This is a genomic window from Amycolatopsis coloradensis, assembly GCF_001953865.1.
GTDB lineage: Bacteria > Actinomycetota > Actinomycetes > Mycobacteriales > Pseudonocardiaceae > Amycolatopsis > Amycolatopsis coloradensis.
This window is the reverse complement of sequence record NZ_MQUQ01000044.1, coordinates 1-54835: the sequence shown is the minus strand read 5'-3', so window position 1 is coordinate 54835 and position 54835 is coordinate 1. Positions and strand designations below refer to the sequence as shown.

Sequence of the window (54835 nt, the reverse complement as noted above, 5' to 3'; positions counted from 1 at the left end):
CACTTTCGGGACATCAGGTGTCCCGAAAGTGGCTTTCGCGACACGGCCACCGGCCAATCACGAGGAGGCCGCCATCGCCACCAGAGGACTACTTGCGGTCGGCCTTGATGACCTCGAAGAGGCTGGTCCACGAGCTGCGCCCGTGTCCCGCGGCGATCGCCCGGTCGTAGTGCGACTTGATCGCCTCCGGCAGGACGACGTCGATCCCGGCGTCCCGGCTCGCCTGCACGATGTGGTCGGCGGTCGCGCCCATCATCGTCACGTCGGCCTCGTCGCCGGGGTGCTCGCCCTTCTCGACCTGTTCCGCCGCGGCGTCCAGGTAGAAGCCCATCGTCGCGAAAAGGTCCTTGGCGTACGGGAGGAACTTCTCGACGGGGACCCCTGCCGAGCGGATGAGCGCGCTCGCGTGCAGGAACACCGAGAGCGAGTTCAGGAAGATGTCCAGCTGCGCCTGGTAGAACAGCTGCGCCAGCCGGACGTCTTCGCCGAGGAAGTCCGGCCGGCCGATCAGCGCCAGGATGTCCCGGTACTTGTCGAACACGTCGGTGGGGCCGCTGTAGAAGACGTACGCGTCTTCCTTGCCCACCATCGGGGCGGGCACCATGACGCCACCCGCGAGGAACTGCCCGCCGCGGGCCTTGACCCAGTCGGCGGCTTCGCGGGTCTTCTCCGGCGTGTCCGAGCTGAGATTGACGATTACCTTGCCCGCCAACGTTTCCCCGGCCCTGCCGAGGATGTCGTACATCGCCGCGTAGTCGGTGAGGCTCAGCAGCACCAGCTCCGACGCCGCCACCGCGTCCGCCGGCGTCTCGGCGCGAACGGCACCGGCCGCCATGACACCGTCCGCGCGGGCGGCGGTGCGGTTCCAGACGGTCACTCCGTGGCCGTTCTCCAGGAGTACCCGGACCATGGCCTGTCCCATCGGACCGAGCCCGATCAGTGTGATCATTGTGTTTCCTTACTTCTTGAGGAGTTCGATGATGCCGATCAGGTCCTCGGCGCCGTGTCCGTCGGCGACTCGTTTGTCCATCAGTGGCTGGAGCGGTGCGAGCAACTCGGCGCTGACACCCTGTTCCTCCGCGGCCTTCGCCAGATTCGGGAAGGCCGCGGCCTGCATCGCGAGGTTCGACACGACGTCGGTCCCGTAGTCGCCGTCGTCGATCTGCTCGGCCGCGCGCTCCAGGAAGCCGCTCATCGCGTCCATCCAGCCGCGAAGCAGCGGAGCGAACTCCCTCGCTTTGGCTCCGGTGGAGCCGACGAGGGTGAAGGCCTGGATGACGCCGATGAAGTGCCCGTACATCCCGCTGAGCAGCGCGATGTCGTACAGCGGCGCCAGCCCGGGATCGGCCCCGAGATAGTTGGTGCCGCCGAAGGCGTCGAGTGCGGTGCGGGCCCGGCCGAAGACCGTGCCCGAGCCGCTGTAGAAGACGAACGCCTCGGGCGAACCGATCATCGGCGGAACGGCCATGATCCCGCCGTCGAGGTACGCCGCGCCCAGGTCTTCGGCCCAGGCGGCCATTTCGCGTGCCTGGCCGGGGGTGCCGTTGGTCAGGTTGATCAGCTGCCGTCCAGCGAGCCCGGCCGCGGCCGGGTCGAGGACCTCGTGCACCGAGTCGTAGTCGAGCAGGCAGGCGATCACGATCTCGTTCGCCGCGAGGGCCTCGGCCACGTTCGAAGCGACCGAAGCTCCCTTCGCCGCCACGCCCTCGGCGCGGCTCGCGGTCCGGTTCCACGCGGTCACCGGATGCCCCGCGGCCAGTAGTGCCTCTGCGAGCGCGGTTCCCATCGCGCCCAGTCCCAGTACCGTCACCGGGGTCTTGCCGTGTTCGGTCATGGGACCACCGTGACGCCCTCCGCGCACGGATCGCTGCGGGTCCGCGCACGGCCTCGCGCACGGGATTGTCGGTGGTCCGCGCTAACGTCGGTTTCGTGCGTTTCGGAGTGCTGGGACCACTCGCCGTGTGGACGACCGCCGGCGAGCCCGTCGTCGTGCCCGAAGCGAAGGTCCGTCTTCTGCTCGCCGGCCTGCTGAGCAGGGAGGGCAGGGCGGCGGCCGTGTCGTCGCTGACCGACGACCTGTGGGGCGAGCATCCGCCGGGCAACCCGGGCAACACCTTGCAGACCAAGGTCTCCCAGCTGCGCCGCACCCTCGAGCGGGCCGAACCGGGCGCCCGCGAAATCGTGACCCACCAGCCCGCCGGCTACGTCCTCGCCGTCGAGCCCGGCGACCTGGACGTCGACCGGTTCCGCACGCTCACCGCCCGCGCCCGCGCCACCGTCGATCCGCGTGCTCGCGCCGCGCTGCTGGCGGACGCGCTCGCGTTGTGGCGAGGGCCCGCGTACGCCGGGTTCGAGGACGAGCCGTTCGCCGTGGCCGCGGCGCAGCGGTTGGAAGAGGAACGGCTGCTCGCCGAAGAGGAGCGGGCCGAGGCCAGGCTGGCGCTCGGCGAACACGGCGTCCTCACCGGGGAGCTGGCCGGTCTGGTCTCGCGGCATCCGCTCCGGGAGCGGCTTCGCGGCCTGCTGATGCGGGCGTTGTACGCCGCCGGGCGGCACAGCGAGGCGCTCGAAACCTACGCCGAACTGCGGGCGAGGCTGCGGGATGAATCCGGTCTCGAACCAGGGCCGGACCTCGCGGCGCTGCACCAGGCGATCCTCACCCGCAGCCCCGATCTCGAACCCGTCCGTGCCGCCGGTCCGGTACGCGGGAACCTGCCTGAGGCACTGACCGAACTGGTCGGCCGGACGACGGCGGTCAAGGAGGTCGGCGCGCTCGTCACCGACGCGCGGCTGGTCACCCTCACCGGACCGGGCGGGGTGGGCAAGACCCGCCTTGCCATCGAGGCCGCGTCGAAGCTCGCGATGGCCGACGGCACCTGGCTGGTCGAACTGGCAGGCCTGGACAACGTCGAATGCCCGACCTGCCCGCCGGAAGACCTGGTCGCCGTCGTCCTGACGGCCGCGCTGGACCTCCGGGAGGAGGTTACCTCGGCGAAGTCACCGACCCGGTCGTTGGCCGATGCCTTGCGTGACAAGGAGATCCTGCTCGTCCTGGACAACTGCGAGCAAATCGTCGAGCCGGTCGCGGCGCTGGTGGAGCGGCTGCTTTCGGCGGCGCCACGCCTGCGGGTGCTCGCCACCAGCCAGGAGCCGCTCGGGCTGCCCGGTGAGACCGTCTGGGCGGTCCCGCCGCTCGACCTGCCCGAGCAGGCCGATTTCGCCGCGGTGCGGGAATCGAGCGCCGTCCGGCTGTTCGCCGCCCGGGCCGCGGCGGCCGCCCCGGGATTCACGCTGGATGAGAAGAACGCGACCGCGGTCGCCAGGATCTGCCGCACGCTCGACGGGATCCCGCTGGCGCTCGAACTCGCCGCCACCCGGGTCCGGACGCTCGGCGTGCGCGAACTCCTCACCCGCCTCGATGACCGGTTCGGCCTGCTGTCCTCGGGCAGGAGGGGCGGGCCGCGCCGTCAGCAGACCCTCCGCGCGATGATCGACTGGAGCTGGAGCCTGCTGAGCGAGGCCGAGCAGATCGTGTTGCGCAGGCTCGCCGTCCATGCCGAGGGCTGCGGTCTCGACGCCGCCGAGTCGGTTTGCGCGGGTGGTGAGATCGCTTCCGGCGAGGTCCTGGATCTGCTGTCCCGGCTGGTCGACAGGTCTCTGGTGGTCAGCAGGCCGGGCAGGACGGGCGAACCGCGGTTCCGCCTGCTGGAGTCGGTCGCGGCGTATGCGCTGGAACACGCCGGAAAAGCGGGTGAACTCGACTACTTGTCCCTGCGGCACGCCCGATTCCACGTCGAACTGGCCGAACGCGGCGACGCGGGACTGCGGGGCAGGGAACAACGGCGCTGGCTCGACCGGCTCGACACCGAAGGGGTCAACACCCGGCGTGCGCTGGAAACCCTGCTGAGGCAAGGCGAACACCGGCTCGCGGTGCGGCTGGTTAACGCGACGACGTGGTTCTGGTTCCTCCGCGGACGGCTCACCGAGGCCCGGCGCTCCCTGAACCTGGTGCTCGACACCGGAATCGGCGGCGACGAGCGCGCGCAGGCTCTCGCCTGGCGCACGGGCATCGCCGTGCTCGACGGCACCGGTGTCGAGGGTGCGGTGGAGGAAGCCGTATGGGGCATCGCCGAGCCCGTCGCACGGGCCCGGGCACTGTGGTTCCTCGGCTACGCGTGGTCCACGGTCGGCGATCTGTGCCGGGCGGAGAAACTCACGCTCGGCGCGCTGGAAACCGCCCGTGACATCGGCGACGACTGGAGTGCGGCGGCCGCGCTGAGCGATCGGGCGAGCCACCTGATCTCCGGCGGTGACCTCACCGGCGGTGGCCGGATCGCCGCGCAGAGCGCCGGGATCTTCGACGGGCTGGGCGAACGCTGGGGCTGGTTGCAAGCGTCGTTCGTCATCGGCATGCTGGCCTCGATCGCCGGGGATTACGACCACGCCGCCCGGGTCCACCGGGAAAGCCTTCGCCGCGCGGAGGAGCTGGAGCTGTGGCCGGAGGTCGCCTACAAACTGTCCTGGCTCGGCCGGACAGCACTGCTCACCGGCGATTTCGAAGAGGCGAAGGAGTTCCACGAGCGAGCCAAGGCGTTGGCCGTCGAGCACAGCTTCAAACCCGGCGAGGTCTATGCCGAAACCGGGCTCGCGCTCGGCGCGCGACGCCAGGGGCTGTTCGAGGAGGCTGAACGGCGGCTGTTGTCCATTCTGGACTGGCATAGCCGGGTGGAGTCCGAAGCGGGCAGCACCCTGATCCTCGCCGAGCTCGGGTTCATCGCCGAGCTGCGAGGAGACGCGGCGAAGGCGAAGCGGCTCCAGCAGGACGGCCTCGCGATCGCTCGCCACGGCGAGGATCCTCGCGCGATCGCGCTCGGCCTGGAGGGCCTTGCCGGGGCGGAGTCGGCCGCCGGCTCGTATCGCCAGGCCGCGCGGTTGCTGGGCGCCGCGGCGGCCTCCCGGGAATCCGCGGGTGCTCCCCTGCCGAAGGCCGAACGCGGTGACGTCGACCGGATCACCGGCGTCATCGTCTCGGCGCTCGGAGAAACCGCTTTCGCCCAAGAGGTCGAGACCGGCGCGGCGGCCTCGATCGATCAACTGGTGACAGATAGTCAGTAGCCGGGTACCCGCATCACCGCAATGGACCATGCCTTACTTCACGTCGACAACAAACAGTGACTTCTTTCTGTCGCGCGGCCGTCCTGACCGGTAGCGTGCGTATCCATGCGGGTGAGGTGGGGGGCTCCCGGCGGGCCCAGGGTGACAATGCCGTGGCGAGCGGCTCCGCGGGCGGCATTGAGCAGCCCGCTGACGTTGATCATCGCGGCGGTGACCGCGTTGCTGGCCTGTTTCCTCGGCACCGCCGCCATTTTGCAGGCTTCGGCCGCGGGCGGCGCGGCCGTGGCGTACCAATCCGGCCTCGCGTGCCCGGACTACTACGGGCCCGTGTTCAGCAAGGACAACGTCCCCGTCGCGGTCGCTCCGCAGGTCGTCGATTCGGTCCGCCGTCACGCTCCGGCGCACGGTTTCGGCACGCCGGTCACCTCCCGCTACACGCCGTACCTCTTCGGCACCGAGTTCAACGGCGACCCCAACTACAAGGTCACCATCGCCCACCGGGACCAGGCGGTTCCGGGCCATATCGAACTGGCGGACGGATCAGTGGGCGCCGGGCTCTTGCTCGGCACCGTCGTCGCCAAGGCGGAGGGGATCAAAGCCGGGGTCACACCGAGCATTCACGGCACGCCGCTCCCTCCGGTGACCGGGCTGTACCGCGACCTCGCTGACCCCGCGCCGCGCTGGTGGTGCTCGCAGCAGCGGAACGCCGTCGTGAGCAGGCTCGCCAACGACCCGCTCGACTCGGTCATGTTCGCCCCCGACGGGAAGACGTTCGACGACACGGTCCGCACCCTGGGCGTCCCCGCGATCGCCACGCTGCACATGTCGTTCTACGAGGCTCCTCCCAAGACCGTGAGCGAAGCCGAGGACCTGCTGGAACGCTCCAAGGCACTCATCGCCGAGGTCAAGGCGGATCTGGGTGCCCGCGGCCTCGGTGACGCGATCATCGGGTCGGTGCCGTTCGAGCGCTCCGTGACGATCAGCAACCAGGCGGAGTCGAACGTCCTGATCTCGATCCTGCCGCTCGCGGCCATCAGCATCCTGGTCGGCTGCGCCGGGATCGGCACCGTCGCGTTGCAGTGGTATCAGCGACGGCATCCGCAGCTGAGGCTGCTGTCCGCCCGCGGGAGCGCGCCGGGGGCGCTGGGGGCGCTCGCGGTCGCCGAACTCGGACTGCCCATCGTCGTCGGTGGCGCGGCGGGCGCGCTGCTCGCGCGCCTGTCGCTCGGGGTCTACGGACCACCAGGTGAACTGGACGACGGGGCGCTGCTGCAAGGATCGCTCGTCGCGGCCGCGATCCTGTTCGTCTCGCTCGCCCTGCTGGCAGGCGTGATCACCGTCCGCACGCACCGGGAGTTCGAACTCGGGCGGGTCCGGTCCGGCCGTGCCAAGGGCGTGAAGCTCCTGGCGATCTTCCCGTGGGAACTGGTCACCGCCGGCGTGGCACTGCTCGGCTGGAACCGGCTCGTGGACTACGGCAAGGGGTCGAGGGTCGGCAATCCGCTCCCCCAGGTCGACCCGCTCGCCCTCACCTATCCGGTGTTCGTCGTGCTCACCGTCGGCCTGCTCGCCGCCCGGCTGGCCTGGCTCGCCCTGCACGCGTCGCATCGCGCGCGGCTGTGGTCACGGCCCGCGCTGCAAATGGCGATCCGGCGACTGGCCAGCGCCCGCGCGCCGGTCACCGGCGTCCTCGTGATCGGCACGCTGGCCGTCGGCACGCTGGCGACCGGGATCGGGATCGCGCGCGGACAGGAGGAGGCGCTGCACACGAAGTCGGCGATCTTCGTCGGCGCCGAGACCAGGGTCGACACCGAAAGCGTCATCGGCACCGGGAAGGTCCAGCTGCCACCTCACCTCAGCGGCGACACCACGATCGTCGGCGAGCTGACCGGCACCGGCAGTGTCGTGCTGGTCGTGGATCCGCGGACCTTCCGGCGCGCCGCCACGCTCGGCCCGCTCGACGGCGCCGAGGTCGAACGGCTCCTGGGGCAGTTGTCGAATCCCGGCACCGGTGTCCCGGCGATCCGGGTCGGGAACGACTCCGCCCAGAAAGCCGCGCTGGGCGCCGGTCTCGCGGACGCCAGGACGATCGGTGAACTGCCGATGTTCCCGATCATCGGCACCAAGGCCGGATATGTGATCTCCCGGGAGTCACTCAGCCCCGCGCAACTGCGCGCCGTGCCCAAGTGGAGCGTGTTGTCCGGTGCCCCGCTGACTCAGGTGACCGATGCGCTGACCTCCGTGGGGGTGGCCACCGCGGTCAACCGCGTCACCCGTGAGTCCGCCCTCGACGCGCTTCCGTTCTATCTCGTGTCCTGGACGTTCTCGTTCATGGCTCTGCTCGGAGCGGTTCTCGGTGCGGTGGCGGTGCTGTCGCTGCTGGTCGCGGTCGAGGTCCGCCGACGCCAGAACGCGCTGGCCGGGGCGCTGGTCTTGAGGATGGGGATGCGCCCGCGTGCCCTGCTCGCGAGTCACCTGATGGAACTGGGCGCGCTCAGCGGGCTCGCCGTGGTCATCGGCGTCGCCTGCGGGATCTCGGTCGCGGGTCTTTCGGTGCCGCGCTTCGATCCGGCGACGTTCCTCGCGCCGAGGTCGGCGCTGCCCAACCCGACCCCGTTCGCCCTGACCGTGTTGGCCGTCGGTGTGCTCGTCGTGGCACTGGCGGGCTGGATCGCGATGCGCTCGGTGCGCACCGCCCGGACCGCGGAGTTGATCCGTGCCTGAGAAACCGATCTTCCGGCTGGACGGCATCGGCGTCGACTACCAGACGCCGGCGGGCACCGTCACCGGTGTCGACGGCGTCACCATCGACATCCCCGCCCGCGGGATCACCGTGCTGGCGGGGCCGTCCGGTTCCGGCAAATCCACCCTGCTGCGGACGCTCGGCCTGTTCGAGCAACCCGTCCGGGGCACGATTTCCTTCCAGGGAACCGAAACCGGCAAGCTGCGGCACCGTGAGCGGCGGGCGCTGCGGCGAACCCACCTCGGTCTGGTGTTCCAGAACCCGACCGACAACCTGCTCGCGTACCTGAGTGTCGCCGACAACCTCCGCGCGGCCGCGGAGTCGGCCGGGACGGAATGCCTGCCGGACGACATCCTCGACCAGCTGGGGCTGGGCGGGACCGGCGGCTGGCGGATCTCCGCGCTGTCGGGCGGGCAGCAGCAGCGCCTCGCGTTCGGCTGCACCCTCGCGCGCCGCTCGACCGTCGTCCTCGCCGACGAGCCGACGTCCCAGCTGGACGAAGGTTCGGCCGATCTGGTGCTCGACACGCTGAAATACTTGGCGGATCAGGACTTCGCCGTCATCGTCGCCTCGCACGACGACCGGCTCATCGAACTCGGCAGCCGCGTCGCGCGGATGCACAAAGGCCGCCTTGAAAGCACCGAAGAACGGGAGGTCGTACCGTGATGGCGGAACCCGCTCTCGAGGCCGTCGGGTTGCGCCGCCGGTTCCCCCATCCCAGCGGGGACGTCGAAGTCCTGCGCGGGCTCGAACTGCGTGTGGCCGCGGGCGAACTGGTCACCGTCTCCGGCCGGTCCGGTTCCGGCAAGAGCGCGCTGCTGGCCCTGCTGTGCGGTTTCGACTCGCCCGATTCCGGCAGTGTCCTGCTGGACGGCGTCCCGATAGCGGGCGCGCCGCCGTGGCACACCTGCGCCGTCCTGCCCCAGGCACTCGGCCTCGCGAACGAACTGACGATCGCGGAGAACGTGGCGCTGCCACTGCGACTCCGATCCGACATTCCCAAGCCCCGCGCGAAGGACATCCACGCCCGGGTCGCGGAACTGCTGGAGGAACTCGGGATCGGTGACCTCGGCGACCGTTATCCACTTGAAGTCTCGTTCGGACAGCAGCAGCGGGTCGCGCTCGCCAGGGCGGTCAGCGGACGGCCTCGGGTCCTGCTCACCGACGAACCGACAGCGCACCTGGACGCCGGGAGCACGCCGCGAGTGCTGCGGTTGCTGAGGCGCTGCGCGGAGGACGGCGCCGCGGTCATCGTGGCGACGCACGACGACGACGTGCACCGGATCGCGGACCGGCGGGTACGGTTGCTGGACGGCGTTCTTTCCTGACCTGGCGCCGTCTGGAACCGCCGCTGTTATGAACGGACCTTTCATAACAAATTTTGTTATGAAAGGTCCGTTCATAACAGCTGACCTGTCACTAAGGAGCGACGGGACCGGCCTTCCCGTACAGATCGTTCCCCGCCCAGTCCACGACGTCCTGCGAAGGCCGCGAAGGCGGAACAGGCACGAAGTTCGCGGCGTCGTCGACGCTTCCGGTGCCGTCGTACTTGGCCTGTAGCGGGTACGGGAACACCGGCCTCGTGCGGAAGACCTTGCCGTCGGCGTCGCGGCCGGTGGCGAGCGTCCGGTCCGGGGCGGTGCCGCGTTCGACCCAGGAGACCAGTTCCTTCAGCGGGTCGTACTCGGTCAGTTTGTCGCCGGTCGCGCAGTGGTAGAGCCCGGGCACCATGAACAGCCGGGCCCAGCTCTGCGTCGCGGCGAGGCCGCCGTTGGCGCGGGTGAGCCGCTGGTAGTAGTCGAGTGTGCCGGCCGCGGGGATGGCCTGGTCCGCCCAGCCGTGCCAGATCACGAGCTTGCCGCCGGAACGCCGGAATTCCCGCAGATCCGTCGACATCGCGTCGGACCGTAAGCCTTCCGGGGTGAGTCGGTTGAAATTCCGGGTGGTGAAAGCGAATTTCTCGACCGACGAATGCGGTGTCCCGATCGGGTAGGCCATGTGCTTCAGGTAGTTGTCGGCGAGGGCGAACGCGGCCGGGACGCCGCCGAATTCCGGTGCCGGGAGGGTCCAGCCGTACCAGGACAGTTCGGACCCGACGGTCTGGCCGCCCGGGTAGAGCTTGCGGCCGCGTTCGTCGGTCGGCGGCGCGTAGATCTTCTTGGTCGCCTCGACCTGTGCCGCGGTGAGGCAGCCTGCGTTGTCGGCGCCCGGCGGGCAGGCGATCGTGGCCGGGTCGAAGCGGCAGGTGCGCGGGTCGTCGATGGCGCCGTCGGTGAGTCCGTCGGCCCTGTCGCAAGAGGACAGTGCGGCGGCGTGCAGCGCCGGGAGCTTGTCGGCGGTGAGGATCGGTTTGCCGTCGGCGCCGGTGTTCGCCTTCGCGAGCCAGGTCTGGTAGACGCCGATGAGTGGTCCCCAGTACCCGGCGGGCGCGCCGGCGATGATGCCGTCGAAGTCGTGCGGGTACCGCTGCGCCAGCAGGAGTGCTTCGCGGCCGCCGTCCGAGCAGCCGCTGAAGTAAGACTGCCTCGGCGGAGCGCCGTAGAACGTGGTGATGAGGCGTTTGGACGCCTTCGAGACGACGTGCGGCGCGCGGAAGGCGAAGTCGTCGCGGGCCGCCTGGTTGTTCTCGGCCCACTTGCCGTCGTCGAAGACGAGCGGGGTCTTGCCGACGTGACCGTCGTCGGTGGCCGCGACCGCGACATCGCCGCCGTGCGGCAGCCCGCAGTCGGCGAACGGCGGCGTACTGACGGCGCCGCAGAACCCGCCGCAGCCGAACTGCAGATAGCGGCCCGCGTACGTCTTGGTCGGCAGCCGGAGCTGGAACCGCACCGCCGGTTCGACGTGGCCCCGGACGTCGCAGTGCTCCGGTTCGGTCGCCGTCGCGGGCACCACGGTCGCCGTTTTGACGTGGGTGACCGCCCCGGGGACGTCGTAGGTCCGCACCAGATCGCCGCAGGTGCGTACCGGCCGGAAGGTCGGTTCGCCGGCGGTGGCCGCCGGTGCCGTGAGTATCGAGCCTGCCGTGATGAGCGCTGCCACGCCGAGCATGGACAACCGCCGCATTTCCCCACCCCAGTTTCCCGGATCTGCTTGAAGTTGATCCATTCACCCTGGCCCGGCCCCCGGAGGTTGTCCACCCGGTTTGCGGGCGGACAACCGGGCATCCGGCTTGTCCAGTTCGGGTCAGGTTTGTCCGGGTGTCTTGACATCGATGTCACACGCGAGTTCTTCTCTCTTGGCGCCACCGGTCCCCCGCCTGCGCGGCGCACAGTATGCCCCCGCGAGAAAGCATTGGTGCAACGATGCCCCGAAGCGTCAGACCACTGGTCTGTAGCCTCCTGAGTGCCACGGTCGTGGCGTCCGGGTTGGTAGCCCTTCCGGCGACCGCCGCGGCCGGAGACGTCCCACCGGATTTCCACTCCTCGTTCGAGCAAGGCGAACCGCAGCCGACGTGGAGCGACACGGTCGACGTCGACCCGTCCGGCGAACCGAAGGCGTTCGGCGTCGACGGCGCGAACGCCACCACCATCCCCGGTGACATCCGCGGCAAGGTCACCGAGACGTCGGCCAACAGCGAGAACACCCCGAACGAAGGGGTGTCGAACCTGGTCGACGGGTCGACCGACACCAAGTGGCTCGCCTGGACCCCGACCGGTTGGGCGCAGGTCACCCTCTCGGAGCCGACGTCGATCACGCGGTACGCGCTGTCCTCGGCGAACGACTTCGACAACCGCAACCCGCGGGACTGGACCTTGCAGGGCAGCGCCGACGGCCTGTCTTGGACCGATCTGGACAAGCAGACCGGGCAGAAGTTCAGCGAGCCGTTCCAGAAGAAGGAATACCGTCTCGCGGCCGCGAGTGCCGCGTACAAGTTCTTCCGCCTGAACATCACGAAGAACAACGGCGGCGACATCATGCAGCTTTCGGAGCTGCTGCTGGCCAACGAGGACCCGGTCCCGCCGGCACTGCCGAACATGCGCAGCTTCGCCGACAGCGGCCCAGGCAGCGGTTACACCAGCAAGAACCGGGTCGGCTTCACGGGCCTGCGCGCGTTCCGCTACTCCGGCAGCCATAAGGCCCAGGGGCACGGCTGGTCGTACAACAAGATCTTCGACGTCGACATCCCGGTGGTGGCGACCTCGGAGCTGTCGTACAAGGTGCAGCCGGAGTTCATCCGCGGTGACCTGAAGTACCCGAGCACCAACGTCGCGGTGGACCTCGCGTTCACCGACGGCACCTACCTGAGCCAGCTCGGCGCGGTCGACCAGTACGGTTTCGGGCTTTCCCCGCAGGGCCAGGGCGCGAGCAAGGTGCTCTACACCAATCAGTGGAACCTGGTGCGCTCGCAGATCGGCGTGGTCGCGAAGGGCAAGACGGTCGACCGGATCCTGGTCGGCTACGACAACGCCGACGGCCCGGGTTCGCTGCAGGGCTGGCTGGACGACATCAAGGTCTCGGCGACTCCGACGCCTCCGGCGAGCCTGCGCCCGTCCGACAACGTGCTGACCACGCGCGGTTCGCTGTCGAACGGGTCGTTCTCGCGCGGCAACAACATGCCCGCGACCGCGGTTCCGCACGGGTTCAACTTCTGGATCCCGACCACCGACGCGGGCACGTTGAGCTGGATGTACTCCTACCACTCGCGCAACAACGAGCAGAACCTCCCGGCGCTGCAAGCATTCTCCGCGAGCCACGCGCCGAGCCCGTGGATGGCCGACCGGCAGACCTTCCAGTTCCTGCCCTCGACCGCGTCCGGCGTGCCGAACCCGGATCGTGAGGCGCGGAAGCTGCCGTTCAAGCATTCGAACGAGACGGCGCGGGCGCACTACTACGGCGTCGACTTCGAGAACGGGATCAAGGCGGAGGTCGCGCCGACCGATCACGCGGCGCTGTACCGGTTCAAGTTCCCCGGTGCGGATTCGAACCTGATCTTCGACAACGTCAACAACAACGGCGGGCTCACCCTCGACCCCGCGGGCCGGGCCATCACCGGCTACAGCGACGTGAAGAGCGGGCTGTCGGCGGGCGCGTCGCGGATGTTCGTCTACGCGACCTTCGACAAGCCGGTGTCCGCCGGTTCGAAGCTGTCGACCGGTTCGGGTGAGCAGAAGCGGGACAACGTCCTCGGCTACCTCAAGTTCGACGCGGGCGCCGACAAGACGGTGAACATGCGGATCGCGACCTCGCTGATCAGCGTCGAGCAGGCGAAGAAGAACCTGGCGCAGGAAGTCGCCCCGGACGCGACCCTCGAATCGGTGAGCGACACCGCGCAGAAGGCGTGGGACGAGAAGCTCAAGATCGTCGAGGTCGAGGGCGCGTCGAAGGATCAGCTGATCACGCTGTACTCCAACCTGTACCGGCTCTTCCTGTACCCGAACTCGGGCTTCGAGAATGTCGGCACGGCCGAGAAGCCGGTGAAGAAGTACGCGAGCCCGGTGTCGCCGAAGACCGGACAGGACACCCCGACGCAGACCGGCGCGAAACTGGTCGACGGCGAGTTCTACGTCAACAACGGGTTCTGGGACACCTACCGGACGGTCTGGTCGGCGTACTCGCTGCTCAGCCCGGACACGACCGGGAAGCTGGTCGACGGGTTCGTGCAGCAGTACCGCGACGGCGGCTGGATCTCGCGCTGGTCCTCCCCCGGTTACGCGGATCTGATGACCGGCACCAGTTCGGACGCCGCTTTCGCGGACGCCTACCTCAAGGGTGTCAAGGGATTCGACGTCCAGGCGGCCTATGACTCCGCGATCAAGAACGCCACGGTGACCCCGCCCAACGGCGCGGTCGGGCGGAAGGGCATCGACGAGGGCACGTTTCTCGGGTACGCGCCGAACACCGCGGACCACGGGTTCTCCTGGGCGATCGAGGGTTACGTCAACGACAACGCCATCGCGAACATGTCGAAGAAGCTCTACGACGAGGCACCGGCGAACGACCCGCGCAAACAGGAGTACCTGGACAACTACGGGTACTTCACCGAACGGGCCACGCAGTACGTGAACGTGTTCGACCCGAGTGTCGGCTTCTTCCAGGGCCGTGACGCGGCGGGCAAGTTCACCCGGGGCAAGGCGGACTTCGATCCCGAGGTGTGGGGTATCGACTACACCGAGACCAACGCCTACGGCATGCGGTTCTCGGTCCCGCAGGACGGCAAGGGCCTGGCGAACCTCTACGGCGGCAAGGCCGGGCTGGCGTCCAAATTGGACGAGTTCTTCGCCAAACCCGAGCAGGGGCTCAAGTTCGGCACCTATCCCGGGATCATCCACGAGATGACCGAGGCACGGGACGTGCGGATGGGCATGTACGCGCATTCCAACCAGGCCGCGCATCACACGCTCTACATGTACGACTACGCGGGTCAGCCGTCGAAGACGCAGGCGAAGGTCCGCGAGGCGCTGTCCAGGCTGTACGTCGGCAGCGAGCTCGGCCAGGGCTACGGCGGCGACGAGGACAACGGCGAGCAGTCGGCGTGGTGGCTGTTCGGCATGCTGGGCTTCTACCCGTTGCAGGTCGGCAGTTCGGACTACGCGATCGGCTCGCCGCTGTTCACCAAGGCGACCGTGAACCTGCCCGGTGGCAAGAAGATCGTGGTCAACGCGCCGAAGAACAGCGCGAAGAACGTCTACGTCCATGGCCTGAAGGTGAACGGCAAGGCGCAGTCCTCGACGTCGCTGGCGCACGCCGCGATCGCCGACGGCGGAACGCTGGACTTCGACATGGGCCCGAACCCGTCGTCGTGGGGCACCGGCCCGGACGACGCGCCGAAGTCGATCACCAAGGGTGACGCGGTGCCGACTCCGGTGCACGACCTGACCAAACCGGTCTCCGGCGGGGACGCGGCGTTCTTCGACAACACGTCGCGGACCGAGGCGAAGGTCAAGGCGCCGATCCAGTACCAGGTGCCCTCGACGAACGAGGCGGGTTCGTTCTACACGCTGACTTCGGGCAAGGGCGCGGGTGATGCGAAGAGCTGGGTGCTGAAAGGTTCCTACGATGGGAAGACGTGGGCGGTCGCGGATCAGCGGACCGACCAGAGGTTCCCGTGGCGGCAGCAGACGAAGGCGTTCAAGATCGCGAATCCGGCGCATTACGCCCACTACCGGCTCGAGGTCACCGCGACCACGGGCGGGGAGGCGTCGTTGTCGGAGTTCGAGGTGCTGGGCAAGCCGGACGCGGCGTGCACGCAGACCGTCACCGGTGAGCGCAAGGGACCGCTGACCGTGCGCGACGGGGTGACCTGTTTGGACGGTGCGACGGTGTCCGGCCCGGTGTCGGTGGCGCCGGGCGCGAGCCTGATCGTCCGCGGCGGGTCGATCTCCGGGCCGCTGACGGCGACGGGTGCGGCGCAGGTCGTGCTCGACCGCACGAAGGTGAACGGCCCGGTGGCGATCACCGGGGCGACCGGGCCGGTGTCGATCGAACTGACCGAGATCGGCGGACCGGTGGCGTTGACGGGCAACAAGGGGCCGGTGCTGACTTCCAGCACGATCGGCGGACCTCTGGCGTGCGCGGCCAATTCCCCCGCTCCGACGGATCACGACCTGCGGAACACCGTCCGCGGGCCGTCCGCCGGGCAGTGCGCGAAGCTGTAGTCCTCCGGTAGCGCGTGAAGGCCCCCTTCCCTCGGCTCAGCCGAGGGAAGGGGGCCTTCACGCGGAATTCCTGCCGCGCAGGATGCCGGAACCGACCAGTGTCGCGGACAGGACCGTGAGCGCGAAGCCCGCGTAGGTCGTCGCCGTCAGGAAGTCGGCCGAGTGCTGAGCCGCCGTCAGCGCGCCGGGGAAGACCAACGCCAGGATGGTGCCGCTGAGCGCGATGCCGATCCCGGTGGTGACCTCGCTGGCGGTGTCGACCAGCGCGGCGCCGATGGTGGTCCGGTCCGGCGGCAGGCCGCGCATCACGTTGGTGCCCGCCACGACACCGACCACGCGCATGCCCGCCGCGACGCAGGCGAGAGCCAGTGCGATCCAGACGTAGCCGAGCCCGCCGAACGCGGTGTAGACGGCGAGGCCGCACACGACCGCGCAGGCGCTGAGCCAGGCGGCCTTGGTGAGACCGACGCGGGTGATCAGGGGCGTGACGAGCGCACCGCCGGCGAGCAGGACGACGACCTGGGGAAGCATCCCGAGGGCGGCTTGGGCGGGAGTCCAGCCCAGGCCGAACTGGAGGTGCAGCGTCACGAGGTAGCCGAGCCCGGCGGTCGCGAGTCCGGCCGCGGCCTTGAGCGCCAAGCCGCTGGAAACGAGTGGCCGGGCGATGAGCTTCAGGTCCAGCAACGGATGCCGGGCGGTCTTCTCCCGGAGGACGAAGCAGAAGGAGTGACGGTTAGTTATGACCGTGTATGCGCGTGCCGATCGGAAAGCACGTTTCTACCCCGATACCGTGATCTACCACCGCTGCCGGATGTTCTGCTCTGTTCGAGTGGATGTGGTTTCCGCTACTGCGGGTAAGGAGCGCCGGACGCTAGCGTCGGCTGGGGAGAGAATTCACGCTTACAGGGGAGATTTTTCTTATGGTGCAAAGAAAATCGTCGCGGCCTTTGCGGAGAGTCCGGCTCGTGGCCGCGCTCACCGTCGCCGGGTTGGTCGCCGCCACGGGTACCGCGCTCGCCGACACCAGCGCCGACCGCAAGGTCGTGCAAGAGGCGCTGGACCAGCTCACCGCGAGTGGAGCGCTCGGCGTGCAGGCCAGGGTGGCCGACGGCTCCCAGCGGTTCACCGCTCGCTCGGGCAAGGCGGAGCTGGGCTCGAATCGCCCGGTGCCGGAAAACGGCCGGTTCCGCGTCGGCAGCATCACCAAGACGTTCGTGTCGACGGTGCTGTTGCAGATCGCGGGCGAAGGCAAGCTCGACCTGGACGCGCCGGTCGTCCGTTACCTGCCCGGCACGATCGACGGCCGTATCACGGTCCGCCAGGTCCTGCAACACACCAGCGGCCTCTACAACTACACCGACGCGTTGCCGCTCGACCCGGACGAATTCGAGCGGATCCGCTACCAGCACTGGACACCCGCGCAGCTGCTCAAGATCGCCACCGACAAGCCGCTCGACTTCGACCCCGGCACCCGGTGGAGCTACTCCAACACCAACTACGTGGTCGCGGGCCTGCTGGTGGAGAAGCTGACCGGCAAGCCATACGGGAAAGCGGTCGAGCAGCGGATCTTGAAACCGTTGCACCTCACCGACACCGAGGTTCCCGGCGACAACGTCGACATCAGGGGCCCGCACGCCCACGGTTACGTGACCGTGGCAGGCAAGCCGAACGACATCACCCGCCTCAACCCGTCGGTCGCGTGGGCCGCCGGCGAGATCATCTCCACGACCCGTGACCTGGACACGTTCGGCGTGGCACTGGCGAGCGGCAAGCTGCTCAAGCCCGCGCAACAGCGGGAGATCAGCAAGACCACCACGGTCAGCCCCGAGTACGGCCTCGGCCTTGGGGTACAGACCCTGCCGTGTGGCAGCAAGGTGTGGGGCCACGGCGGCGGCATCCCCGGCTACTCCTCGCAGCTGCTGACCACACCGGACACCAAGAAGCGGCTGGAGCTCTCGGCCACGAGCGCGCCGACCGGCGGCGACCCCAACCCGGCGTTCCTCAAGCTGCTCAACGAAGTCTTCTGCTGAGGTCTTCCGGTCCGGCGGCGCAGTGCCGTGAAGGCCTTCTTAGTACGTGAAGTCGCATAGCTGGGTCAGCGCTGCTCTTGGTGATCCGGACTTGGGGTCGCTGACTACTTGAGCGTGGGGGGTAGTGCCTGTAGTGGTCGCTCGGGGCGTGCCCTTGATCAACGGAGGATGGGCCCCTTCCTTCGTGACTCGTGTTCCTGGCGAGTAGGCGACCAATTGCGATCGGGCAGGCGTGAGCGAGGGGATGTGGCTGTCCTGAAGGTGGCCCTCAGGACGCCTGCGACAGAGTCGCGACCTGTCCTCGTGAGTGGCGATTCGGGTCAGGGCCAAGGGTGTTCTAGGTGCCTACGGCGGGCGAGGCGGGTCCGTGAGGACTCGCCGGAGAAACGCGACCTTCACACCTTCCCCGGTACATGAAGGCCCCCTTCATGTACCGGGAAGCCGACCGCGGCCACCAACCCGGGTGTCGCGAAAGCCACTTTCGGGACATCAGACGCCGCGAAAGTGGCTTTCGCGACACGACACCCGGAACCCGGTAGGTACCTGAGACACTCACGGCCGTCCTTGACACTCACGAGGCGCGGCGGCCACCGAGCCGTGCTCACGCGCGCGAGTTACGGTGGCCTGGTGACGATCACCGGGTTTTTCTCCTCGTTCGAAACGGGTGATCCGCAGCCGGTGGATCCGGCCTTGCGCGTGGGCACCGGGCCGCGGTCGTCGCCGACGGCGAAGCCAGGCGTCGGGTTCACCGGCGGGCACGCTCTCCGCTACGAAAACTCGCTGCGCGCGACACTGTTCGAAGTGGACGTCGAGGTCACCGGCCACACGGAACTGTCCTATGTGGTCTTCCCCGAGGCCGAGGCCGACGCCGTCCCCAGTTACCGCAGCACGTTCGTGGCACTGGACGTCGAGTTCACCGACGGGACGGCCGCCGGGTTCAGCGCCGCGGAGCAGGGCCTGGACAAGACGCTGTACGTCGACCAGTGGAATCCGGTACGACGGCGGCTGGGCGAGTTCGCGGGACGGCGGATCGCCCGGATCGTGCTGGTCAGCGAACCGCCGGACGGCGAAAGCACGGGCTGGCTCGACGACGTCCGGATCACCGAGCGCGCGGTCGAGATCCGTGAGCCGGTCGACCACGTCCGCACCACCCGCGGCACTCATTCGAGCGACAAGTTCTCGCGGGGCAACAATTTCCCCGCGACGGCCGTTCCGCACGGGTTCAACTTCTGGACCCCGGTCACCGACGCGGGCGTCACCAACTGGCTCTACAGCTACCACCGGCACAACGACGCGGCGAACCGCCCGGCACTTCAGGCGTTCGCGCTGTCGCATCAGCCGAGCCCGTGGATGGGTGACCGGCACACCTTCCAGGTGATGCCGGGGACCGGCCCGGTCGAGGCGGACCGGGTCCGTCGCGCGCTCGCGTTCTCCCATGACGACGAGATCGACCGGCCGTATCACTACGGTGTCCGGTTCGCCAGCGGTGTCACCGCCGACATCGCGCCGTCGGATCACGCGGCGATCATGCGGTTCACCTTCCCGGGTGAACGCGGCTGGCTGCTGTTCGACAACGCCCGCAACCGGGGCGGCCTGCGACTCGACGCGGCGAACGGTGTCCTCACCGGTCACACCTGGGTGCGCAGCAGGTTGTCGGCCGGGGCCCGGCGGATGTTCGTCCACGCCGCGTTCGACGTTCCCGCCGAACGCGGCGGGAAGATCCGCCGTCCGGTGTGGCGCACGGTCACCGGCTTCCTGGAGTTCGCCGCGCCCCAAGTGACGATGCGGATCGCGACGTCGCTGATCAGCCTCACCCAGGCGAAGCGGAACCTGGACCTGGAGATCCCGGACGGCACGAGCTTCGAGCAAGTCCGCGACAAGGCCCGCGACGCGTGGTCGGAGGTGCTGGGCCGCGTGGAGATCGAGGGCGCGACCGAAGACCAGCGCGACACGTTCTACTCCAACCTCTACCGCCTGTTCCTCTACCCGAACTCCGCGCACGAGGACACCCCGACAGGCGTCCGCCACGCGAGCCCCGTCGTCCGCCGTCTCCGGCCCAGCACCCGCACCAGGACCGGGGCGAAGATCGCGGACGGCGAGATGTACGTCAACAACGGCTTCTGGGACACCTACCGCACCACCTGGCCCGCGTACGCCCTGCTCACCCCCGCCCGGTGCGGGCGGATGATCGACGGGTTCGTCCGGCAGTACCGCGAGGGCGGCTGGATCTCCCGCTGGTCCTCCCCCGGCTACGCCAACCTCATGACCGGCACCAGTTCCGACGTCGCGTTCGCCGACGCCTACCTCAAGGGCGTTCGGGGATTCGACGTCGAAGGCGCCTACGAGGCCGCGCTGAAGAACGCGACGGTGACACCGCCCGGGCAAAGTGTCGGCCGGAAGGGACTGCACGAATCGATCTTCCTCGGGTTCACGCCGACGTCCGTCCACGAAGGCCTGTCCTGGGCGCTGGAGGGCTGTATCAACGACTTCGGCCTGGCCAACCTCGCCGAAGCGCTCGGCCGGCGCGACGACGCCGCGTATTTCCGGCAACGCTCGCAGCAGTACGCGAACCACTTCGATCCCCGGATCGGGTTCTTCCAGGGCCGCAACCGTGACGGCAGCCGTCATTTCGCCGCCGAGGGGTACGACCCCGAGGCCTGGGGCGGCGATTTCACCGAGACGAACTCCTGGAACACCGTCTTCTCCGTCCCCCACGACGCCGCCGGGCTCGCCGCGCTGCACGGCGGCACCGAGGCGCTGGAGTCCAGACTGGACACGTTCTTCGCGACGCCGGAGACCGGCCGCAAACCGGGCTCCTACGGTGGGCTGATCCACGAGATGACCGAAGCCCGCGACGTCCGGATGGGACAGTACGGGCATTCCAACCAGCCGTCGCACCACATTCCCTACATCTACAACTACGCGGGCGCGCCGTCGAAGACGCAGCGGATCGTGCGGGAGGTCCTGCGGCGGCTCTACGTCGGCGGCGACCTCGGCCAGGGCTATCCGGGCGACGAGGACAACGGCGAGATGTCCGCCTGGTACGTTTTCGGCGCGCTCGGGTTCTACCCGCTGGCCATGGGCAGCCCCGAGTACGCGATCGGCGCGCCGCTGTTCACGAAGGCGACCGTCCACCTGGAGAACGGTAAGGACCTGGTGGTCAAGGCGCCCGGCAACACCGAGGCCACCGTGTACGTCCACGGGCTGACGATCGACGGACGTCCGCACCGGAGCAGCACGCTCCCCCATTCCACGCTGGCCGACGGCGCGGTGCTGGAGTTCACGATGGGCGAGAAGCCGTCGGACTGGGGCCGCTCCCCCGCCGGGCCGTCCGATCCGTGCCCGCTCACGGACATCACGGCGGGCACCAGTGCGCTGTTCGACGACACGACCAGGACCCAGGTCACCTTCCCCGGCGGCGAGCCGGTCGTCGACTTCCCTGTCGAGGACACCTCTCGCGAGGTCGTGATGTACACGCTGACCTCGGGAAGCCGCCGGGGTGATCCGCGGTCGTGGGTGCTGGAGGGGTCGGACGACGGCGAGCGCTGGGTGCTGCTGGACCAGCGTGAGGGCGAGACGTTCCGCTGGCGCCGTCAGACGCGGCCGTTCGCCCTCGCGGAGCCGTCGAGGCACGCCCGATACCGTCTTCGCATCACCTCGTCCACCGCCCGGCGGGTCACCCTCGCCCAAGGAGAGCTGCTCGCCCGATGATCTCGCGCATCACCCAGGCCACGACCGACCGTCTGGTCGCCTCCGATCCCGGCCTGGTCCGGCTCCGGCTCGGCTTCTCGGCCGTGCTCAGCATCGTCGTCGCGGTACTGGCCATCCTGCCGTTCCACCAGCCGCTCACGATCACCCTCGTCGCCGCGATCGCCGCGATGACGGCCGCCTTCACCGTCAACGACGACACCCCCGGACAGCAGGCGCTGACGCTGGTACTGGCACTGGTGCTCGGGGCCGCGTCGCTCACCGCGGCGAGTGCCGGTTCGGCCGCGCCGCCGCTGGACAGCATCGTGTTCGTGCTGCTGATCTTCGTGGCGGTCTACGCGCAGCGGTTCGGCTCGCGCGGGATCGCGCTGGGGTCGATCTCGTTCTTCCTGTTCTTCTTCGCCATGTTCCTGCAAACGCATCTCAAGCAGGTCCCGGTGCTGCTGCTGGCGCTGACCATCGGGATCGCGGCCAACGCGGTCGTGCGGTTCGTCCTGCTGCGCAGGCATACGGACGCGGAGTTCCTGCGGATCCGGCGGGCGTTCCGGGCCAGGCTCGCCGCGGTGGTGCGGGCGGCCGAGGACCATCTGGCGGTCGGTGGCAGCGAACGCACCCGCAAACGGCTCCGGACGACGAACGCGCGGATGCAGGAGTCGGTCCTGCTCATCGAGGACACCGCGCCCGAGGTCACCGGCGCGGAATCGGCGAACCGGCTCCGCCGCCGCGCGATCGAGGTCGAACTCGCCGTGCAGTGGCTGACGATCACCGTGCAGCGCACCTGCGCCGAAGACCTCGACGAGGACGTCCGGGACGACCTGATCGCGCGGATGCGGCGGTTCCGGTCGCTGATCGAACGCGACCCACGGGAACTGCCGCTGATCAGCGAGACCGAAGAGTTCAGCAAGATGCTGGTGGAAGGCAGCCGGATCGACGAGCACGCCGCGCCCGGCGACGGGGTCCGCCGGGCCATCGCCGAGCTCGCGCTGGCCGACGTGCGCGCGCAGCGCGTGGCCGAGCACGACGTCTCCGACGCCGCGGACGATCCCGAGGATCCGGAAGAGGAGAAGCCGTCGGCGTTCGCCTACGACAACCAGACGCGCAGCGCCATCCAGGCCGTGGTGGGCGGCGGGCTCGCCGTTATCGGCGGGGAACTGGTGTCGAGCCAGCGGTGGTACTGGGCGGTGCTGACCGTGTTCGTGGTGTTCATCGGCTCGTCGACCGCGGGGGCGACGTTCGTGAAAGGTGTCCGGCGGCTCGGCGGCACGCTGATCGGCATCGTGGGCGGGCTCGTGCTGACGCTGCTCGTGTCGGGCAGTGTGCCGGCGACGCTGGCACTGATCCTGGTGTGCGTGTTCGGCATGGTCTACATGGCGCGGGTGTCGCAGGTGATCATGGCGTTCTTCATCACCAGCATGCTCGGCCTGCTCTACAGCCTGCTGGGGACGTTCAGCCTGGAGGTGCTGTGGATCCGGGTCGCGGAGACCGCGGTGGGCGCGGCGGCCGGGGTGCTGGCGGCGGTGGTGATCATGCCGGTGCGGACCAGGGCGGTGATGCTGGACGACCTCTCGGCCCTGCTGGACGAACTGGACGAGTTCGTCGACAAGGCCGCGGGACTCTTGTCCGGCGCGGAGAACGTGAGCGTCATCGAGAAGTCGCGTGACCTGGACCGTGCGGTGGACAAGGTCCGCACGACGATCGAGCCGCTGACCCATCCGGTGAACCTCAGCAGCCGCCGCGACTACGGCTGGCACGTGCTCACGACGGTGGAGACGATCGCCTTCCGCGCCCGGCATGTCGCGGCGCGATCGCAGGCCGGGTTGCTGGTGAACGAGGCGGATCGGCTGCTGCTCTACACCGGGCGGATCCGGGAGAACATCGCGTTGCTGGGGAAAGCACTCGACGATCCCGGCGGTTCGGGCCACGGGACGCTGGTGCGGGACGACGGAACGCCGGTGGCGGACCGGATCGACGATCCGCGGGCGCGGTCGGTGCTCACCAGTCTCGGGCATCTCGACGAGACGGTGATCGCGCTGGGCCGGGTGTTCGGGGTGGCGGCCACCGATCCGGCGCCGTCCGGGAAAGGGTGACGGCCTCCTTCGTCGTGGTCCGAAGGAGGCCGCCGCCTCAGGGATCAGTTCTTCGGTTTGGGACAGTTCTTCCAGGAGAAGTGGTAGGTGGTCTTGATGGCACCGTCGGTCGAGTCCATGGTGACGAAGCTGGTGGTCTTCTTCGGATCCGAAGTGCCGACAGCGGCCCGCAATTCCGTGTTGATGTTGAAGTTGCGGTCCTCACCGCAGGGCTTGTAGACGATGGCACCGACCTCGATCTCGTCGGTGAACTGCCAGTTGTCCTCGTACGGCCCTTTCAGGTTGTGGTTCACGAAGGACGTCGGGGAATTGCCCTGAAAATAGTAGTTGGCTCGTTCCATTCCGGTGGCCCCCGCGGCGAGGGACGCGAATCCGCGGTAATCGGTTCCCGCGATACCGTAGGTGAATCCCTGCGGCACGTGGACATAGAGGTTGAGCTGACAGTTTTTGCGGATGTCCGTCGGTTTCGCACCGACGCCGACTTGGGCGGTGTATTCGCTGTAGGTCACCGTGAAGGCGGTGTTGTCCGGCGACACGGAAACAGCCGCGGTACCCGGTCTGCATCCGGTTCCGTTGACGGTCACGACGTCGATGACTATCTTGTCGGACGGCAGCGGCGGCGGCACCCAGCCGTTCGGCGTGACGACCGAGGTGAAAAGCGTTACGGCAGCAACCAGCGCGGTGAGCATGGGATCCTTCCCAACACTTCGACACGGCGGGAACTGGGCGGATTCGATGTTGTCGAGACGATCGTTTCCCGGTCGCCCGCCGATCGGACGAAAACGGTTTCGGCCACCGGAAACAGCGGCGACCGCGGAAAATGGGGTCGTCGAGAAAACCCGTCGCCGCCAGGTGGGGCGACGACGAGCCGCGAAGTCCTCGTACAGGACGGCCAAGGCCCTGACCAGGCATGGGTGGGACGGCCTTCTTCCTGGCGGGGAAGCAGGCCGTCACCCTGGAGACGATGTCAGGCTGTCGGGCAGGTCTTCCACGAGAAGTGATAGGTGGTCTTGAACCCGCCATCGGTCGAGTCCATCGTGATGAAACTGGTGATCTTCTTCGGATCCGAACTTCCGGCCCCGACCCGCAGTTCCGTGTTCACGTTGAGATTCCGGTCCTCGCCGCACGGCTTGTAGATGATGACACCGCCCTCGGCCTCGTCGCGGAACTGCCAGTTGTCCGACAGTGGCCCATTGACGGGGTGACTCACCTGCGCTGTCGGCGAATTACCCTGGAAGTAGTAGTTCGCCCGCTGCAGTGCCTTGGAGCCCGCTTCGAGCGAGGCGAAACCGCGGTAATCGGCGCTGGCGATACCGTAGGTGAATCCCTGCGGCACGTGGATGTTGAGGTTCAGCTGGCAGTTCTTCCGGAAATCGGTGGGCTTGGCGCCGACGCCGACCTGCGCGGTGTATTCGCTGTAGGTGACCGTGAAGGCACTGTTGTCCCTGGCGACGGCGACCGCCGACGAACCCGGCGGGCAGCCGGAACCGTTGACGGTGAGCACGTCGATGGCGACACGGTCGGGCGGGTTCGTCGGCGGCGGCGACCAGCTATTCGGGGTTATTATCGAGGAGAAAAGCGATACGGCGGCAACCACTGCGCTGAGCATGGGGTCCTTCCCAAAACTTCCACACGGGGGGCGGGGAACTGGGCGGACTCAGGTTAGCGAAACGATCTTCATGGTGCCGCCCGCCGATCGGACGAAACTGTCACGGCAATCGGTTCATGACATTTTATTATGGTCTGTAACCGTTTTCCGGTCGGCTGGAAACGCTATCAGACCTGGAAAACACCACTCGATTCGCACGATATGGAAAATGCGTTCTCCGATGCGTGTTGACGATTTCGGGAAGACAACCGCGATCACGCGGTGACGGGCCTCGCGGCCCGACGACGGCTCCCGGCCGGTCTGGCGGATCGTGGTCGCGCTGAAGACCCGGCGCGTGGCCAGCCAGCGGGAACTCGCGGTCGGCGTCCGGGGCGCCACGCTCACCTATCACCTGAACGCGATGGAGAGCACCGGCCGGATCACCCGGCAGCGTGATCCCCGGACAACCGGCGGGTGCATGTCGTGGAACTCACCAACCAGGGTGAAGCGGTCTTCACACTGGCTGACGAAGGCGGCGATCGCGCACGACAACGGACTGCGCCGGGTTCGGCGAGGAGGAGATCACCACACTGGCCGGGCTGCTGCCGCGAACGGGACCGGTGGCGGCATCGATCAAGAAAACAGTGACTGGACGCACCCGAACGGCGACTCGGGACAGGACTAGCATCGCGGTACAAAGTCGATGTCGCCTCAAGCTGGAGAACCGCAATGACCCAAGCCCCTGTCAACGTCACCGTCACCGGTGCGGCCGGCCAGATCGGCTACGCGCTGCTCTTCCGCATCGCGTCCGGTCAGCTGCTCGGCCCGGACACCCCGGTGAAGCTGCGGCTCCTGGAGATCCCGCAGGCGGTCAAGGCGGCTGAGGGCACCGCGATGGAACTCGAAGACGGCGCCTTCCCGCTGCTGTCGGGCATCGACATCTTCGACGACCCGAAGCAGGCCTTCGAGGGCGCGAACGTCGCCCTGCTCGTCGGCGCCCGCCCCCGTGCCAAGGGCATGGAGCGCGGCGACCTGCTCGAGGCCAACGGTGGCATCTTCAAGCCGCAGGGTGAGGCCATCAACGCCGGCGCGGCGAGCGACATCAAGGTCCTCGTGGTCGGCAACCCGGCCAACACCAACGCCCTCATCGCGCAGGCGCACGCGCCCGACGTCCCAGCCGACCGCTTCACCGCCATGACCCGCCTCGACCACAACCGCGCCCTCGCGCAGCTGTCGAAGAAGCTGGGTGTCCCGGTGACGGAGCTGAAGAAGGTCGCGATCTGGGGCAACCACTCCGCGACCCAGTACCCGTCGATCGCGCACGCCGAGGTGTCCGGCAAGCCGGCGACCGAGGTCCTCACCGACCAGCAGTGGCTGGCCGACGACTTCATCCCGACCGTCGCCAAGCGCGGCGCGGCGATCATCGAGGCCCGCGGCCTGTCCTCCGCGGCGTCGGCCGCTTCCGCGGCGATCGACCACGTGTACACCTGGGTCAACGGCACCCCCGAAGGTGACTGGACCTCCGCGGCGGTTGTGTCCGACGGCTCCTACGGAGTTCCGCAAGGCCTGATCTCCTCGTTCCCGGTCACCGCCGCGAACGGCGAGTACAAGATCGTCCAGGGCCTCGAGATCGACGACTTCTCGCGCGCCCGCATCGACGCTTCGGTCAACGAGCTGGCCGAAGAGCGCGACGCGGTGAAGAAGCTCGGCCTCATCTGAGCCTGCTCCGTTCCACGAAGGCGGCCGCGTTCCCCAGGGGACGCGGCCGCCTTTTCGTCCGTCAGGCGAAGAAGTCCCGCGCCGGACGGGGCACCCACAGCAACGCGACCAGCACCACCTGGACGAGGGCGACGACCGGGATCACCGCGTGGAACATCGGAGACCAGCAGCGCCCTCGACAACCGGACCGCGCCCCGGCACCGAAACCGGCGCGACCGTCGTCACCGGCTCGCCCGCCGTTCCGCGCCGATGAGCGTGTCGAGGTTGGCGCGCGTGGCCTTCAGCTCACCGATCGCCTCGTCGATCCGGTTCCGCTGTCGCACCAGGCCGTCCACCAGCTCCGGACAGTCGGGCGTCAACCAGCCGTCCTCGTCGACGATGCACGGCAGGATCTCCAGGATCTGCGCGGTGTTCAGCCCGGCCCCGAGCAGGATCCGGATCCGCCGCACCACCGCCACATCGGCGTCGGCGTACGCGCGATACCCACTCGGCCGCCGCTGCGGCGTCAGCAGGCCCTGTTCTTCGTAGTACCGCAGTGCGCGCTCGCTGACGCCGGTCCGCCGCGCGAGTTCCCCGATCCGCATCCGCACTCCAGCCTTGACTCTCACGTGGATGTCAAGGTTTAGCTTAGCCGCCATGACCACCGTGACCGTCCTCGGACTCGGCCCCATGGGACACGCTCTCGCCGCCGCGTTCACCGCCGCCCACCACCCCACCACCGTGTGGAATCGCACCCCAGGAAAGGAAAACGGCCTCGACGCCACCGTCGCCGCGACCGCCGCGGAAGCGATCGCGGCCAGTCCTCTCGTCGTCGTCTGCGTCCGGGACTACGCGGTGGCGCAGTCCATTCTCGACACCGACGCGCTCGAAGGCCGCACTCTGGTGAACGTCAGCGGCGGCTCCCCGAGCCAAGCCCGCGCGATGGCGACTTGGGCCGCCGCACAGGGCATCGACTACCTCGACGGCGTGATCGTCGCGACCACCGAAGCCATCGGCGGCCCTGAAGCAGCCCTGTTCTACAGCGGACCGGCCGACGTCTACGAGACCCATCGAGCGACACTCTCGGCCCTGGGCGAGAACGCGAACCACCTCGGCGATGACCCCGGCCGCGCCGCCGCCTTCGACGCGTCCCTCCAGGACATGCTCTGGACCTCCATGAGCGGCGTGATCCACATGTTCACACTCGCCAAAGCGGAAAACGTCCCCGCCGCCGACATCGCCGGGCACGCGAAGGCGATGCTCGGCTTCTTCCCCGACATGATCGACCTGCTCGCCGACCAGGTCGCCGCGGAGCACTACCCCGGCGACGCGGGCACACTCGAGGCCACAGCGGCGACGATGGACCACATCCTCAGCGCGATCCGCGCGCACGACCTCGACAACGGCGTCCTCGCCGCGGCCCGAACCCAAGTACAACAAGCGATCGACGCCGGACATGGCGCCGACGGGTTCGGCAGGCTCGCCGCGCTCTAGCTCCGCACTCGCGTGCGTGAAGGCGTGACGCGCAAGATCCGCCTCCACGCACGCGAGTGCGGCGAACGGGACCACCGCGCTTGCCGCGTACACACGACGCTAGAAGCCCGAGGGGTAAAACGTCTCTCTTCCCCGATCGCCGGATCGGCCCGAGGTCACGACTGTGACGTCGGGCCGAAACCGGTATTCCGGCACCAGACCGGGATGGTCGATGGTGCCATCGTCTCGAAAGGACGCACGTTCGTCTTGACGGCAAACCCGCCCGGCGCCGTAGCCGACTCCCAGACCCAGTGGCAGCAAGACGAGCTCGGCTATCTGTATCCAATTGGCGAACATCGGTCTCCCCTGGCGGCGTATCGAGTTCCGGTCACGACGGTGCGCGACCCGGCCTGACACCGTCCAGGCTATTCGCCTTCTATTCTCACTTGAAGGGCTATTCGGGTATTATTCGCCGACTAGTGTCCGGGTCGAGGTAGCATGATCACACCCGGCAGACCGACCGGTCACGGCTCGACGAGAGGGGACCATGCCCACGCCGCCCACCCCCGGCACCGACCGCGCCCGGCTCGCGATGAAGCTCCGCGAAATCCGCGCGGCCACCGGGATGTCGGGCAACCAGTTCGCCAAGGAACTGCGCTGGCCGCAGTCACGGGTGTCCAAGATCGAAACCGCCGCACAGTTCCCGACCGGCGACGACATCCTCGCTTGGCTCGACGCGGCCGACGCGCGCGGCGAGGAGGAGCGCGTCACCGAGCTGCTCAGGCGCGCACGGGTCGAATCCGTTTCGTTTCGCCAGGAGTTCCAAGAGTCCGGTGGCGCGGGCGCCAAACAGCGATCGGTGCACGAACTGGAACACCAGGCGACCAGGGTCGCCACGTTCCAGCCCGCGATGCTCCCCGGCTTGCTTCAGACACCTGGCTTCATGCGCGAGCTGCTGTCCCTGCCGTCCGGGCCCGCACGCATGGGCAACGCTTCCAGCGCCGAAATCGAGCAAATGGTGGCCGCTCGTATCGAACGGCAAGCGCAGCTGTACGAACCCGGCAAGGCCTTGCCGTTCGTGATCGGCGAAGCCGCGCTGTGGATCCGCGTCGGAGATCTCGACACTCAACTCGGCCAGCTGGACCGGCTCCAGTCCCTTGTCGGCCTGCGCACGGTCGACCTGCGAATTCTGCCCTTCGAAACGACGACTCCGATCGCGCCGCTGCACGGATTCAGGATCTTCGACACCGATTTCGTCGTCGTGGAGACCTTCACCGGCGAACACCTGCTCATGGACCCGGACGAGGTCGGGCTGTACGAGCAGATGTTCCGCCGACTGCACGACGGTGCGATAGGAGGTGAGAAAGCGGCTCGACTGATCCAGAGCGTGTCACACCGGCTGACCGCCAGGTGATCACACGGCCGTCCGGCAAGCCAGGCAGTCCGAATGCGGCTCGGCCAGACTGGTGATGAAACTGTGATCCATGGTGGCGAGGCTGAACCCGTACTGACAGTTCAGCTGGAGCTTCGGCGCGTCCGTGATCAAGCGCATCACCGCGTGGGCGACCAGGTTGCCCACGACGCCGGCCGTCACAGCGTTCGCCGCGTGTGCCGGGATACCCGCCGCCGACGGCCAGGTCTCCAGCGGTGGGCGCTGTGCCTCGAGGTCCCGCTCGGCGAGGCGGGCGCATTCATAACAAGGCCCCGCTCCTGGGCGGTAGATCCCGAGGTTGACCTGCGGGCCGTGATAACCCCCGTACACCCACGCGGTGCCGGTCGACGCGCACGCCTGGTTCGCCCAGTCCCGGATCTCCGAAGGCTCGTCGGCGACCATCACCAGAACATCGCAGTCGACCGTCAGCCTCCGCAGGGAAGACACGTCGCCGATCCGCGTCGGCTCTCCGGTGACTTCGATGTCGGAATTGGCCGCCCGCAACCGCTCTACCGCCACCTCAACCTTCAACCGGCCCAGATCTCGCTCCGTATAGAGAATCTGGCGGCTGAGGTTGGACAGTTCGATCACGTCCGGATCGACGCAATGCAGCCGACCCACACCGGACATGCACAATCCCAGGGCGGCCGTGCACCCGACGCCGCCCACTCCGACCACCACCACGCGCGCCTGAGCCAGCCGGACCTGGAAGTCCCAGCTCGACGATCTTCGCTTCAGGTCGATCCAGCGGTACAACGACCGGCCATTCGAATGACGCTCGCGTTGCCGCGCGCTCAACGCGGTACACGCCGGCTCGTCGGCGTCCTCGACATACCCGAGCTCGACCAGCTTTTCGACAGCGGCCGTGGCTTCCTCGACGGAACAAGACGGGAACCGGCGCGCCAGATCCAGCGCGACCTGGTCGACCGTTCGTGTCCCATCGAGACCTTCCAGCAGCGCCCACACAGCACCGTCCGGGTCCCTCAGTTCGGCGGCGATGCCGAACACCTTCCCGCCGATCCGAATCCAGCCATCGCCGAACCGGACCGGCCGATGCTCGTTTTTGATCCGTGGACGCATCAGAACCCTCTCCGATCAGCCGTTGTCGTGGCTGTAGACGTGGTGTACCGCGTCGGTGCGCTCCACCATCACGATCTCGATCATCGTCAGCCTCCTCCCGCGCTCGACTCGCCCAGACCCACTGGTGACCCCGTCACCTCTACAATGTAGACTTCCTAGTTGTAGACGTCTCAAATGTAGAGCTTCACATTGTGGACGTCTATAGCTGCACCGTGGGCCATGCAGGTGACTTCGTGGTCGCAGTCCGTGATCAACCGCGAAGAGGTGGTGAACTCGTGAGCGCACTGAATCCCACTGCCGTCAAACGCTGGATCGCACTCGAGATGAAACGCCTCAGGGAAGCCGCCGGCTACGACCGAGCCGCCGCCGCGGAACGCATCGGCAAGGCGACCACGGTCATCGCGCATATCGAGACGGCACGAAACCTGCCCGCGCCGGCGGACCTGGAAGTCCTGCTCACTTTTTACGGGGTGCCGGACCGGGCGGACTTCTTCCGCGACATGACTCGCCGAGCGAAACGCGGCCGTGACTGGTGGATCAAATTCAACCGCGCGGTACCCGAGTGGTTCACTTTGTATCTGGGGCTGGAAACCGGCGCCGCACGCATCAACACCGTCGACCTCGTCGCACTACCCGGACTGTTCCAAACCCGCGACTACGCGCGAGCGATCATGCGTGAAGGCCGGAAGTGGTCCTCCGAAGCCGAATTGGACGCCATGGTCGACTTACGAATGGCACGACAGGAGATACTGGATCGCCCTGATGACGCCCCGCAGATCTGGTCGATTCTCGACGAGAGCGTCCTGCGACGTCAGATCGGCGGACCGGCAGTGATGCGCGAGCAACTGCAACATTTGATCGACCTGTCCGAACGACCGAAGATCGACATCCAGGTACTGCCCTTCACCGCAGGTGCGCACGGGGCTTCGGATGGCATGTTCGTCATCTTGACCTACCCGCCCGAGTTCGACGGCGACCCTGGGACCGTATATGTCGAGAACCGGCGTGAAGGCCTCTACTATGAAAGTGCCGCGGCCCTGCTCGACTTTCGGAACACGTTCGAGCGTTTGCAGGTACAGGCGGAGAAACCTGAACGCTCACGCGAGCTGATCCACTACTTGGCAAAGGAACTTGATGTCCACTGATTCACCCCGCCCCACCCTTGCCAATGTGTCGGGCTGGTGGAAATCCAGCTACAGCAATGGCGCGAGCGGGTGCGTTGAATTCAATGCGTCCGTGCCCGGCTACGTCGGTGTGCGGGATTCGAAGCTCGGCGAGAAGAGCCCCGTCCTCGTTTTCGAGCCTCACGAGATTCGCGCCTTCGTACTGGGAGCGAAGGCGGGCGAGTTCGACGATCTGATCAGGTAAGTCCGCTTCACAACTCCCTGAGCCAGCCTCGGATCCATTCGGACCCCGAAGTACGGCGCAACAGCAGGCAGCACTCTCGGTAGTCTTTGCTGTTTTTTAGTGAAGAGGTAAGTTGATCTTGTCTTTTACTTGGCCGTATAGGGCGTTATACATTTGAAGTTCAGGAACGCGTGGATCGGCGTTGCCGATACGCGCGCTGCTGACAGGCCCTCGAGCAGTAGTCCCGGGGCCTGCCCCGCCCTCCCCCGTCCAGCGGTTGGCCGCACATGACACACTCCCCTCCTCCAATTTCGTCACGCGTTACCTCACTCCCCTGACTCTCAACGAGCATCTGGACGCCGTCGAGAGTGCGTTGCAGTCCGAACTCGAAGGGGTCGAGCGGCGTGTCCATGCCCCCGGCCTTCCACAACCTCTCCAGCGCCGGGTACACGTCGAGGCGCTCGAACAGCGACTCGCGTTCGCTCCACCACTGTTCATGGGAAACACCCGTGCGTCGCTGGAGCTCCGCGGTCTCCCCCGCCTGGCGCGCGACGGACTCGACGAATCCGCCGACCAGGTTCACCACCGCGATCACCTGCGCGGGCGCCAGACCACTGCGTGACGCGACGTCGAGGGCATGGTCGTAGCCGGCCATGATGTTCGGCCCCGGCAGGCGCCGGGTTCCGGCACTGTCGACCAGCCAGGGATGCCGTCGGTGCAGTTCCCATGCCCGCCGTGCCCAGCGTTCGAGACCGGTCCGCCAGTCGAGGCCGGCCGCGGGCTCCACGGGGAATTCGCCGTACACGGCGTCACGCATGAGTTCCACCAGCTCCGCTTTGCCGGGAACGTACCGGTAGAGCGACATCGTGGTGGTGCCGAATCGCTCCGCGACTTTGCGCATCGACAGCGCACCGAGCCCTTCGGTGTCCGCGACCTCGACTGCCGCCGCGATGATCCGGCCGAGACTCAGCCCGGGCCGATCCGGCTCTGGCGCTCCCCACAGCAGCTCGATCGCGCGCTCCGGATCCGGCTGCGCGTCGTCTTCCGCCACCGCTTCTCCCTTGACTCTCATCGCTCGCGCGTGTTTAGCTGATAAACCTCAGTATATCCCATAAACATTCCTTAGGAGCGCTTCGGCATGCCCGAAATCAGGTTGCACGTGTCCCCTGACGGCCAGGACGACTGGCCCGGCACCGTCGACCGGCCTTTCGCCACCCCGAGAGCGGCACAAGAAGCCGTCCGTGCCGTCACCGCCGGGATGACCGGGGACATCATCGTCACCTTCACCAGCGGTGTCTACCACCTCGAAGAACCCTTCGCTCTCGACGACACACTGGCGGATTCCGGCGAAAACGGTTTCCGTGTGATCTACCAGGCGCACGGCTACGGAACGCCTGACCAGGCAAAGGTCGAACTGAGCGGCGGCCGTGCGATCAACGGCTGGTCGGCCGGCGACGACGGCGTCTGGACCGTATCCATCGGCGATCTGGAACCACGACGGCTCACCGTGGACGGCCGCCCCGCCACACGGGCCGCCCGCAAGAGCGGTTTACCGGGTACCGTGACGAAAATCGAGACTGGTTACGTCACGGACAGTGTGGAACCTCAGTCGTGGCCGGACCCGTCCGGACTGGAGTTCGTCTACCCCGGTGTCTACCCGTGGTCCGAAGCCCGGCTCGCGGTCGCGTCGATCTCCGGCGACGACGCCTCGACCACCATCACCATGGCCCGACCGGCCTTCGACAACGCCAAGTCCCTCTACGATTCGAAGTGGTACGGCGCCGGTGGAGACGGGACTTGGGACGGTCTCGCCGCGCCTTCCGTACTCGAGAACAACGTGGCCTTCCTGACCGAGCCGGGCACCTTCGCCGTCGACCGCACCGAACCGGGCGCCCACGTCCTGCACTACCGCCCGCGCCCCGGCGAGGAGATCGGCAAGACCACCGTCGTCGTGCCAGTCCTCGAAACGCTCGTCAGCGGGCAAGGCGTGCACGACCTCGTCCTGCGCGGCTTCACCTTCGCCGACGTGGCCTGGTCGGGCCCCACCCGCACCGGCGGCTACCTGCACTATCACGGGAACGCTCGCCACGAGCAGGGCGAGTTCCAGAAGATCGACCTGGGTGCGGACGTGGGCTACGTCCATGTCCCGGCGAGCCCGGTCCAGTTGCCGGCCAACGTCAGTCTCACCGCGGTCCGCCAGGTCACGCTGGAGGACAACCACTTCACTCGTCTGGGCGCGGGCGGACTGCTGGTCGAGGACAGCACCGACGTCGAGATCCGATCGAACGTCTTCGACGAGATCTCGGGCAGCGGGATCGCCGTCCACGAGAGCACCCGGGTCGCGCTCGAGGACAACCTCGTCCACCACATCGGCACCGAGTACCGCGGCTCGTCCGCCGTCATCGTGGTCGAGTCTGAAGAGACGACCGTGGCGCACAACGAGATCCACGACGTCCCGCACAACGGCATCGTGATCACCGGAGGCGAGCGGGCCAAGGGCACCCAGGTGATCGCGAACCTGGTCGAACGCACCATGGGGAAGCTGATGGACGGCGGCGGGATCTACCTCTCCGCGCCGCAGGGTTCGTCGTTCGCCGGCGGCGCGGTGGTCCGTGGCAACGTGATCCGGGACGTTCTCACCTCATACAACTTCGGGCTCTACGCCGACTACGGCGCCGCCTGGATCACCGTCGTCGGCAACATCGTCCACGGCGCCGACACCCCGATCGTGCTCCAGGTCGGCCCGCCGATGGAGAACGTCGCCTTCCTCGGCAACTTCTGGGACGTCCAGCCGGACGGCGAGCCGCCCGAGACGGTGACCGTGGCCGGGAACACCTTGCTGTCCAAGGAGAACTTCGACAAGGAAGTCCGGGCCGATCCGGCGGGCGCCGACATCCTCGCGCGGGTGGGACGCCGCGGTCTGGAACGATGATCAACGCTCCTGCCGGGCACGCGCCCGGCAGGAGCCGTTCCGGCCACGATCTTGAGGAGACCACGCGCCATGCCGACCACGGAAGCTGCCGGGACACGCCACCGCCTCGCGCGGATCGCGACCGAGGTACTCGCCCCGTGGGTCTGGGTGCTCGGCCTGCCGCTGATCGTCGCCTGGAAGGTCACCGGCTACCACCTCGGCGAGACGGTCCTGTGGGGTCTCATCGTCGGCGTCACCGGTTCGCTGATCCCGATGGCGGTGATCGTGCGAGGTGCGAAGAAAGGCAGGTGGGACAGCCACCACGTGACCGATCGCGCCGGCAGGCTCGTCCCGTTCGCGGTCTGCATCGGCTCGCTGGCGGCCGGATTCGTCATCCTGATCGCGGGCGGCGCTCCGCACGAGATGATCGCGCTCGCCGCCGCCGAACTCGTCTGCCTGATCGCCGCGCTGGCGATCACGTTCGGCTTCAAGTTCAAGATCTCCATGCACGCGATGGTGGCGGCGGGCGCGGCCGTCATGCTCATTCGCGTGTACGGCCCCTGGCTCGCCCTGGTCTTCCTCGGGGTCGGCTGGGTCTGCTGGTCCCGCGTCGAACTCGGCGACCACACCAGGGCCGAGGTCACGACCGGAACGACTGCTGGTGTCGTCCTCGGTGGCGGTGTTTACCTGGTGCTCGAAGCTGTTTTGACTTGACCCGCGCCGTATAGGTCGTTATACACTTTAGACAGCAACTGACCGGTGAGCCCGGTGGCCAAGAACCGCTCCCCTGCGCCTGCCGAAGGGTCCCGGAAATGTCCCAGATCCTCCAAGCCCTCGACTTTGCAGTCCCCCCAAGTACATGAAGGCCCCCTTCCCTGCGATAGACGCAAGGAAGGGGGCCTTCATGTACTTCTGGCGACCAGCGCGCCGGTGTCGAGTGGGTCGGGTTGGTCAGGCCCCGGCGAGACCGCGGCGCTTCAGCAGTGGCTCGATCTCCGGGTCGCGGCCACGGAAGGCGCGGAACGCGGCCATCGGGTCGACGCTGCCGCCCCGGCCGAGCAGCTTGCGACGGAAGTGGTCACCGTTCTCCCTGGTGAGGCCGCCGTTCTCGCGGAACCACTGCACGGTGTCGGCGTCGAGGACCTCGCTCCAGATGTAGGAGTAGTACCCGGCGCTGTAGCCGCCGCTGAAGATGTGCGCGAAGTAGGTGGTGCGGTAGCGCGGCGGCACCGCTTCCAGCGCGACACCGGCCTTCGTCAGCGCCTCGGCCTCGAACCGCTGGACGTCGTCGACGACGTCCTCGGTGCCGAGCGCGTGCCAAGCCTGGTCGAGGAGGGTCGCGGCGAGATACTCGGTCGTGGAGAACCCTTCGCCGTACTGCTGCGACGCCAGAAGCTTGTCGATCTGCTCCTGCGGCAGCGGCTCGCCGGTCACGTGGTGTTTGGCGTAGTTGGCCAGCACCTCGGGCCAGAGCATCCACATCTCGTTGACCTGCGAGGGGTATTCGACGAAGTCACGCGGGACATTGGTGCCGGAGAACGTCGGGTACTGGACATCCGAAAGCAGCGAGTGCAGTGCGTGCCCGAACTCGTGGAACGCGGTGACGACCTCGTCGAAGGTCAGCAGGGTCGGCTCCCCCGGTGGCGGCTTGGCGACGTTGAGCACGTTCACCACCACCGTCTTGGTGCCCAGCACCTTCGTCTGGTCGACGAAGTTGTTCATCCAGGCGCCGCCGCGCTTCGAGTCGCGGGCGTAGTAGTCGAGCAGGAACAGGCCGAGTTCGGTGCCGTCGGCGTCGAAGACCTCGAAGATCCGAACCTCGGGGTGGTACTTCGGCAGGTCTTCCCGCTCGGTGAAGGTCAGGCCGTAGAGATTGGTCGCGGCGAAGAAGACACCGTCGGTCAGGACACGGTTCAGCTCGAAGTACGGGCGCAGCGCCGCGGTGTCGACCTCGAACCGGTCCTTGCGGACGCGCTCGGCGTAGAACGCCCAGTCCCACGGCCGCAGGATCGCGCCGGGGATGTCGGCTTCGAGGTAGCGCTGGAGTTCTTCCGCCTCCGCCTTGGCGTTGGCGACCGCGACCGGCGCGAGGCGTTCGAGCAGCCCGACCGCGGCCTCGGCGGTCTTCGCGGTCTCGTCTTCGATGACGTACGAGGCGTGGTCGGGGAAGCCGAGCACGGCGGCCCGCTCGGCACGCAGCCGGACCAGCCGGGCCACGATCTCGTTGTTGTCGAACTCGTTGCGCCGGTTGCCGCGGGACACCGACGCGGTGAAGATCCGCTCGCGCAGGGCGCGGTCCTCCAGCGAGGCCAGTGCCGCCTGCGCGGTCGGCAGCGTCAGTTTGAGGACGTACTTGCCCTCCTCGCCGGCGGTCCCGGCGGCCGTGGCGATCTCGTCCTCGCCCAGCCCGGTGAGTTCCGCGACGTCGTCGACGACCACCGCGAGTTCGTTGGTGTCCTTCAGCAGGTTCTGCTGGAAGCGGGTCGAGAGCGTCGAGAGTTGCTCGTTCAGCTCACGCAGGCGCTTCTGGTCGGCGTCGGGAAGCCCGGCACCGGCACGGCGGACGTCGGTGTGGTGCCGCTCCAGCAGTCGCAGCGACTCGGTGTCGAGGCCGAGTTCGTGCCTGCGCTCGAACAGCGAGTTGATCCGGGCGAACAACGCGGGGTTCAGGTTGATCGCGTCGGCGTGCGCGGCCAGCCGCGGCGCCATTTCGGCCTGCACGCGCTGGATCTCGTCGTTCGCGTTCGATCCGGCGAGGTTGAAGAACACGCTGGAGACGCGGGACAGCAGTCTGCCGGACTTCTCGAGCGCGACGATGGTGTTCTCGAAGGTCGGCGGTTCGGCGGAACCGGCGATTTCGTCGATCTCCGCGACGTGCTCGGCCAGGCCCGCCTCGAAGGCGGGAAGGAAGTGCGCGTCGGCGATCCGGTCGAACGGCGGAAGGGCGTAGGGCAGCTCACTCGGCGCGGCGAACGGGTTGTCCTGCGGAATCATCGGTGTTGCTCCCGGGTCGTCGAATCTGCTGGTCTGGCCACCTTACGGGCAGCGAGGGGCCGGTGGATGCCGTCCTGGCGGTGACACCGCGGACGGCGATGGTCACGCTCCGGTGCTACCGCCCACCACCGCGTCGGAGCTCTGCTTCCTGCGCTTGGCTTTGGCCTTGGGTTCCGGCGGGGCGATACCGGCGAGGTCGCCGCCGTTGTCGTTGACCCGCAACACGAACGGACGAGTCTCGGTGTAGCGGACGACCGAAACCGACGCCGGGTCGACCACGATCCGCTGGAAGGCGTCGAGATGCTGACCGAGCGCGTCGGCGAGGATCGACTTGATCACGTCGCCGTGGCTGCACAGGAGCCAGACCGCGTTCTCGCCGTACTTCGCGGTGATCCGGGCGTCGTGCGCGCGGACGGCCGCGACCGAACGCGCCTGCATCTCGGCCAGTCCTTCCCCGCCGGGGAAGACCGCGGCCGAGGGATGTGCCTGCACGACCCGCCACAGGGGTTCCTTGAACAGATCCTTGAGTGCGCGGCCGGTCCACTCGCCGTAATCCACTTCGGACAAACCGGGCTCTTTGAGCTTGTCGAGACCGCGTGCCTCGGCCAGCTTCGCGACCGTCTGACGGCAGCGGAGCATCGGCGAGACCACGATTTCGGCGATCGGGATCGGCGCCAGCCGGTCGACGAGCGCGGCCGCCTGCGCGCGGCCGGTGTCGTCCAGGCCGACCTTGGGCGTGCGCCCGGCGAGGACGCCCGAACCGTTCGCCGTGGATTTGCCGTGGCGCAGAAGGATCACAGTACTCACGTGGCCCACCCTACGTGTCGCGCTTTGCCCCACCCCGCAATTCGTCCTCTGGTTGCGGTAGTTGCGCGTGCAAGGACCGCAACCAGAGGACGAAACGCGGGGGTTAGATGTGCGGGCCGGCGCCGGGGTCGAGGACGCCGGTGAAGATCAGCACGAACAGCAGGACGCCGAGCACGAGCCGGTAGATCACGAACGGCACGAAGCTCTTGGTCTTGATGTACGACATCAACCAGGCGATGACGGCGTAGCCGACGCCGAACGCGACCAGCGTCGCCAGGATCGTCGGCCCCCACTGCGCCGGGGCGCCGTCCTTGCCGATGTCGGTCAGCTTGTACAGCCCCGAGCCGAACACCGCGGGCAGCGCCAGCAGGAAGGAGTACTCAGCCGCCTCCGCACGGGTGTAACCCAGCAGCAGCCCGGCGCTGGTGGTGCCGCCCGAACGGGACACACCCGGGATCAGTGCCAGCGCCTGCGCGAACCCGAAGCCGAGACCGTGCGGCACGGTCAACTGGTCGAGGGTCCGCTCCTGCTTCCCGATCCGGTCGGCCACCAGGAGGACCAGGCCGAACACGATCAGCGTGGTCGCGGTGATTCGCAGATCACGGAAGGACTCGTCGATCGCGTCCTGCAGCAGCAGGCCCAGCACCACGATCGGCAGCGAGCCGACGATGATCAGCCAGCCGAGCCGGGCGTCGGGGTCCTGCCGCCATTCCTTCTTGTAGATCGAGAAGAACCAGGCGCGGAGGACCTTCCCGATCTTGCCGGAGAAGTACAGGATGACCGCGAGTTCGGTGCCGATCTGGGTGACCGCGGTGAACGCGGCGCCCGGGTCGTCCCAGCCGGCGAGCGCGGCGGTGATCCGCAGGTGCGCGCTGGAGGAGATCGGGAGGAACTCGGTCAGGCCCTGGACAAGGCCGAGGACCAGTGCTTCGAACCATCCCATCAGGCGACACCGGCCAGTTCGACGGCTTCGGCGGCGACCTCGAGAGCGTGTGCGGAGCTCTCGGGGTCCGGCATGGACGGCGCGACGGTCAGTGTCGTGACACCCGCCCCGGCGAAGGCCCGCATCCGGTCGGCGATTCGTTCCTTGGAGCCCAGCAGCGACGTCGCGTCGATGAACTCCAGCGGGACGGCCGCCATGGCGCCCTCGTAGTCGCGGTCCAGGTACTTCTGCTGGACGTCGGCGGCTTCGCGCTCGAAGCCCATCCGGCAAGCGAGCTGGTTGTAGAAGTTCTTCTCCCGGCTGCCCATCCCTCCGAGGTAGAGCGCCGCGTACCCGCGGACCGCGTCGGCGCAGGCCTTCCAGTCGTCACCGACCACGAGCGGGACCGTGGGGACGACGTCGAAGCCGTCAAGCGAGCGCTCGGCCTTCTCCGCACCGGCTTGGATCAGCTTCAACTGCTCCCCGGCGTGCTCGGGCGAGAAGAACACCGGGAGCCAGCCGTTCGCGATCTCGCCGGTCAGTTCGAGGTTCTTCGGGCCGATGGCGGCCAGGTACACCGGGATCTCTTCGCGCACGGGGTGCACGGTCAGCGTCAGTGCCTTGCCTGGCCCATCGGGCAGGGGCAGCTGGAAGTGGTCGCCGTCGTACTGGACCTGCTGGCGGCCCAGCGCCTTGCGGACGATCTCGACGTACTCGCGGGTGCGGCCGAGCGGCGACGCGAACTTCACGCCGTGCCAGCCTTCGGACACCTGCGGGCCGGAAACGCCGAGGCCGAGGCGGAAACGCCCGCCCGACAGCGTGTCCAGGGTCGCGGCGGTCATCGCGGTCATCGCCGGGGTCCGCGCGGGGATCTGCAGGACCGCACTGCCGACGTCGATCCGGGAGGTCTGTGCCGCCACCCACGCCAGCACCGTCGGCGCGTCCGAGCCGTACGCCTCCGCGGCCCAGACGACCGCGTAGTCCAGTTCGTCCGCCTTCTTCGCCAATGCCAGGTTGGCCGCGTCAGCAGCGGGACCGCCCGCGCCCCAATAGCCCAAATTCAGTCCGAGTCGCACGGCGTGAATGTATCCATCGGAGTGTCACTCCTCCGTTCAGGGTGTTGACATCGCGATGACCCGGCCGGTGGTACTCGCTCACGACACGCTCACCTGCTCCGCGTCCCGCACTTGCCTTCCGGCTAGGCTCGCCTGTCGTGGAAAAGCGACAGCTCGGCCGGTCGGGACTGCGGGTCTCGCGGATGGCCCTCGGGACCATGACGTGGGGTGGCGACACCGACTCGGAGGAGGCGGCCAGCCAGCTGGTCGCGTTCGTCGACGCCGGGGGCACCCTGGTCGACACCGCCGACATCTACAGCGAGGGCGAGAGCGAACGCGTCCTCGGCGCCCTTCTCGGGGACCTGGTCCCCCGTGACGACATCGTGCTCGCCACCAAGGCCGTCGCCCGCCGCACCGACGGCCCGTTCGGCGGCGGGGCCTCGCGCGGTGCCCTGCTCACCGCGCTCGAAGGTTCGCTGCGCCGCCTCGGCACCGACCACATCGACCTCTGGCAGCTGCACGCTTGGGACACCACCGTGCCGGTCGACGAGACACTCGCCGCCCTCGACTACGCAGTGACCACCGGCAAAGCCCGGTACGTCGGCGTCTCCAACTACTGCGGCTGGCAATTGGCGACCGCGGCGGCCCGCAGCTCGGCCGTCGCGCCGCTGGTGTCGACGCAGGTCGAGTACTCGCTGCTGGAGCGCGGGGTCGACCGTGAGGTGGTGCCGGCGGCCGAGCACCACGGGATCGGGATCCTGCCGTGGGCGCCACTCGGCCGCGGCGTGCTCACCGGCAAGTACCGCACCGGGACACCCGCCGATTCACGCGGCGCGTCGAGTGTTTTCGCGGGTTATGTCGAACATCACCGGACCGATCGCGCGGCCAGGATCGTGCAGGCGGTCGCGACCGCCGCCGACGGCCTCGGGACCTCGCCGCTGGCCGTCGCGCTGGCGTGGGTCCGCGACCGGCCGGGAGTGGTCGCGCCCGTGGTCGGAGCCCGTGACACCGGTCAGCTGACCGGATCGCTCGCGGCGGAGGAGATCACGCTCCCGCCCGCCATCCGCTCGGCGCTCGACGACGTCAGCGCGATCGAGGTCGGCTACCCCGAACGCGGCCTTTGAGCCGTCCCGAGTACTGGATTAGGTGACTGTTGGGTGACACAGACGTGACGCGGTGGGGTTCCTGGGGGATGCTGGACAGGTCCGTTCGACGAGTAGCAGGTGGAGGCACCAAGGTGGGTCGGCTGTCCGCCGTTTCCCGGATCGCGATCCCGCTCGCCGGTGCCCTGGTGCTCTCGTCCTGTAGTACGGACGACACCCCCAACGACACCTTGCAGGTCGTGCAGAACCCCGTCGCGGTGACAGCGGCGGTCTCGCCGGCCGTGACGGTCAAACCCGCGGGCTCGGTGTTCGCCGCGCCGGGGGTGAAAGCGCTGGTCACCGACGAAGCGACCAAGACGCTCGTCGTCGCCGTCCCGGAGCCGCCTTCCCTGCGTATCTACGATCTCGCGACCCTGGACACCCCGAAGACGACCGTGGCCTTGCCCGGTCCGGCGGAGCGGCTCACGGTCTCCGGTTCGCAGGTGCTCGCCAGCGTTCCCGGCAAGAGCGTCCTGGCGAAGGTGTCGCTGCCCGGTGGCGCGCTGGAGACGGTCCCGGTCGCGGGGCAGCCGTCGGCCGGGCTCACCGACGGTGACGCGACGCTGGTCTCGGTCCGCGACCGCAAAACCGTCGAGGTGCTGTCCGAGAACGCCGGCCCGAAGAGCATCACGGGTCAGCTCTACAGCGCCGACGACGTCCTGAACACCGGTGACGGCGTGGTCGTCCTCGACAAGCTGCGCACGGCCTTGTTCTCGGTCGACCTGGCCGAGGGCAAGATCGGCGAAGGCCTGCGCGCGGGCGACGGCGCGGCCAACGCGGTCACCGATGACCTCGGGCGCGTCTTCGTCACCGACGCGCGAGCGGGCGCCCTGCTGGCCTTCTCCACGACGCCGCTGTTGCTGCGCCAGCGTTACCCCGTCCCCGGCGGGGCGTACGGCATCGCCTACGACCGCACCCGTGGCCTTGCCTGGGTCACCCTCACCGCACGCAACGAGGTCGTCGGCTTCGACGTCCGCGGCGGGGAACCGATCGAGAAGCACCGATTCCCCACGCTGCGGCAGCCAGATTCGGTCACCGTCGACGAGCAGGGCGGCCGCGTGGTCGTCGGCTCGGCCATCGGAGAAGGGATCCAGGTGATCACGCCATGACAGTGGTGGACGAGGCGGTGGTCGAAGGGGATTGGGAGTACCGGCGGCTGCAATTGCCTCCCGGTGTTTCCCGGCGGGCGGCGGCGACGCAGCTGTCGATCCACGCCGAGTTCGCCGGATGGGAACTCTCGACCGTCCGGCTCTACTCCGATGGGACGCGAAGGGTGTGGTTGCGCCGCAAGCGCACCGCCACTCCCCTGCCCGGCCTGATCACCTGAACACGCGGGCGAGCCAGTCCGCCCAGATCTTCTCCTGCTTTTCGGGGTCGACGTCGCCGAAAAGGTGATGCATCGCGACCATCGGCCCCTGGAACCCGCGGACGAACCGGAGGAGCGCGTCCGGCGTCCGGATCCCGACCGTCTGCTCGTTCGCCAGGTAGACCTCTCCCTCCACAGTGGACACCGAGCCGGTCGACAGCCGGACCCGGTCCCCCGTTTCCGGCCGCCCCGCCAGGCCGAGTTCCCTGCCGAGCGTGAGCCACGCGCGATCCCAGTCTTCGCTCATCGGACCGAACACCGTCAGTGGCTCGGCTCTCCGCCCCGGGAACGTCGTCAGGTACTCGACCAGCGTGCGGAAGAACAACTCGCCGCCCGCCGTCATCGCCTCGAACTCGTCTTCCCAGTCGTCTCCGGGAAGGAAGCCACTCGTCACGGTCCGCAGTACGGTACTGGCGCCGGCACGGCCCTCGATGAGGAACTCGTAGGCGACGAAGCGCCCGTCCGGCCCGGGTTCCGTGCCGTAGACGAGTCGCTCCAGCGGATCCCACGCGGTGATCGCCGACGTGGGTTCGTAGCCGCCGAAGGCGGTCTTCACGGTGCCACCGACACCGCCGTCGACCTCGTTGCGCCCCATGAACCACGACGTGATCCCCGGGCCGGTCGCGATGGCGTCCCAGACCTGCTCCGGCGTCGCGTCGATCTCGAGGCGGTCGGTGACTTCGAATTCGTGGCCCATTCAGCGCTCCTCGGGCTCGGTTTTGACGCTCGGATGGACGGCGACGACGATCCGGTGGTCGCGGCCCTTCTCGGCGCCTTCGTCGTGGTATTTGCTCACGAGGTCCGTGATCGCGACGGTGAGTTCCTCGGCGAACGCGGCCCTGTCCTCGGCGGAGGAGAACCGCACCTCGCCGTCGATCGCGAAGGTCGCGACCCGCTTGCGCGCCTTGGTCGAACCGGTGATCAGCACGCCGACATCGCGTACCAGCCTGCCGGCCACCGCGAGCAGCCAGCGCGCCGACAGCCGGTCCGGCGACTGGGCCGGGTCGGGCTGCACAGCGGACAACGCGGCCGGCGAGATCACGTAGGACGACGCCGTCGCGCGCATCATGCGCTCGGTGACGTTGCCCTTGCGCCGCTCCTCGACGAGCTCGACCAGCCCGTGCTTCTCGAGCGCGCGCAGATGGTAGTTCACCTTCTGTCTCGGCAGGTCCACCCGCCCGGCCAGCATCGTCGCCGACGCCGGTTCGGCGAGTTCGGCGAGCAGCCGGGCCCGGACCGGGTCCAGCGAAACTTCGGCCGCTTCCGCGTCCTCGATCACCGCTACGGAGAACATGGCACGAAGGTGCCACCGAAAAGAGAAGTTGTCAAGGAAGCTAGGTTTGTCGGCGAGCCTGGTTCGCCAGGGCCAGAAGGCGCGGCACCACCTGCGGCGCGGCCTCCAGCGGGACGACGTGCCCGACACCGGGCAGCACCACGGACGTCCCGTTCTCCACCGCGCCCGCCAGTTCCTCGACGTCCGCCGTCGGCACGAGCTTGTCGCGCTCCCCCACGATCGCGGTCACCGGCACCGTGCCGACCTGCGACAACGCCGATTCCCGCGTGTAGGCGTCCAAGGCGGGCCGGAACGCGGACACCGTCTGCGGCCAGTTGCCGCGGATCATCCGCACGGTCAGTTCGACGTCTCTGGGCACCGGGTCGTCCCCGAAAAGCCACCAGCGCAGCCCCGCGGTCACCGCCTTGCTCGTATGCTCGCGCACCAGGCCGATCAGCTTCGTCCCGAAGACCATTTCCAGGTCCCGGCCGAGTTTTCCGAGCGCGTTCGGCCAGATCGCGTCCGGGGTGACACCGCCCGCCGACATGGCGAGCAGCCCGATTCCCGCCACCCTCGCCGCGAAGAGGTCCGGATGACGCTGGGCGAGCGACAGGATCGCGAGGCCACCCATGTCGTGGCCGACCAGGACGACCCGGCCGTCGGGAACCACCTTGTCCAGCACCTCGGCCAGGTCGTCGGCGAGGTGCCCCATGGTCGCCGACGCCGGCCGGACGTCGCCGGATTCGCCGTGCCCGCGCTGGTCGTAGGCCAGGACCGCGACCGGCTCCTCCCCGGCTTCCGCCAGCACCGGCGCGACGGCACGCCAGCTCCGCCTGTCGAGGGCGTACCCGTGGAGGAGGACAACGGTCACCGGTGCCGACAGCTCACCCCAGCGCTCGAAGTGCAGGGGTGTTCCGTCGGCGACCAGCAGACCGGGCATCAGGCTGAGCGGAGGAAGCGGTCGAGAACGCGCACACCGAACTTCAGCGCGTCGACCGGGACCCGCTCGTCGACCCCGTGGAACAGCGCCGAGAAGTCGAGGTCCGCGGGCAGCCGCAACGGCGCGAACCCGAAGTTGCGGATCCCGAGGGACTGGAACGACTTCGCGTCCGTGCCACCGGAAAGCATGTACGGAAGCGTGCGGGCGCCAGGGTCCTCGGCGAGGACGGCGTTGGTCATCGCGTCGACGAGGGCGCCGTCGAAGGTCGTCTCGACCGGTGGCAGCTCCATCCACTCCTTCTCGATGTCCGGGCCGAGGATCTCCTCCAGTTCGGCGTTGAAGGCTTCGAGACGGCCGGGAAGAATCCGGCAGTCGACCGAGGCTTCCGCGACCGAGGGGATGACGTTGGACTTGTAGCCCGCGGTGAGCATCGTCGGGTTCGCCGTGTCACGCAGGGTCGCGCCGATCATGCGGGAGATGTTGCCGAGCTTGGCGACGGAACCCTCGATGTCGTCCTCGGGGAAGTCCCAGCCGGTGATCTCGGTGACGCCGTCCAGGAACTCGCGGACGGAGTCGGTCATGACCAGCGGGAAGTGGTGGTTGCCGAGCCTGGCGACGGCTTCGGACAGCTTGGTGACGGCGTTGTCGCGGTGGATCATCGAGCCGTGGCCCGCGGTGCCGCGCACGCGCAGCTTCATCCAGCGGATGCCTTTTTCGGCCGTCTCGATGAGGTACGCGCGGACGTTGTCCTTCAGCGTGATCGAGAACCCGCCGACCTCGCTGATCGCCTCGGTGACGCCCTCGAACAGCTCGGGCCGGTTCTCGACCAGCCATTGCGCGCCGTACTTGCCGCCCGCTTCCTCGTCAGCGAGGAACGCGAAGACGAGGTCACGCGGCGGAACGACGCCGTTGATCTTGTAGTGGCGAGCCAGCGCGAGCGCCATGCCGACCATGTCTTTCATGTCGACCGCGCCGCGGCCCCAGACGTAATCATCCTGGATCGCCCCGGAGAACGGATGCACCGACCATTCCGAGGCGTCGGCCGGGACGGCGTCGAGGTGACCGTGGATCAGGAGCGCGCCCCGCGACGGGTCGGCACCCGGCAGCCGCACGATCACGTTGTGGCGGTTCTTCCCACCGGACTCGACATAGGTGATCTCGTAACCCGCGTCGGTGAGCTTCTCCGCGACGTACTCCGCCGCGACGCGTTCACCGACCAGCGTGTCGGGATCACCCGTGTTGGTGGTGTCGATGCGGATCAGTTCACTGGTGAGGGTGACTGCCTCTTCGGCGGCGGCCTCGATCAGATTCGGTTCGGTCACCAGGCATTCCTACCATTGGTGGAGCTGGCCGACCCGGCACCACCGCCGCGTGGACACGTGCGAAGACCCACTCCCCTCATGCGCTGTGAGGCAGGCGGACACAGGACCGGACCCCACCCAGGGCTCTGGGCCGCGGGTGCTTCGGCTGCTCCGACCGAGGCCCGTGCAGAGGAGCTCCGCGCCTGAAACCGCCTGCCCCTGAATGGGCCAGGCCCGGCATCGTTTGCCCGAACGCGACGCTCCTGCGGAGGACGAGACCACAAGCCGCAACCTTCCCGCAGCTGCGGCTGCACAGCCGGCCGAGCACAACGCCTTAGGGCAGCCGGGCCCACACTGGACGCCGACGGGCTGTAGTGCGTTCGAGCTGGTCAGGACTGCTTAGAGCCGAAGCGAGCTCATCGAGTCGGTTCGCCGGACGAACTGAGCGTCCCGCCGTGCGCGCCACACCGAGGGCGCCACCCTGCGGGTGACCACGAGTTCGTGAGGTGCGTAGTCGTTGCCGGTGCCAGACACCTCCATCCCGGCGGCCATCAAGATGGTTCGCATCGCCGCGGACATCGCTTCGCCGATCGTGGACATCAGCCGCGCGAACGCGGCGGCTTCTTCGCCCTCTCGATGCGGGTCCTCGGCCCAGGCTTGCTGCCCCGCGTCGAGCAGGACAGCGTGCTCTCTCCAGTCGACCAGCACGCCATGCAGATCCGGGACGTCCACCGTCACGACCGCTCCGGCGGTACCTATCGGATGACCACCAGGGACCACCGGCAATCCGGCCGCAGCCAGTTCGGCCTGCACAAGATCACGCAGAACCTCCAGCTGAAGCCTTCCCTCAGACCCAACCGCAGCGATGTCTGTCATACCGGCATCCAACCGCATGCCCACCGTCGCATGACCGAGCGATGGTGCCGTGTCACTGCCGTCCTGTAACACGTTCAGCAGCGGGACGACGTGATCGATGTGAACAACTGGCTGGCAGTTCTTGCGACCTTATTCGGTGCGGTATTCGGCTCGGCCACGACTTTCTTGAGCCAGCGTGCGACGGCCCGGGAGACCTCGCGCGAGGCCGAGCGGGAGGCTGTTCGACGAGAGGAGCGCGAGCGGCGCGATGCTGATCGGCTCGAGCAGCGGGAAAAACGGGAGCGTGCTGCCCAGCGCCGCGACCTACTCCGGCAGGCAGTCCACGCGCTGCTGGATGCGGCACAGGACATCGACCAAGTGGCCAGCCATCGTCAGCAAGACGATCGCGACCATGCCCTCGTGCACAAGCTATGGCTGACTTACCACCAGCTCGCGGTACTCGCTCCACAACACCTCACCAACCACGCGTGGGACTATGCCGTGGTGCTAAATGAGGTGTTCTGGAAAGGCACGCCGAACGGAGAGCCAGTGTGGGAGGTCCTCCAGGGACCACGCGACCAGTTTGATCGCGCCGCGCATGTCGCAATGGCTGAGTAGACCTAACTCTTAGCTGCTCGGCGCACCGCACCAACTGATCAGCCACTATGTGGACTCATGGCAGCTTTCCGACGTACTTCGGCCGCTGCCTGCTCGGAGTACGACGAGAACAGGCAAGCACCTGGCGACTACTCGCCGCAACATCCGTCGAGAACTCGCGACAGTCGAATATGCGGCCTCACCAGTCGGCGACCCCAAACACCTAGCCGAGGGGTGCTCACGAGGAGGTGCCCAGGTCGTGGTCACCCGGCTCGCCCCGCTGTCGTGCACGGCGCACTTTCCGGCGGATCAGCAGCAGCAGCAGTATGACGGCCAATACCAGCACGCCACCACCGAGCAACCACGGCCATCCCACCCACGGGGTGTGGCCGTAGACCGTGACGAGTTCGTTGTCTCCGGTCACCCGGGTAAGCTCGCGCGGCACCAGGATCACGTCGTCTGAATCGAGAAGGTCGTTGCCCGCGCGGAACTGGTCAAGGCCGGAGTAGGTCTCGCCGTTGGCATCGATCGCCTTGTCGTTGGCGATGACCAGGGTCATCAACTCCAGTACGCCGTCCGGATGCTTGACCAGCACAACGCGGGCGGAGACGCGTTGAGGGTCACCACCGGCCTCCTGAATCGCGCGGCGGACCGCTGCGCTGAGGTCGCAGGAGGTGTCGAAGCGGTCACCGCCACGCCCCCCGCTGCCGGGCCCCTTAGTGCAGGTGAACACGCTCATCAGCCGAGACAGCAGCTGCTCGGGCGAGTAGTAGGCCGCGAGATTGGCCTGGCGGTCCTCGGGGGCGGCGCCGTAGCCGGGCAGGCGATCGTTCTTGACCGCGCTCGACTCCCAGTACTCCTTGACGAGGTTCGGCTTGGGGTCCGGCGTGTCGGCGGACCCACAGGCCGACACCGCCAAGCCGATCGCCACCAGGATGGCTGTAAGTAACCGCGGGACCACACACATGCCCCTCAGTGTGAGGGAACGGCTCGGCCATGGACAGAGCTCGATGGCTACCTTTGTGCGATGCAGGTCGTGCCGGACGGCACGCCGAGGCTGACCAGCCGTAACGGCGCGGACTTCACCGGCAGGTCCCCATCCTCGGCGACGACGCCCTGGGTGACGCGCTGACGCGGAAGGCCCGTTCAGCGACGTTGTTCGCGGCGGAACGCACGCCGTGCGTCACGCGAAAGGCGACGGTGTCGTGCTCGGCGAACGGGTTCACCGGTCAGGGTCGACCGTCGGCCGTGGCGTCGAGACGTTCTTGTTGTCCTCCTTGAGAACGCGAGGGCAAGATCTGTGGTTCGTCAGGTGGGGTCGTGCCCGCTCTCTGGTGCGGGAGCGTCCAGCAGGGAGCGGAGAAGCTGGCGTAGGTCGTCCGCGTCCACGATCCCGTCGGGGTCCGGCATTGAGACTGGTGAGATCGCCTATTCAACTGTCGCCAGTTCTCGGTGTTTGTAGCCGTTGAGGGGCATCTCGGTGTGGGAGATTCGAAGGGGCCCACCGCACACGTCGACCATCCCGGCGTGTCGTCCCGTAGACCGGTCAATAGATCTCCCGTATTCCGGTGGCCCTCCTGGACGAACCGGAACTGCCGAAGTCGCTCGACCGCAGCTGGCGCAGCCTGACCACATCCGGTGGCGCCGTCAGGGTCGACGATATCGCAGAGCGGGCAGGTCTGAGCCGACAACATCTGGCCACCCGCTTCCGTCGTTCCAGTCCGCGTTCGATGTCGGATTCCGCTCTGTAGCTCCCCGGCAGCTAGGTGAGCTTGGCGTCCAGGTCATCGTCCGTCATTCGGCAACGTCACGTGAATCAACCATCGGGCTTGGGACAATATTCAAGTTACTGAATCATTCGCGACAGGGTGAACACGCGACGGATAACTGCACAGGCAGACACCGATAGCCCAAATTCGTACTTGAACACCTAGGAGCATGTAGGCCGTGGACGGACACTCAAGGAACTGTGTACTCGCCGCCAACGACAGTCAGCCGGACACATCACATCATCTATGGGGGGCTTCCCACACGACCCATATGACTGGTTCCGAACCAGCGGAAAGGACTGCTCTCATGCCGTCTCGACGTTCGCTCACCACCTGTGGAGTACTGATGATCGCCGCTGTGCTTTCAGTCGGACTCGCCTCCCCTGCATCCGCGGCATCTCGTTCGATGGAAACGGACGATGACAGGCCTGGGGGACGTTTGACCTTCACCGCCAAAGGCGACATTGCCGAGTTGTGCGACCGCCAGCCGGACGGATGGGGGGTTGCCATGCGCGTCCATGGCGCGTACACCCACACGAACAATCGGGGAAGTGGCAAATGTGACACCCTTCGTCCGACGTTGAACCCGAAGTACGACCTGGAGGACGAAAAGAGGTACAAGTTCGATATCTGTTTGGTGAAGAACGGGCGCTACGAACATTGCGACGAGGCCTACTGGGTCGCCTGATCGGTGCCACGAGCTTGGACCACAGGCCGTCGGTAAGGTCGCCGGCGGCTTGCTCGGCCCGCCCGGAGCCTGGTTCACCGGTTCTCGTTCTGCCCGCGGGAAAGCCTGCGCTTTCGGAAATCCATGGGAGGAACGCCATAAGCGTCGCGGAAGGCCCGGCTGAAAGCAGCCGCGTGGCCGAAACCCCACCGGCTGGCGATTCGGTGCACTGGCACGAAGAGCTGGGCAGGATCGGAGAGGTCGCGACGAGCCCGTTCCAAACGTTGGTGCCTGATCCACGAAGCCACCGTTTCGCCGCGCGCCTGGAACAGGCGGTGTAGATAGCTGAGCGAAATGTGATGGGCCGCGGCGACTGCGCCAGGGGTCAACCGCGGGTCGTCCAGGTGCTGCTGGATGAACGCCTGAATCCGAAGGGTCAGTGTTCGAGCATGCGTCTCCGGCTCGAGCGACCGCTCGCCCTCGGTCGCGCAGGCGAACAGCGCGGCCATCAAATCAATCAGAACAGCTCCGAGGTGGGGGTCGCCCGACGTCGGGTAACTGTCGGCATCCACCGCCAATCGAGTCAATACCCCGGAGAGTAGCGCGCCGACGCCCTCTCGTCCGGAGAACGGAACCCCGATAGCGCGATCGGCCGTTCGCTGCGGCAGTGGCAGCAGAGGCCTGGGAACCAGCACACCGAAATACGTCGACAAGCTGTGACCGTCTGCGACACAGCCGCGATACGGACGCGAGGTGCTACCCGCATGGAGGCTGTGCGGGGTCAGGACTGTTTGCCCGGTGCCATCGTCAATCACTTGCGCTCCGCGCAGCATCAGCGTGACATGATAAGCCTCGGGATCGAACTGCCCGATCAGTTCCGGCGTCCGACGGTAGGTCATTGCGGATGAGGTTATGGCCCAAGCGTGCACGAGACCGAAATCCAGAGATCTCTGACGAATTCGAAAATCCTCAGCTTGACCGCTACGGTTAACGTGCATGTACGGGGCCATCTGTTCGCGCCAGTGGTAGAACTGGCCTGTCCCGGATGTGACCCCTCTCGTGAACTCCGCGTTCGACATGGTCCCCCTCGGATGTGTATCCCCTGGCCGAGTATCCACAAAAGTGAGCTGCGTGGCGAAGTGTTTGACCGCATATCCCCGCCCGCGTCGGACTAACGAGGCCCGGTGAGTCACTGAGCGGGGGTCGAACCCGAGAGCGACGAGCCCGATCCCCGCGGCAGCGGCCGGCCAACGTTGCCGAGCGCGAATGGCTTGTGTACGTGCCGCGGAATCACTCAGAACAGATCGCCGCCGAGCATGACTGGCCGGACGAACTACTTCCCCTCATCCGGCATGCCCCCAAGCACGGCTGCGCCTACATCGAGTTCGACAGCCACCAGTGCGACGAATCGCCCGCACCGACACGGCAAGGGGCGGGCGGCTGCGTCCTGGCTCAAGGAGGGGCCGCCGGGATACGCAAGAACGCCGGGAAAGCGAGCGGCTGACCCGCGACTCGCCATGTATGTCGGGACAGGGGTACCGAGATGGCCGACGCCAGGTTCAGTGCTCCGCATTTCCGTCGTACACCGGTAACTCGTTCATGTGCGAGCAGTAGAAGGGAACGCCGGTTGCGTGTGACCGGGTAGCTGTTGAGCGGACCAGAACGCGCGAACGACGGCCGATGTGCCGATGTCAGTGGTGGACCACCGGTAAGCGGAGCGGTGGTTCAGCGCGGCGAGAACCAGCACGGTGCCGAAGCGGCGGAGCCGGTAGGCCGGATTGACCTCAATGTGGCTGACGACGCCTCGCTGGTCGACGCCGCACAGCTGCAGGCTCAGGGTACCGACCGTCTATCCTTGCAGTTCGAGGACGAGTCCGCCGATCGCCACGGGGCGGCTCGGTGGTCGCGGGCGGAGAACGAGTTCCGCCCGTGCGTCCGGCCGTGGCGAGGTGAAGCGAAGGTCCAGCTCGAGCCAGGTCGCGCGATCGAGGTAGGCCTCCAGGCACGAGTTGCAACTGGTGGTGTGCAGGTCGACCGAGTGGTCATAGCTGGTGGTCAGCCCGCTCACGGCGAGGTGGTGTTTGCGGTACAGGCACCTCACGTGCGAGCCCGCGAGCCGGCGCGAGAGGCCGCTGTCGGCACCCGGGCTGTGCCCGCCGCCCCGGCGAACGGTCACCGTCCAACGCCGAAGCGGATCCACAAACACCGTGCAGGGTCTCGCCGCGCGTGACATGTCGATCTTCGCTGACCTGTGCGTTTGCCGGCTGTCTCACCTGGTGTCACCCGAGATCGATCTCAGTCTCGTGACATTTCTTCGAACGGTGCGGCGCGGCACTAGAACGACCTCGCTCGAGTTCGAACAGTCAACTCAGGACCGAAGACGTGCTTCTGCTTCCCGAGCGGTCGCCGGTGTGGCGGCCGGGACTGAAAGAGAACTCGGCGACCCTTCACGAGCTGCGACGGCTACTGGCGTGGCTGGTTAGCTTCCCTGGAGACAACTGGCGGGAGCGGTGGGTCAACGCCGGAGCCGACCACGACCTCGGCTGACTGCCCACCGTTCCGGACCATCGGGCCTTCACCAGGGCAGTTCGTGGTCCGATGATCCGCGCGGTCGGGCATCTCTTCCTGGAGAGGGTCGGGCTGCCCAGCTACAATGCTCTGCTCGCTTACCACGCACACACGCTGTATGAGAACGCCCGGCGAACCCCCGAGTTTGAAGTGTTCGCGGCGCTGGACGATGTGGCGGTCCAACGGGGCGTCGCGGACAAGCACCGACTCCACGCGCAGAAAGCCCTGAGCAAGATCGTCTCCACACAGGACGGTCACCGAGCGCACTCACCGCCGATGACGTCCTGGAGATGTACGCGTGGATCTCGAACGCCCGGCTCCCAGTTGCTCAGATCGAAACGCTCGACAAGTTCTTCGAGGCGCGAAACGCGATCGTGCACGATCTTGACTACGAAGACCCGTCGGCCCAAGCAGTCAGGCACGGTGGCGTGGGGAGATGGAGGAGGCCCGCGACGATTGCGACGCGGTGCTTGCCGTTGTCGCAACGATCATCCGCGCGACAGCAACCAACGTGCGGGCATGCCGTTGAGCGGCACCCTGGGTCTTTTCGCAAAGGACATGAATTCAGAATATTCTGATATCTATTGCCATTTCTCTGGGTTAATTAACCCACGGGTTACCCGTGGGTTGATTGATGCGGCCACGCTCCACGTAAAGAGCTAACTTGCGACAGGCGCCGTGACCAATTGGTGCATGAAACCGATGGCTGACTCCACCCGATTGCGGATCGCCGACAGTTCCGTAATCGTGAAGCGACCCGCATGGCCGTGCGTGCCGTCGTTGAAGGTCCGGAACAACGACAACACGTTCGCTACATCCTCGTCTACAAGGCGCGTTATGCCGTCGTTAGTCACGCCGTGCCTGCGGAGAAGGTAGCTGATCTTAGCCCTGCGGGTCGGTGCGCCCCTGTCAGTCATCTCGCAGCCGGGCTCCTCTCGCTTGACATCCACGTCGGAGGCCGAGCCGTCGAGAATCGCGATGATCACCTCACGCGCACTGGTACAGAAGTGCCGGGCAGCGTCCGGGTTGTGCGGACTGAGCGCATAGAGCGCGCCCGTCCACCTGCTGGCGAGATCCTGTCCGAAGGCTGCGAGCTCAGTCGCCATCGAGGGAGCGCGGAGCTCGTCCTCGGTCGGGTCTTCGTCTCGAGCCCCGTCACCGTCCAGCGCGTTGACCAGGTACACGCTGTTCGCAGTCTCGTCGCTGGCAAGGTCGACGAACCGCTGAGCGGCTGGTGAGACAGAATGAGAGGCAAGGTTCGACTCGACAGTGCTGTACGTCTGAACAAGCGTAGCTGTCGATGCACGGACGGTAGTGAAGGTGGCGCTTGCAGGCCGCGCGTTAAGACGCGCAACCTCCTGGTTGATCCGCTGCCGCTGGTTCTCGACCTGTCGGTTGTGAGCGCGCGCCTTCGAGTTGTATGTGCGCACCTCACGGTTGTAGTCGTTCAATGCATTCTTTACGCCGGCGTTGTATTTGCGGGCCTCACGATTGTAGTTATCGATTGCGCGCTTCTGATCACGCTCCGCCTTCTGCACGGCGGCGCGGAACTGCGAAGGAGTCAGCTTGCGGACCATGCGCCCAGTGTAAGCCATGGAGCGGCCCTCTTCCCCAGGCTGCCGTATGGGGTGGCCAGGCGCCTAGATGATTGATTCCGTGAAGATCGGGTGAAGTGGCCTGGTTGAGGGCGTGAGAGGAGGGTGTCCAAGATCAATGTGTGAGCAAAGAACTAGTGCCGTATCAAGCAACGTTGGGTAGGTAATCCGGTCGGC

General features: G+C 67.5%; 44 protein-coding genes and 1 pseudogene. 23 read left to right on the top strand and 22 right to left on the bottom strand.

Annotated elements, in window-relative coordinates:
• Positions 1 to 88: 88 nt before the first annotated feature.
• Positions 89 to 949, bottom strand: a complete 861-nt coding sequence (locus tag BS329_RS41305; RefSeq protein ID WP_076169020.1) for an NAD(P)-dependent oxidoreductase — start codon at positions 947 to 949, stop codon at positions 89 to 91.
• Positions 950 to 958: 9 nt separating this feature from the next.
• Complete coding sequence (locus tag BS329_RS41300; RefSeq protein ID WP_482746715.1) at positions 959 to 1900, bottom strand: NAD(P)-dependent oxidoreductase; 942 nt, start codon at positions 1898 to 1900, stop codon at positions 959 to 961.
• A 29-nt stretch (positions 1901 to 1929) separates the two neighbouring features.
• On the opposite strand from BS329_RS41300, the gene BS329_RS41295 reads away from it, so the two are divergent.
• The 4 genes from BS329_RS41295 (at position 1930) to BS329_RS41280 (ending at position 9186) form a co-directional block, all read left to right on the top strand.
• Complete coding sequence (locus BS329_RS41295; protein ID WP_076169031.1) at positions 1930 to 5115, top strand: AfsR/SARP family transcriptional regulator; 3186 nt, start codon at positions 1930 to 1932, stop codon at positions 5113 to 5115.
• 147 nt (positions 5116 to 5262) lie between these two features.
• A complete protein-coding gene (locus tag BS329_RS41290; RefSeq protein ID WP_084750884.1) occupies positions 5263 to 7839 on the top strand; it encodes a permease in 2577 nt (858 codons plus the stop codon).
• Positions 7832 to 8524, top strand: coding sequence for an ABC transporter ATP-binding protein (locus BS329_RS41285; RefSeq protein ID WP_076169015.1), 693 nt, complete (start codon positions 7832 to 7834; stop codon positions 8522 to 8524). Before BS329_RS41290 ends, BS329_RS41285 begins: the two co-directional genes overlap by 8 nt.
• Positions 8524 to 9186: an ABC transporter ATP-binding protein gene (locus tag BS329_RS41280; RefSeq protein WP_076169013.1), complete on the top strand. Its 663-nt coding sequence runs from the start codon at positions 8524 to 8526 to the stop codon at positions 9184 to 9186. Before BS329_RS41285 ends, BS329_RS41280 begins: the two co-directional genes overlap by 1 nt.
• Positions 9187 to 9277: 91 nt before the next feature.
• Here BS329_RS41280 and BS329_RS41275 read toward each other — a convergent pair whose 3' ends face one another.
• A complete protein-coding gene (locus tag BS329_RS41275) occupies positions 9278 to 10921 on the bottom strand; it encodes a tannase/feruloyl esterase family alpha/beta hydrolase (protein ID WP_076169011.1) in 1644 nt (547 codons plus the stop codon).
• Positions 10922 to 11160: 239 nt separating this feature from the next.
• On the opposite strand from BS329_RS41275, the gene BS329_RS41270 reads away from it, so the two are divergent.
• Complete coding sequence (locus tag BS329_RS41270; RefSeq protein ID WP_076169010.1) at positions 11161 to 15453, top strand: GH92 family glycosyl hydrolase; 4293 nt, start codon at positions 11161 to 11163, stop codon at positions 15451 to 15453.
• A gap of 57 nt (positions 15454 to 15510) precedes the next feature.
• On the opposite strand, the pseudogene BS329_RS41265 reads toward BS329_RS41270, so the two are convergent.
• Positions 15511 to 16170 (bottom strand): annotated as a pseudogene (locus tag BS329_RS41265) (MFS transporter); the annotation flags it as partial.
• 203 nt (positions 16171 to 16373) lie between these two features.
• Here BS329_RS41265 and BS329_RS41260 point away from each other — a divergent pair.
• The 3 genes from BS329_RS41260 to BS329_RS41250 all read left to right on the top strand — a co-directional run bounded on the left by BS329_RS41260 (position 16374) and on the right by BS329_RS41250 (position 23278).
• Positions 16374 to 17483: a serine hydrolase domain-containing protein gene (locus tag BS329_RS41260; RefSeq protein ID WP_076169008.1), complete on the top strand. Its 1110-nt coding sequence runs from the start codon at positions 16374 to 16376 to the stop codon at positions 17481 to 17483.
• A 627-nt stretch (positions 17484 to 18110) separates the two neighbouring features.
• Positions 18111 to 21194: a GH92 family glycosyl hydrolase gene (locus BS329_RS41255; protein WP_076169027.1), complete on the top strand. Its 3084-nt coding sequence runs from the start codon at positions 18111 to 18113 to the stop codon at positions 21192 to 21194.
• The gene (locus BS329_RS41250; RefSeq protein WP_143253446.1) at positions 21191 to 23278 is read left to right on the top strand and encodes an FUSC family protein; all 2088 of its coding nucleotides are present in this window, start codon (positions 21191 to 21193) and stop codon (positions 23276 to 23278) included. Before BS329_RS41255 ends, BS329_RS41250 begins: the two co-directional genes overlap by 4 nt.
• Positions 23279 to 23322: 44 nt before the next feature.
• Here the strand turns inward: BS329_RS41250 and BS329_RS41245 are convergent, their stop codons facing one another.
• Complete coding sequence (locus BS329_RS41245; protein WP_076169006.1) at positions 23323 to 23967, bottom strand: DUF4360 domain-containing protein; 645 nt, start codon at positions 23965 to 23967, stop codon at positions 23323 to 23325.
• 278 nt (positions 23968 to 24245) lie between these two features.
• Entirely contained in the window at positions 24246 to 24887 is a 642-nt protein-coding gene (locus BS329_RS41240) for a DUF4360 domain-containing protein (protein ID WP_076169005.1), read from the bottom strand.
• Between the two features lie 310 nt (positions 24888 to 25197).
• Between BS329_RS41240 and BS329_RS41235 the strand changes: the two genes are divergently transcribed.
• Positions 25198 to 25551 (top strand): MarR family transcriptional regulator, encoded by a 354-nt coding sequence (locus BS329_RS41235; protein WP_341866362.1) that lies wholly within the window; start codon positions 25198 to 25200, stop codon positions 25549 to 25551.
• A gap of 44 nt (positions 25552 to 25595) precedes the next feature.
• Positions 25596 to 26585 carry a malate dehydrogenase gene (locus BS329_RS41230; protein WP_076169003.1) on the top strand — a complete coding sequence of 330 codons (990 nt, stop codon included), beginning with the start codon at positions 25596 to 25598 and terminating at the stop codon, positions 26583 to 26585.
• Between the two features lie 221 nt (positions 26586 to 26806).
• Here BS329_RS41230 and BS329_RS41225 read toward each other — a convergent pair whose 3' ends face one another.
• Positions 26807 to 27169 (bottom strand): MerR family transcriptional regulator, encoded by a 363-nt coding sequence (locus BS329_RS41225; protein ID WP_076169001.1) that lies wholly within the window; start codon positions 27167 to 27169, stop codon positions 26807 to 26809.
• Positions 27170 to 27221: 52 nt separating this feature from the next.
• Here BS329_RS41225 and BS329_RS41220 point away from each other — a divergent pair, with 52 nt between their 5' ends.
• Together BS329_RS41220 and BS329_RS41215 are read left to right on the top strand one after the other, a co-directional pair.
• Positions 27222 to 28058: an imine reductase family protein gene (locus BS329_RS41220; protein ID WP_084750879.1), complete on the top strand. Its 837-nt coding sequence runs from the start codon at positions 27222 to 27224 to the stop codon at positions 28056 to 28058.
• A 526-nt stretch (positions 28059 to 28584) separates the two neighbouring features.
• Positions 28585 to 29451, top strand: a complete 867-nt coding sequence (locus BS329_RS41215) for a helix-turn-helix domain-containing protein (protein WP_076168998.1) — start codon at positions 28585 to 28587, stop codon at positions 29449 to 29451.
• On the opposite strand, the gene BS329_RS41210 is transcribed toward BS329_RS41215, so the two are convergent.
• Positions 29452 to 30549: a HesA/MoeB/ThiF family protein gene (locus tag BS329_RS41210; protein WP_076168997.1), complete on the bottom strand. Its 1098-nt coding sequence runs from the start codon at positions 30547 to 30549 to the stop codon at positions 29452 to 29454.
• Positions 30550 to 30824: 275 nt separating this feature from the next.
• Between BS329_RS41210 and BS329_RS41205 the strand changes: the two genes are divergently transcribed.
• Both BS329_RS41205 and BS329_RS41200 read left to right on the top strand, forming a co-directional pair.
• Positions 30825 to 31694 carry a DUF5753 domain-containing protein gene (locus BS329_RS41205; protein WP_076168995.1) on the top strand — a complete coding sequence of 290 codons (870 nt, stop codon included), beginning with the start codon at positions 30825 to 30827 and terminating at the stop codon, positions 31692 to 31694.
• Positions 31684 to 31917, top strand: a complete 234-nt coding sequence (locus BS329_RS41200; protein ID WP_076168993.1) for a DUF397 domain-containing protein — start codon at positions 31684 to 31686, stop codon at positions 31915 to 31917. The genes BS329_RS41205 and BS329_RS41200 overlap by 11 nt, the downstream gene beginning before the upstream one ends.
• Positions 31918 to 32077: 160 nt before the next feature.
• Here BS329_RS41200 and BS329_RS41195 read toward each other — a convergent pair whose 3' ends face one another.
• Positions 32078 to 32947, bottom strand: a complete 870-nt coding sequence (locus BS329_RS41195; protein WP_076168992.1) for a TetR/AcrR family transcriptional regulator — start codon at positions 32945 to 32947, stop codon at positions 32078 to 32080.
• 87 nt (positions 32948 to 33034) lie between these two features.
• Between BS329_RS41195 and BS329_RS41190 the strand changes: the two genes are divergently transcribed.
• Both BS329_RS41190 and BS329_RS41185 read left to right on the top strand, forming a co-directional pair.
• The gene (locus tag BS329_RS41190; RefSeq protein WP_076168990.1) at positions 33035 to 34828 is read left to right on the top strand and encodes a right-handed parallel beta-helix repeat-containing protein; all 1794 of its coding nucleotides are present in this window, start codon (positions 33035 to 33037) and stop codon (positions 34826 to 34828) included.
• Between the two features lie 69 nt (positions 34829 to 34897).
• The gene (locus tag BS329_RS41185; protein ID WP_076168989.1) at positions 34898 to 35521 is read left to right on the top strand and encodes a hypothetical protein; all 624 of its coding nucleotides are present in this window, start codon (positions 34898 to 34900) and stop codon (positions 35519 to 35521) included.
• A 237-nt stretch (positions 35522 to 35758) separates the two neighbouring features.
• Here the strand turns inward: BS329_RS41185 and BS329_RS41180 are convergent, their stop codons facing one another.
• The 4 genes from BS329_RS41180 to BS329_RS41165 form a co-directional block, all read right to left on the bottom strand.
• The gene (locus tag BS329_RS41180) at positions 35759 to 37801 is read right to left on the bottom strand and encodes a M3 family metallopeptidase (protein ID WP_076168987.1); all 2043 of its coding nucleotides are present in this window, start codon (positions 37799 to 37801) and stop codon (positions 35759 to 35761) included.
• Between the two features lie 102 nt (positions 37802 to 37903).
• Positions 37904 to 38608: a histidine phosphatase family protein gene (locus BS329_RS41175; protein ID WP_076169025.1), complete on the bottom strand. Its 705-nt coding sequence runs from the start codon at positions 38606 to 38608 to the stop codon at positions 37904 to 37906.
• Between the two features lie 103 nt (positions 38609 to 38711).
• The gene (locus BS329_RS41170; protein WP_076168986.1) at positions 38712 to 39551 is read right to left on the bottom strand and encodes an undecaprenyl-diphosphate phosphatase; all 840 of its coding nucleotides are present in this window, start codon (positions 39549 to 39551) and stop codon (positions 38712 to 38714) included.
• Positions 39551 to 40606, bottom strand: coding sequence for an LLM class F420-dependent oxidoreductase (locus BS329_RS41165; RefSeq protein WP_076168984.1), 1056 nt, complete (start codon positions 40604 to 40606; stop codon positions 39551 to 39553). Before BS329_RS41165 ends, BS329_RS41170 begins: the two co-directional genes overlap by 1 nt.
• A 137-nt stretch (positions 40607 to 40743) precedes the next feature.
• Between BS329_RS41165 and BS329_RS41160 the strand changes: the two genes are divergently transcribed.
• From BS329_RS41160 to BS329_RS41150, 3 genes are all read left to right on the top strand, one after another.
• Positions 40744 to 41709: an aldo/keto reductase gene (locus BS329_RS41160; protein WP_084750875.1), complete on the top strand. Its 966-nt coding sequence runs from the start codon at positions 40744 to 40746 to the stop codon at positions 41707 to 41709.
• Between the two features lie 113 nt (positions 41710 to 41822).
• Complete coding sequence (locus BS329_RS41155; RefSeq protein WP_076168981.1) at positions 41823 to 42836, top strand: YncE family protein; 1014 nt, start codon at positions 41823 to 41825, stop codon at positions 42834 to 42836.
• Positions 42833 to 43054 carry a DUF5703 family protein gene (locus tag BS329_RS41150; RefSeq protein WP_016334446.1) on the top strand — a complete coding sequence of 74 codons (222 nt, stop codon included), beginning with the start codon at positions 42833 to 42835 and terminating at the stop codon, positions 43052 to 43054. Before BS329_RS41155 ends, BS329_RS41150 begins: the two co-directional genes overlap by 4 nt.
• Here the strand turns inward: BS329_RS41150 and BS329_RS41145 are convergent.
• The 5 genes from BS329_RS41145 to BS329_RS41125 form a co-directional block, all read right to left on the bottom strand.
• Complete coding sequence (locus tag BS329_RS41145) at positions 43047 to 43790, bottom strand: SRPBCC family protein (RefSeq protein WP_076168979.1); 744 nt, start codon at positions 43788 to 43790, stop codon at positions 43047 to 43049. The two genes, BS329_RS41150 and BS329_RS41145, sit on opposite strands and share 8 nt — an antisense overlap.
• Positions 43791 to 44387, bottom strand: coding sequence for a winged helix-turn-helix domain-containing protein (locus BS329_RS41140; protein WP_076168978.1), 597 nt, complete (start codon positions 44385 to 44387; stop codon positions 43791 to 43793).
• Between the two features lie 40 nt (positions 44388 to 44427).
• The gene (locus tag BS329_RS41135) at positions 44428 to 45306 is read right to left on the bottom strand and encodes an alpha/beta fold hydrolase (RefSeq protein WP_076168976.1); all 879 of its coding nucleotides are present in this window, start codon (positions 45304 to 45306) and stop codon (positions 44428 to 44430) included.
• Entirely contained in the window at positions 45306 to 46628 is a 1323-nt protein-coding gene (locus BS329_RS41130) for a M20/M25/M40 family metallo-hydrolase (RefSeq protein ID WP_076168974.1), read from the bottom strand. The genes BS329_RS41135 and BS329_RS41130 overlap by 1 nt, the downstream gene beginning before the upstream one ends.
• 378 nt (positions 46629 to 47006) lie before the next feature.
• Entirely contained in the window at positions 47007 to 47345 is a 339-nt protein-coding gene (locus BS329_RS41125) for a hypothetical protein (RefSeq protein ID WP_076169023.1), read from the bottom strand.
• 228 nt (positions 47346 to 47573) lie between these two features.
• Here BS329_RS41125 and BS329_RS41120 point away from each other — a divergent pair, with 228 nt between their 5' ends.
• Positions 47574 to 48080, top strand: coding sequence for a hypothetical protein (locus BS329_RS41120; protein ID WP_076168973.1), 507 nt, complete (start codon positions 47574 to 47576; stop codon positions 48078 to 48080).
• Positions 48081 to 48297: 217 nt separating this feature from the next.
• Here the strand turns inward: BS329_RS41120 and BS329_RS41115 are convergent, their stop codons facing one another.
• Entirely contained in the window at positions 48298 to 48990 is a 693-nt protein-coding gene (locus BS329_RS41115) for a hypothetical protein (RefSeq protein WP_076168971.1), read from the bottom strand.
• A gap of 1184 nt (positions 48991 to 50174) precedes the next feature.
• Between BS329_RS41115 and BS329_RS43225 the strand changes: the two genes are divergently transcribed.
• Positions 50175 to 50516 (top strand): hypothetical protein, encoded by a 342-nt coding sequence (locus tag BS329_RS43225; protein WP_143253445.1) that lies wholly within the window; start codon positions 50175 to 50177, stop codon positions 50514 to 50516.
• Positions 50517 to 50590: 74 nt separating this feature from the next.
• Here the strand turns inward: BS329_RS43225 and BS329_RS41100 are convergent, their stop codons facing one another.
• Positions 50591 to 51493, bottom strand: a complete 903-nt coding sequence (locus BS329_RS41100; RefSeq protein ID WP_244197501.1) for a helix-turn-helix transcriptional regulator — start codon at positions 51491 to 51493, stop codon at positions 50591 to 50593.
• 281 nt (positions 51494 to 51774) lie between these two features.
• Here BS329_RS41100 and BS329_RS41095 point away from each other — a divergent pair, with 281 nt between their 5' ends.
• Positions 51775 to 51999, top strand: coding sequence for a hypothetical protein (locus tag BS329_RS41095; RefSeq protein WP_143253444.1), 225 nt, complete (start codon positions 51775 to 51777; stop codon positions 51997 to 51999).
• A 345-nt stretch (positions 52000 to 52344) separates the two neighbouring features.
• Here BS329_RS41095 and BS329_RS41090 read toward each other — a convergent pair whose 3' ends face one another.
• Positions 52345 to 52671, bottom strand: coding sequence for a hypothetical protein (locus BS329_RS41090; RefSeq protein WP_143253443.1), 327 nt, complete (start codon positions 52669 to 52671; stop codon positions 52345 to 52347).
• A 206-nt stretch (positions 52672 to 52877) separates the two neighbouring features.
• On the opposite strand from BS329_RS41090, the gene BS329_RS43710 reads away from it, so the two are divergent.
• Positions 52878 to 53042, top strand: a complete 165-nt coding sequence (locus BS329_RS43710) for a hypothetical protein (protein WP_158075895.1) — start codon at positions 52878 to 52880, stop codon at positions 53040 to 53042.
• Between the two features lie 680 nt (positions 53043 to 53722).
• Here the strand turns inward: BS329_RS43710 and BS329_RS41080 are convergent.
• Entirely contained in the window at positions 53723 to 54640 is a 918-nt protein-coding gene (locus BS329_RS41080; RefSeq protein ID WP_076169021.1) for a pPIWI-associating nuclease domain-containing protein, read from the bottom strand.
• Between the last annotated feature and the right edge of the window lie 195 nt (positions 54641 to 54835).

Coding starts and splice junctions, on each gene's coding strand:
- BS329_RS41210 (WP_076168997.1), bottom strand. CDS start 30,549: ATGCGTCCACGGATCAAAAACGAGCATCGGCCGGTCCGGTTCGGCGAT.
- BS329_RS41245 (WP_076169006.1), bottom strand. CDS start 23,967: ATGCTCACCGCGCTGGTTGCTGCCGTAACGCTTTTCACCTCGGTCGTC.
- BS329_RS41270 (WP_076169010.1), top strand. CDS start 11,161: ATGCCCCGAAGCGTCAGACCACTGGTCTGTAGCCTCCTGAGTGCCACG.
- BS329_RS41185 (WP_076168989.1), top strand. CDS start 34,898: ATGCCGACCACGGAAGCTGCCGGGACACGCCACCGCCTCGCGCGGATC.
- BS329_RS41220 (WP_084750879.1), top strand. CDS start 27,222: ATGACCACCGTGACCGTCCTCGGACTCGGCCCCATGGGACACGCTCTC.
- BS329_RS41225 (WP_076169001.1), bottom strand. CDS start 27,169: ATGCGGATCGGGGAACTCGCGCGGCGGACCGGCGTCAGCGAGCGCGCA.
- BS329_RS41135 (WP_076168976.1), bottom strand. CDS start 45,306: ATGCCCGGTCTGCTGGTCGCCGACGGAACACCCCTGCACTTCGAGCGC.
- BS329_RS41215 (WP_076168998.1), top strand. CDS start 28,585: ATGCCCACGCCGCCCACCCCCGGCACCGACCGCGCCCGGCTCGCGATG.
- BS329_RS41150 (WP_016334446.1), top strand. CDS start 42,833: ATGACAGTGGTGGACGAGGCGGTGGTCGAAGGGGATTGGGAGTACCGG.
- BS329_RS41250 (WP_143253446.1), top strand. CDS start 21,191: ATGATCTCGCGCATCACCCAGGCCACGACCGACCGTCTGGTCGCCTCC.
- BS329_RS43225 (WP_143253445.1), top strand. CDS start 50,175: ATGATCGCCGCTGTGCTTTCAGTCGGACTCGCCTCCCCTGCATCCGCG.
- BS329_RS41240 (WP_076169005.1), bottom strand. CDS start 24,887: ATGCTCAGCGCAGTGGTTGCCGCCGTATCGCTTTTCTCCTCGATAATA.
- BS329_RS41290 (WP_084750884.1), top strand. CDS start 5,263: ATGCCGTGGCGAGCGGCTCCGCGGGCGGCATTGAGCAGCCCGCTGACG.
- BS329_RS41260 (WP_076169008.1), top strand. CDS start 16,374: ATGGTGCAAAGAAAATCGTCGCGGCCTTTGCGGAGAGTCCGGCTCGTG.
- BS329_RS41145 (WP_076168979.1), bottom strand. CDS start 43,790: ATGGGCCACGAATTCGAAGTCACCGACCGCCTCGAGATCGACGCGACG.
- BS329_RS41180 (WP_076168987.1), bottom strand. CDS start 37,801: ATGATTCCGCAGGACAACCCGTTCGCCGCGCCGAGTGAGCTGCCCTAC.
- BS329_RS41280 (WP_076169013.1), top strand. CDS start 8,524: ATGGCGGAACCCGCTCTCGAGGCCGTCGGGTTGCGCCGCCGGTTCCCC.
- BS329_RS41305 (WP_076169020.1), bottom strand. CDS start 949: ATGATCACACTGATCGGGCTCGGTCCGATGGGACAGGCCATGGTCCGG.
- BS329_RS41100 (WP_244197501.1), bottom strand. CDS start 51,493: ATGCACGTTAACCGTAGCGGTCAAGCTGAGGATTTTCGAATTCGTCAG.
- BS329_RS41200 (WP_076168993.1), top strand. CDS start 31,684: ATGTCCACTGATTCACCCCGCCCCACCCTTGCCAATGTGTCGGGCTGG.
- BS329_RS41190 (WP_076168990.1), top strand. CDS start 33,035: ATGCCCGAAATCAGGTTGCACGTGTCCCCTGACGGCCAGGACGACTGG.
- BS329_RS41140 (WP_076168978.1), bottom strand. CDS start 44,387: ATGTTCTCCGTAGCGGTGATCGAGGACGCGGAAGCGGCCGAAGTTTCG.
- BS329_RS41230 (WP_076169003.1), top strand. CDS start 25,596: ATGACCCAAGCCCCTGTCAACGTCACCGTCACCGGTGCGGCCGGCCAG.
- BS329_RS41275 (WP_076169011.1), bottom strand. CDS start 10,921: ATGCGGCGGTTGTCCATGCTCGGCGTGGCAGCGCTCATCACGGCAGGC.
- BS329_RS41170 (WP_076168986.1), bottom strand. CDS start 39,551: ATGGGATGGTTCGAAGCACTGGTCCTCGGCCTTGTCCAGGGCCTGACC.
- BS329_RS41080 (WP_076169021.1), bottom strand. CDS start 54,640: ATGGTCCGCAAGCTGACTCCTTCGCAGTTCCGCGCCGCCGTGCAGAAG.